This is a genomic window from Micromonospora sp. NPDC049230 (assembly GCF_040647875.1).
In the GTDB taxonomy this organism is placed as follows: Bacteria; Actinomycetota; Actinomycetes; order Mycobacteriales; family Micromonosporaceae; genus Micromonospora.
Genome location: NZ_JBEZCZ010000042.1, coordinates 1 through 57,671, shown reverse-complemented (window position 1 = coordinate 57,671; position 57,671 = coordinate 1). Strand labels below are relative to the sequence as shown.

38 protein-coding genes, 1 tRNA gene and 3 pseudogenes are annotated in these 57,671 nt (G+C 69.8%); 31 read left to right on the top strand and 11 right to left on the bottom strand.

Annotated features, from left to right (window positions below; translation table 11 throughout):
• Window positions 1-23: 23 nt before the first annotated feature.
• From AB0A95_RS28065 to AB0A95_RS28050, 4 genes are all read left to right on the top strand, one after another.
• Window positions 24-206: a hypothetical protein gene (locus AB0A95_RS28065; RefSeq protein WP_357558744.1), complete on the top strand. Its 183-nt coding sequence runs from the start codon at window positions 24-26 to the stop codon at window positions 204-206.
• A gap of 38 nt (window positions 207-244) precedes the next feature.
• The gene (locus AB0A95_RS28060; protein WP_357558734.1) at window positions 245-1,108 is read left to right on the top strand and encodes a TlyA family RNA methyltransferase; all 864 of its coding nucleotides are present in this window, start codon (window positions 245-247) and stop codon (window positions 1,106-1,108) included.
• A gap of 79 nt (window positions 1,109-1,187) precedes the next feature.
• The gene (locus AB0A95_RS28055; RefSeq protein WP_357558733.1) at window positions 1,188-2,072 is read left to right on the top strand and encodes an NAD kinase; all 885 of its coding nucleotides are present in this window, start codon (window positions 1,188-1,190) and stop codon (window positions 2,070-2,072) included.
• Between the two features lie 157 nt (window positions 2,073-2,229).
• Entirely contained in the window at window positions 2,230-5,937 is a 3,708-nt protein-coding gene (locus AB0A95_RS28050; protein ID WP_357558731.1) for a S8 family serine peptidase, read from the top strand.
• Between the two features lie 109 nt (window positions 5,938-6,046).
• Here AB0A95_RS28050 and AB0A95_RS28045 read toward each other — a convergent pair whose 3' ends face one another.
• Complete coding sequence (locus AB0A95_RS28045; RefSeq protein WP_357558730.1) at window positions 6,047-7,066, bottom strand: helix-turn-helix domain-containing protein; 1,020 nt, start codon at window positions 7,064-7,066, stop codon at window positions 6,047-6,049.
• A gap of 88 nt (window positions 7,067-7,154) precedes the next feature.
• Here AB0A95_RS28045 and recN point away from each other — a divergent pair, with 88 nt between their 5' ends.
• The 20 genes and pseudogenes from recN to AB0A95_RS27945 all read left to right on the top strand — a co-directional run.
• Window positions 7,155-8,912 (top strand): DNA repair protein RecN, encoded by a 1,758-nt coding sequence (recN, locus tag AB0A95_RS28040; RefSeq protein WP_357558743.1) that lies wholly within the window; start codon window positions 7,155-7,157, stop codon window positions 8,910-8,912.
• A 119-nt stretch (window positions 8,913-9,031) separates the two neighbouring features.
• The gene (gene steA, locus AB0A95_RS28035; protein ID WP_357558729.1) at window positions 9,032-10,210 is read left to right on the top strand and encodes a putative cytokinetic ring protein SteA; all 1,179 of its coding nucleotides are present in this window, start codon (window positions 9,032-9,034) and stop codon (window positions 10,208-10,210) included.
• Between the two features lie 27 nt (window positions 10,211-10,237).
• Window positions 10,238-11,182: a copper transporter gene (locus AB0A95_RS28030; protein WP_357558728.1), complete on the top strand. Its 945-nt coding sequence runs from the start codon at window positions 10,238-10,240 to the stop codon at window positions 11,180-11,182.
• A 55-nt stretch (window positions 11,183-11,237) separates the two neighbouring features.
• Window positions 11,238-12,104, top strand: a complete 867-nt coding sequence (locus tag AB0A95_RS28025) for a hypothetical protein (RefSeq protein WP_357558727.1) — start codon at window positions 11,238-11,240, stop codon at window positions 12,102-12,104.
• A gap of 1 nt (window position 12,105) precedes the next feature.
• Window positions 12,106-13,788 carry a lipid II flippase MurJ gene (locus AB0A95_RS28020; RefSeq protein ID WP_357558726.1) on the top strand — a complete coding sequence of 561 codons (1,683 nt, stop codon included), beginning with the start codon at window positions 12,106-12,108 and terminating at the stop codon, window positions 13,786-13,788.
• Window positions 13,785-14,954 (top strand): glycosyltransferase family 4 protein, encoded by a 1,170-nt coding sequence (locus AB0A95_RS28015; RefSeq protein WP_357558725.1) that lies wholly within the window; start codon window positions 13,785-13,787, stop codon window positions 14,952-14,954. The genes AB0A95_RS28020 and AB0A95_RS28015 overlap by 4 nt, the downstream gene beginning before the upstream one ends.
• Window positions 14,954-17,353, top strand: a complete 2,400-nt coding sequence (locus AB0A95_RS28010) for a hypothetical protein (RefSeq protein WP_357558724.1) — start codon at window positions 14,954-14,956, stop codon at window positions 17,351-17,353. Before AB0A95_RS28015 ends, AB0A95_RS28010 begins: the two co-directional genes overlap by 1 nt.
• 161 nt (window positions 17,354-17,514) lie before the next feature.
• A complete protein-coding gene (locus tag AB0A95_RS28005; RefSeq protein ID WP_357558723.1) occupies window positions 17,515-19,266 on the top strand; it encodes a CTP synthase in 1,752 nt (583 codons plus the stop codon).
• Window positions 19,267-19,318: 52 nt separating this feature from the next.
• Window positions 19,319-19,924, top strand: a complete 606-nt coding sequence (locus AB0A95_RS28000) for an NUDIX hydrolase (protein ID WP_357558721.1) — start codon at window positions 19,319-19,321, stop codon at window positions 19,922-19,924.
• A gap of 338 nt (window positions 19,925-20,262) precedes the next feature.
• The gene (ald, locus tag AB0A95_RS27995; protein ID WP_357558720.1) at window positions 20,263-21,378 is read left to right on the top strand and encodes an alanine dehydrogenase; all 1,116 of its coding nucleotides are present in this window, start codon (window positions 20,263-20,265) and stop codon (window positions 21,376-21,378) included.
• A 41-nt stretch (window positions 21,379-21,419) separates the two neighbouring features.
• The gene (locus tag AB0A95_RS27990) at window positions 21,420-22,385 is read left to right on the top strand and encodes a site-specific tyrosine recombinase XerD (RefSeq protein WP_357558719.1); all 966 of its coding nucleotides are present in this window, start codon (window positions 21,420-21,422) and stop codon (window positions 22,383-22,385) included.
• Window positions 22,386-22,565: 180 nt separating this feature from the next.
• Entirely contained in the window at window positions 22,566-23,489 is a 924-nt protein-coding gene (locus AB0A95_RS27985) for an AAA family ATPase (protein WP_030334877.1), read from the top strand.
• Window positions 23,490-23,512: 23 nt separating this feature from the next.
• A complete protein-coding gene (locus tag AB0A95_RS27980; protein WP_357558718.1) occupies window positions 23,513-24,505 on the top strand; it encodes a segregation/condensation protein A in 993 nt (330 codons plus the stop codon).
• Window positions 24,498-25,412, top strand: coding sequence for an SMC-Scp complex subunit ScpB (gene scpB, locus AB0A95_RS27975; RefSeq protein WP_357558717.1), 915 nt, complete (start codon window positions 24,498-24,500; stop codon window positions 25,410-25,412). The genes AB0A95_RS27980 and scpB overlap by 8 nt, the downstream gene beginning before the upstream one ends.
• Complete coding sequence (locus AB0A95_RS27970) at window positions 25,399-26,169, top strand: pseudouridine synthase (RefSeq protein WP_357080583.1); 771 nt, start codon at window positions 25,399-25,401, stop codon at window positions 26,167-26,169. The genes scpB and AB0A95_RS27970 overlap by 14 nt, the downstream gene beginning before the upstream one ends.
• 197 nt (window positions 26,170-26,366) lie before the next feature.
• Window positions 26,367-27,047 (top strand): (d)CMP kinase, encoded by a 681-nt coding sequence (gene cmk / locus AB0A95_RS27965; RefSeq protein ID WP_357558716.1) that lies wholly within the window; start codon window positions 26,367-26,369, stop codon window positions 27,045-27,047.
• A gap of 55 nt (window positions 27,048-27,102) precedes the next feature.
• Complete coding sequence (der, locus tag AB0A95_RS27960) at window positions 27,103-28,509, top strand: ribosome biogenesis GTPase Der (RefSeq protein ID WP_357558714.1); 1,407 nt, start codon at window positions 27,103-27,105, stop codon at window positions 28,507-28,509.
• 193 nt (window positions 28,510-28,702) lie between these two features.
• A tRNA-Pro gene (locus AB0A95_RS27955) sits at window positions 28,703-28,776 on the top strand.
• A gap of 271 nt (window positions 28,777-29,047) precedes the next feature.
• Window positions 29,048-29,302 (top strand): hypothetical protein, encoded by a 255-nt coding sequence (locus tag AB0A95_RS27950; protein ID WP_357558713.1) that lies wholly within the window; start codon window positions 29,048-29,050, stop codon window positions 29,300-29,302.
• 580 nt (window positions 29,303-29,882) lie between these two features.
• A pseudogene (locus tag AB0A95_RS27945) lies at window positions 29,883-30,191 on the top strand (IS701 family transposase); the annotation flags it as partial.
• 1,065 nt (window positions 30,192-31,256) lie between these two features.
• Here AB0A95_RS27945 and AB0A95_RS27940 read toward each other — a convergent pair.
• Window positions 31,257-32,309, bottom strand: coding sequence for a hypothetical protein (locus AB0A95_RS27940; RefSeq protein WP_357558711.1), 1,053 nt, complete (start codon window positions 32,307-32,309; stop codon window positions 31,257-31,259).
• A 1,051-nt stretch (window positions 32,310-33,360) separates the two neighbouring features.
• Here AB0A95_RS27940 and AB0A95_RS27935 point away from each other — a divergent pair.
• Together AB0A95_RS27935 and AB0A95_RS27930 are read left to right on the top strand one after the other, a co-directional pair.
• On the top strand, window positions 33,361-37,233 hold the full coding sequence (locus AB0A95_RS27935; RefSeq protein ID WP_357558710.1) for a LamG-like jellyroll fold domain-containing protein: 3,873 nt from the start codon (window positions 33,361-33,363) through the stop codon (window positions 37,231-37,233).
• A gap of 215 nt (window positions 37,234-37,448) precedes the next feature.
• The gene (locus tag AB0A95_RS27930; protein WP_357558741.1) at window positions 37,449-43,817 is read left to right on the top strand and encodes an RHS repeat-associated core domain-containing protein; all 6,369 of its coding nucleotides are present in this window, start codon (window positions 37,449-37,451) and stop codon (window positions 43,815-43,817) included.
• Window positions 43,818-44,345: 528 nt separating this feature from the next.
• Here the strand turns inward: AB0A95_RS27930 and AB0A95_RS27925 are convergent.
• The 4 genes and pseudogenes from AB0A95_RS27925 to AB0A95_RS27910 all read right to left on the bottom strand — a co-directional run.
• A complete protein-coding gene (locus tag AB0A95_RS27925; protein WP_357558709.1) occupies window positions 44,346-44,927 on the bottom strand; it encodes a transposase in 582 nt (193 codons plus the stop codon).
• 41 nt (window positions 44,928-44,968) lie between these two features.
• Window positions 44,969-46,060 (bottom strand): IS630 family transposase, encoded by a 1,092-nt coding sequence (locus tag AB0A95_RS27920; protein WP_357558708.1) that lies wholly within the window; start codon window positions 46,058-46,060, stop codon window positions 44,969-44,971.
• 9 nt (window positions 46,061-46,069) lie between these two features.
• Window positions 46,070-46,549, bottom strand: coding sequence for a transposase (locus tag AB0A95_RS27915; RefSeq protein WP_357558707.1), 480 nt, complete (start codon window positions 46,547-46,549; stop codon window positions 46,070-46,072).
• Between the two features lie 517 nt (window positions 46,550-47,066).
• Window positions 47,067-47,198, bottom strand: a pseudogene (locus AB0A95_RS27910) (site-specific integrase); the annotation flags it as partial.
• Window positions 47,199-47,275: 77 nt separating this feature from the next.
• Here AB0A95_RS27910 and AB0A95_RS27905 point away from each other — a divergent pair.
• Window positions 47,276-47,961 (top strand): annotated as a pseudogene (locus AB0A95_RS27905) (IS6 family transposase).
• 200 nt (window positions 47,962-48,161) lie between these two features.
• Here the strand turns inward: AB0A95_RS27905 and AB0A95_RS27900 are convergent.
• Window positions 48,162-48,611, bottom strand: a complete 450-nt coding sequence (locus AB0A95_RS27900; protein ID WP_357558706.1) for a hypothetical protein — start codon at window positions 48,609-48,611, stop codon at window positions 48,162-48,164.
• A gap of 848 nt (window positions 48,612-49,459) precedes the next feature.
• On the bottom strand, window positions 49,460-50,596 hold the full coding sequence (locus AB0A95_RS27895) for an NAD(P)/FAD-dependent oxidoreductase (protein WP_357558705.1): 1,137 nt from the start codon (window positions 50,594-50,596) through the stop codon (window positions 49,460-49,462).
• A gap of 72 nt (window positions 50,597-50,668) precedes the next feature.
• Between AB0A95_RS27895 and AB0A95_RS27890 the strand changes: the two genes are divergently transcribed.
• Both AB0A95_RS27890 and AB0A95_RS27885 read left to right on the top strand, forming a co-directional pair.
• Complete coding sequence (locus AB0A95_RS27890; RefSeq protein ID WP_357558704.1) at window positions 50,669-51,343, top strand: TetR/AcrR family transcriptional regulator; 675 nt, start codon at window positions 50,669-50,671, stop codon at window positions 51,341-51,343.
• A gap of 286 nt (window positions 51,344-51,629) precedes the next feature.
• A complete protein-coding gene (locus AB0A95_RS27885) occupies window positions 51,630-52,145 on the top strand; it encodes a GrpB family protein (protein WP_357558740.1) in 516 nt (171 codons plus the stop codon).
• A gap of 701 nt (window positions 52,146-52,846) precedes the next feature.
• Here the strand turns inward: AB0A95_RS27885 and AB0A95_RS27880 are convergent.
• Complete coding sequence (locus tag AB0A95_RS27880) at window positions 52,847-53,050, bottom strand: cold-shock protein (RefSeq protein ID WP_043326981.1); 204 nt, start codon at window positions 53,048-53,050, stop codon at window positions 52,847-52,849.
• Window positions 53,051-53,405: 355 nt separating this feature from the next.
• Window positions 53,406-54,266 carry an SDR family NAD(P)-dependent oxidoreductase gene (locus AB0A95_RS27875; RefSeq protein WP_357558703.1) on the bottom strand — a complete coding sequence of 287 codons (861 nt, stop codon included), beginning with the start codon at window positions 54,264-54,266 and terminating at the stop codon, window positions 53,406-53,408.
• Between the two features lie 171 nt (window positions 54,267-54,437).
• Between AB0A95_RS27875 and AB0A95_RS27870 the strand changes: the two genes are divergently transcribed.
• Window positions 54,438-55,352 carry a helix-turn-helix transcriptional regulator gene (locus AB0A95_RS27870; RefSeq protein ID WP_357558702.1) on the top strand — a complete coding sequence of 305 codons (915 nt, stop codon included), beginning with the start codon at window positions 54,438-54,440 and terminating at the stop codon, window positions 55,350-55,352.
• A 621-nt stretch (window positions 55,353-55,973) separates the two neighbouring features.
• On the opposite strand, the gene AB0A95_RS27865 is transcribed toward AB0A95_RS27870, so the two are convergent.
• Entirely contained in the window at window positions 55,974-56,108 is a 135-nt protein-coding gene (locus tag AB0A95_RS27865; protein WP_357558701.1) for a hypothetical protein, read from the bottom strand.
• Window positions 56,109-57,199: 1,091 nt separating this feature from the next.
• Here AB0A95_RS27865 and AB0A95_RS27860 point away from each other — a divergent pair.
• Window positions 57,200-57,442 (top strand): hypothetical protein, encoded by a 243-nt coding sequence (locus AB0A95_RS27860; RefSeq protein ID WP_357558700.1) that lies wholly within the window; start codon window positions 57,200-57,202, stop codon window positions 57,440-57,442.
• The last annotated feature ends 229 nt before the right edge of the window (window positions 57,443-57,671 follow it).

The window sequence follows — 57,671 nt, the reverse complement described above, 5'->3', positions numbered from 1 at the left end:
GAGCAGCCCGCCCCGGCCCGCCGCTGGGTGTCCGTCCCGCGCCGCTGCCCGACCCCGGGGACGACGCGGCACGGCACCCGGCGGTGGACGCCGCGGTGCGGGCCATGGCCAACGCGGCGACGCTGGCCCCGGCCGACCAGATCGCCCAGTACGAGGCGGCCTACGAGACGTTGCGGGAAACCCTCGCCACCATCGACCAGACCTGAGTGGACCGACCAGTTCTGAGCAGACCGGAGAACCATCAATGGCACGTCGCAACCGGCTGGACGCCGAACTCGTCCGCCGCGGTCTGGCCCGCTCCCGGGAGCAGGCCGCCGCGTTGGTCGAGGCCGGCCGCGTCCAGCTGCGGGGGGTCGTCGCGCGCAAGGCCGCCGCGATGGTCGACCCCGCCGACCCGCTGCTGGTCACCGGCGAGGACCCGACCGAGGAGTACGTCTCCCGGGGCGGGCACAAGCTCGCCGGCGCGCTTGCCGCATTCGGGGCCGGTGGGCTGCGCGTCGCCGGGAGGCGCTGCCTGGACGCCGGCGCGTCGACAGGTGGCTTCACCGACGTGCTGCTGCGCGCCGACGCCGCCGAGGTGGTGGCCGTGGACGTCGGCTACGGGCAGCTCGCCTGGCCACTGCGCACGAATGAGCGGGTTCGCGTCCTGGAGCGCACCAATGTCCGTACCCTCGATCCGGACGCGATCGGCGGGCCGGTCGACCTCACGGTGGCCGACCTGTCGTTCATCTCGCTGCGGCTGGTGCTGCCGGCGTTGGCCGGCTGCACCCGCGACGACGGTGACCTGGCGTTGATGGTCAAGCCGCAGTTCGAGGTCGGCAAGGACCGGGTCGGCGCCGGCGGTGTGGTCCGCGACCCGGAGTTGCGTGCCGAGGCGGTGCTGGACGTGGCGGCGGCGGCCGCGCGGCTCGGCCTCGGGCTGGCCGACGTGGCGGCCAGTCCGCTGCCCGGGCCCAGCGGCAACGTGGAGTTCTTCGTATGGTTGCGCCGGGGCGCCGCACCGGCCGACCCGCAGCGGGTGCGGGCCGTGGTGGCGGCCGGGCCGGACGGCCCGACGACGGCCGGCGACGTGCCGGGCGTGGCGGCGGCGGAGGAGGTCGCAGGGTGAACGCGCGCAGCGAGGGCACGACACGCGGTGGTGCCGGGGCGACGGTGGCGCACCGCCAACCGGTCGGGCGGGTGGCCCGATGAGCCGGACCGCTCTGCTGGTGACCCACACCGGCCGTCGGCGCAGCACCGAGCACGCCCGGTCGGTCGCGGCCGACCTGATCGCCGCGGGTTTCGAGGTACGGGTGGTCGCCGACGAGGCCGACGACCTCGACCTGCCCGGCGTGGTGCCGGTCGCCGGCCCGCAGGCCGCCGAGGGCGCCGAGATCGTCTTCGCGCTCGGCGGGGACGGCACCTTCCTGCGTGCCGCCGAGCTGGCCCGGCCGGCGAAGGCGCCGCTGCTCGGCATCAACCTCGGCAAGGTGGGCTTCCTGGCCGAGGCGGAGATCGACGACCTGGACAGCGCGGTGCGGGACGTCGTCGATCGCAACTACAGCGTCCACGAGCGGCTCACCCTGGACGTGACCGCCGAGTTCGACGGCGGGCCGACGATCGAGTCCTGGGCGCTCAACGAGATCAGCATCGAGAAGGGCGAGCGGGCGCAGATGCTCGAACTGCTCGTCGACGTGGACGGGCGGCCACTGTCCCGCTACGGCTGCGACGGTGTCGTGTGCGCCACCCCCACCGGCTCCACCGCGTACGCGTTCTCCGGCGGCGGGCCGGTGGTCTGGCCGGAGGTGGAGGCGTTGCTCCTGGTGCCGATCAGCGCGCACGCGTTGTTCAGCCGACCGTTGGTCACCGCCCCGACGTCCACCTTCGTGATCACCGTCGACCCGTTCACCACCCTCGCGGTGCTCGCCTGCGATGGGCGGCGCGTCTACGACCTCCCGCCCGGCGCCCGGGTCACGGTGCGTCGGGGCGCGCTGCCGGTGCGCATCGTGCGGCTGCGGGCCCGCCCGTTCACCGACCGGCTGGTCGCCAAGTTCGGCCTTCCCGTGCACGGCTGGCGCGGCAGCCGCCGGTGACCACGACGCACACCCTGGGTGGACGGTGGCTGTCCACCTGACGACATGTCGCCGCTACGGCGGCTGGTGACTAGTGACCTGGTGACAGGCTCCGTCGCAGACTCCGATCGGCCCTCGTCTACGGATGGGGGCCTGGAGGAGTAGAGGAGCACATCGCATGCACTGGTCCCCACGCTGGCTCGCCGTCGGCGCGGTCGGCGCGTTGGTGGTCGGCCTCGCCGCACCGGCGTCCGCCGACCCGCCCGCCCGGCCCACCGGCCCAAACCCGGGCGGCACGCCCGTCCGTATCACCCTGATCACCGGCGACCAGGTCGAACTGGCGCCGGCCGCGCCGGGCCGGGTCGCCGCCACCGTCCGCCCGGGACCCGGGCGCGAGCGGGTCATCTTCCAGACCATGCAGGTCGACGGCCGGCTGCGGGTGTTGCCCAGCGACGCCCTGCCCTACGTCTCCAGCGGGGTCCTCGACGCCAACCTCTTCGACGTGCAGGAGTTGGCCGCCGACGGGTACGGCGACGCCGCGCAGGGCGCGTTGCCGCTGATCGTGCGCTACCAGGAGCCGGCCGCCGGGCGGGTCAAGCCGCTGGCTGGCGCCACCGACGCCCGGCCGTTGGAGAGCATCAACGGCGCCGCGCTGCGGGTCGGCAGGGGCGATCTCGGCGGCCTCTGGACCACGCTCGCCGACGCGCCGGCCAACCGGGCCACGACTGCCGCCGCACCCCGGCTGGGTGCCGGCATCGCTCGGATCTGGCTGGACGGGAAGGTTCGTCCGGCGCTGGAGCACAGCGTGCCGCAGATCGGCGCCCCGACGGCCTGGGCCGCCGGTCGGGACGGCACCGGTGTGACGGTGGCGGTGCTCGACACCGGCGTCGACGCCACCCACCCCGACCTGGCCGGCCGGGTCACCGAGGCGCGGGACTTCTCCGGCAGCGGCAGCGCCCGCGACGGGCACGGCCACGGCACCCACGTGGCGGCCACCATCGCCGGCAGCGGCGCGGCGTCCGCCGGGCTCCGCAAGGGCGTCGCCCCCGGTGCGCGGTTGCTGGTCGGCAAGGTGCTCGACGACGGTGGCTCCGGCTACGACTCGTCCATCATCGCCGGCATGGAGTGGGCCGCCCACTCCGGCGCGAAGGTCGTCAGCATGAGCCTCGGCGGTGACCCGACCGACGGCACCGACCCGATGAGTCAGGCGGTGAACGACCTGACCGCCGAGACCGGCGCGCTCTTCGTGGTCGCCGCCGGCAACGCGGGCGCCGCGCGTACCGTCGGCGCGCCGGGCGCGGCCGCGGCGGCGCTCACCGTCGGCGCGGTGGACCGCGACGACAACCTGGCCGAGTTTTCCAGCCGGGGCCCCCGGCTCGGTGACAACGGCCTGAAGCCGGAGATCACCGCACCGGGCGTCGGCATCGTCGCCGCGCGGGCCGCCGGCACCACAATGGGTACGCCGGTGGGCGACGCCTACACGACCGCGTCCGGGACCTCGATGGCCACCCCGCACGTGGCCGGCGTGGCGGCGATCCTCGCCCAGGAACATCCGGACTGGGCCGCCGGGGCGTTGAAGGACGCGCTGGTGAGCACCACGAAGGCCAACCCGGCGCTGACCGTCTTCGAACAGGGTGGCGGTCGGGTCGACGTGGCACGGGCGCTCGGGCAGCGGGTGTACGCCTCGGCCACCGCTGACTTCGGCCGGATCTCCACCGGCGGCACGACTGTCGAGCGGAGCGTGTCGTACACGAATGGCACGAAGGCGGCGCAGACCCTGCGGCTGGCCCTGGAGCTGCGCAACCTGGACACCGGTGCGGCCGAAACCGACGGGGTCACGCTCGGATCCGGCGAGGTGAGCGTGCCGGCGGGCGGCAGCGTCGCCGTGCCGCTGCGCGCCGACCCGGCGAAGCTGGCCCGGGGCCCGCACGGTGGCTGGCTGGTGGCGACCGGCGCGGATGGTGTGGCCGTGCGCACCCCGGTCGGGCTCACCGTGAGCGGTCCCGTGCACCACCTCACCATCAAACTGCTGGACCGGCAGGGTCAGCCGGGCCTCTCGCCGGGGCTGACCGTCTTCGGTGAGCAACCCGAGTCGGACTTCTGGGGCATGTGGGGTGGCGAGGGCACCCTGGAGGTCGAGGAGGGCACCTACGTGCTGACCGCGCTGGTCACGCACGGCGTCCCACTGGACGAGCAGATGACCCAGATCATCGAACCGGAGGTGACCGTCGACCGGGACCTGACAGTGGTGCTCGACGCGCGTAAGGGCACACCGGTGCGGATCGAGACGCCGAAGCCCAGCGAGCAGCGGGCCACCCTGAGCTACTACGTGCACCGGGTGTTGGGCAACGGCCGACAGATCGACAACGGTGTGATGGCCTACAGCAACGTCCAGCAGGTCAACGTCACGCCGACCCGCCAGGTGCGCCAGGGTGAGTTCGAGTTCGCCTCGCGCTGGCAGCTCGTCGCCCCGATGGTGGACGCGACGGTCAGCGGGGTGTCCGGTCCGTCGGACATCAACCTGCTGGGCTCCTCACCGGCGCCGACCGGTCGGCGGAAGCTGCCGCTGCTCTGGGCCGGCACCGGCACCCCGGCCGAGCTGACCCGGGTGCGGGGCGCCGCCGTGCTGCTCGGCGCCGACCCGAACCGCTCGGAGGAGGAACAGGTGGCCGCCGCCGCGGCCGCCGGTGCCGCCGCCGTGTTGATCGTCCGGCCGGAGGACCAGAGCGCGTGGACGGTCTGGCGCCCGACCGGGGATCGGCTGCCGATCCCGTCGATGGTGGTGGCGTACGACGACGGCCAGCGGCTGATCGCGGCGACGCGCCGGGGCAGGGCGACGCTGGACCTGACGTTGACAGTGGACAGCCCGTACCTCTACGACGTGTGGCAGGTGTCGAAGGGGCGGGTGCCGGAGCGGGTCGTGCACACGGTGACCGCGAAGAACACCGCCGAGGTGACCGCGAGCTACGGCGACATGGGTGCCGGCTGGGCCACCGAGGAGCGATTCGGGTGGCGTCCGTGGCAGGAGTACGCCTGGAACGACGACCAGCGGATGGTCCGCAACGGCAGCACCCGGCAGGAGTTCGTCAGCGCCGGGGATTCCTGGTGGCAGCATCGGGTCCTGCACAAGTTCACGTTCATGCAGTGGGGCCAGTTGGCCGGCGGCCTGACCGAGCGACCCCGTCGCTACACCGCCGACGACCGGGTGACCGAGACCTGGCACGCGCCGGTGGTCCGGCCGGCCGTTCCGGCCGGCGGTGCGCCGGTGCCCACACGCAGCGGTGACACGCTGGACCTGCGGGTGGCCGAGTTCGTCGACGCGCAGGGGCACTACAGCCTGGCCGGTGACAGCGAGGAGTCGGACGCCGTCGCGGCGCGGGTCAGCCGCGACGGGCAGCAGATCGCCGACCTCTCCGGCGGCTGGGCGCCGGTGCCCACCACCGCGAAGTCGGCCCGTTACCGGCTGGACCTGACCACGCGGCGGTCGTCCGACGAGTGGCGCCACGGCACCCGGACCGACACCGCCTGGGAGTTCACCTCGGCCCGGCCGGCGGGTACCGCCGCCACGCCGTTGTCGCTGCTCCAGGTGGACTACCGGGTGCCGGCCGACCTGCTCGGCACGGTCCGCGGCAACCGGCCGCACCAGCTGGGGCTGACCCTGCGGCAGCCCGCCGGGGTGCCCGCGCCGACGGGCACCAGCGTCCACGTGCAGGTCTCCTTCGACGGGGGCGTCACCTGGCGCGACGCGCCGACGAAGGGGGCGGGCACCCGGTACACAGCGACAGTGCCGGCCGGACGCGGAACGGTGTCGCTGCGGGTGCACGCCGCCGACCGGGCCGGAAACACCGTCGACCAGACGGTGCTCCGGGCGTACGGGCTGCGTTGACCCGCACCGGGCGGGGCGGCTGGGGCCGTCCCGCCCGGGTGGGGTCCGCCGTCCATCACCGGCGGACCCTTCGGCGTCAGAGCCAGCCGCGCCGGCGGACCCTTCGGCGTCAGAGCCAGCCGCGCCGGGCGACCTGGAACGCCAGCCCGGGCCGGGTGTCGACGCCGGCGGCGGCCATCAGGTCGGCGATGCGCCGCTGCACGGTACGCCGACTCACCCCGAGCTGGGAGGCGATGGACTTGTCCGGTACGCCGGCCACGAACAGCGAGAGCAGCCGCGCCTCGTCGGCGTCCGGCTGATAACCGTCGCCCGGTTGGTCCGGTGGATCCGGACGTCGGCCGTCGGTCGTCGCGACGACGAGCGGATCGTCGAGCCGCAACGGGGTGGCCACCCGCCAGTGGCTCTCGAAGAGGGCGAGCAGCGCGTCGAGCAGTTGACTGCGACCGATCACGGCGGCGCTCGGTTCACCGCCGTCGCGGTCCGGCACCAGCGGGCAGACCGCGATGCGGGAGTCCACGATGGCCAGTCGGACCGGCAGCCGGTCCAGGACCCGGGCCTGCTCGCCGGCGCCGACGCCCTTGGCCAGGTCGGCGAGCGCGCCCGGTTCCAGCAGCAGGTCACGCTCGTAGATCGCCCGGTAGCTCACCCCGCGGGCCAGCGCGTCGAACTCCTCGACGTTCTCCGGGCCGGCCATCGCCAGGGGGTTGGCGCGGCAGAACCAGAGCACCTCGGCGCGTGCCGCATTCTGCAGATCGCGCAGACGGTCCCGCAGCACCCGACCGCCGGTGATCACCTCGACGAGGTGGTCCACGTGATGCCGGCGCAGCCCGGACCGGTACTCCTCGGCCAGTTGGGTGACCCGCCGGCGGGCCGCCTCCAGGTCCTCCTGGCGGCGCAGCAGCGTCGCGCCGAGAGCGACGTCCGGGGCGGTCGGGCGCAGCGGAGCGTCCGGGTCGTTGTCGGTGGGCTGCACCAGGCCCTTGCCGCGCAGCGCCTCGATCTGGGCGACGACCTGCTCACGGGGCCGGTGCAGACGACGGACCAGCTCGTCGATGCGGGCCGTGGTGAGCTGGAGCAGGCAGCGGTAGAGCTCCTCCTCAGCCGGGGTCAGGCCGATCACGTCCAACACGGGGCAGAACTGTACGTCGGCCGGGTGTGGGCCGCACCGGGCCCGTCGGCTGGTCAACTGTCGGGCCTCGCGTCTACTGTCGGTGGCTGTGCTGGAAGAGCTGCGCATCACCGGACTGGGCGTCATCGAGGACACCACGCTGCCGTTGGCCGGCGGCATGAACGTCATCACCGGCGAGACCGGTGCGGGCAAGACGATGGTGGTGACCGGCCTCGGCCTGCTCTTCGGCGGTCGGGCCGACGCCGGGCGGGTTCGTGCCCAGCCGGGCCGGGCGGTGGTGGAGGGGCGGCTGCGCCTGCACGGGCGGGCCGCCGACGCCGTGCACGCGCGGATCATCGAGGCCGGTGGCGAGCCCGACGAGGACGGCTCGGTGCTGCTGAGCCGCACGGTGACGGTGGAGGGGCGTTCGCGCGCCCACGTCGGCGGCCGGAGCATGCCGGTGTCGATGCTCGGTGAGGTCGGCGAGCAGGCCGTGGCCGTGCACGGCCAGTCCGACCAGCTGCGGCTGCTGCGCCCGGCCGAGCAGCGCGCCGCACTGGACCGGTTCGCCGGCCCCACGCACGAGAAGCTGCTCGACGCGCTGCGCGAGGCGTACACGGGGTGGCGGCGGGTGGTCGACGACCTGGCCGACCGGCGGCGCAACGCCCGCGAACGCAACCAGGAGGCCGACCTGTTGCGCCTCGGCCTCGACGAGATCACCCGGGTGGATCCGCAGCCCGGTGAGGACGACGAGCTGAAGACCGAGGCGCAACGGTTGGAGCACGCCGAGGGGTTGCGCACGGCCGCGCAGATCGCCCAACAGTGCGTGGCGGGTGGTGCGGAGGCCGCCGACGAGACACCGGACGCGGCGGCGCTGCTCGGCACCGCCCGTCGGACGCTGGAGGCGCAGTCCGGCACCGACCCGGCGCTCGGTGAGTTGGCGGCCCGCCTGGAGGAGGCGGCCACGCTGGTCACCGACGTGTCGGCGGAGCTGTCGGCGTACCTGGCGACGCTCGACGCGGACCCGGCCCGCCTACAGCACGTCTACGAGCGGCGGGCGGCGCTGCGCGCGCTGACCCGCAAGTACGCCGACGACGTCGACGGGGTGATCGCCTGGGCCGACCGGGCGCGCACCCGACTGTCCGACCTGGACATGTCCGACGATCTGCTCGACGAGTTGGAGCGCGAGGGTCAGCGGCTCGCCGTGGAGGTGGCCGACCTGGCCGGGCGGGTGTCGGCCTCCCGGCAGGAGGCGGCGGTCCGGTTCGCCGAGCAGGTCACTGTCGAGCTGGCGGGTCTGGCCATGCCACACGCACGGATCGAGGTGGCGGTGCTGCCGCGCCCGGCCGGTCGGGCCGAGCCGACGCTGGAGGTCAACGGCGTCGAGGTGGGTGTCACACCGGACGGTGGCGACGAGGTGGAGCTGCGGTTGCTGGCCCACCCGGGAGCGCCGTCGTTGCCGTTGCAGCGGGGCGCCTCCGGCGGCGAGTTGTCCCGGGTGATGCTCGCCATCGAGGTGGTCTTCGCCGGCTCGGGCGGCCCGCCCACGCTGGTCTTCGACGAGGTCGACGCGGGCGTCGGCGGGCAGGCGGCGGTGGAGATCGGCCGCCGGTTGGCCCGGTTGGCCCGCAGCCACCAGGTGTTGGTCGTCACGCACCTGCCGCAGGTGGCCGCGTTCGCCGACCGGCATCTGGTGGTGGCGAAGGACACCGGCGGGGCGGTGACGACGAGCGGCGTGCGGGTGGTGGAGGACACCGAGCGGGCCCGGGAGTTGGCCCGGATGCTGGCAGGTTTGCCCGATTCTGATCTGGGTATCGCTCACGCCGAGGAGCTTCTGGCCGTGGCCGCCAAGGAAAGGCGGCTGTGACGCCGCGTATTGTGAGCGCAAGCACACCGGCTTGTGCCGACGTGTGCTTCCCTGGGTAGGCGGCCCTGCTCAGGCATGTCGCGACAGAAAAGCCTGCCTCACATGCCAGGATGGTCACGATGCGTCTACCCACGTTGCGCCGAAACCGAAACTCCGACCCGGGCAAGGTCCTCGGCACCGCGCGCCTTGATCGCCGGACAAAACGCCTGGTCGGTCGGCTGCGCCCCGGCGACATCGCGATCATCGACCACGTCGACCTGGATCGGGTCGCCGCCGATTCGCTCGTCGCGGTCGGGGTCGGCGCGGTGCTCAACGCCAAGCCCTCGGTCTCCGGCCGCTACCCGAACCTCGGGCCGGAGGTGCTGATCGCCGCCGGCATCCCGCTGCTCGACGACCTCGGTGAGGGCGTCTTCGAGCAGATCCGCGAGGGCGACCAGGTGCGCATCGAGGGCAACACGGTCTTCGCCGGTGACGAGCCGGTGGCCCACGGCAGCCTGCAGGACGCCGAGTCGGTCGCCAAGGCGATGGCCGACGCCCGGGAGGGTCTGTCGGTGCAGTTGGAGGCGTTCGCCGCCAACACGATGGACTATCTCCGGCAGGAGCGCGACCTGCTGCTCGACGGTGTGGGCGTGCCGGACATCGAGACGCAGATCCAGGGGCGACACTGCCTGATCGTGGTCCGCGGCTACGACTACAAGGCCGACCTGGACGTGCTGCGCCCCTACATCCGCGAGTTCAAGCCGGTGCTCATCGGCGTCGACGGCGGCGCGGACGCGCTCGTCGAGGCCGGGTACACCCCCGATATGATCATCGGGGACATGGATTCGGTCACCGACGACGTGCTGCGCTGCGGTGCCGAGGTGATCGTGCACGCGTACCCGGACGGGCGGGCGCCCGGCCTGCCCCGGGTCAACGGCCTCGGCGTGCCGGCGATCACCTTCCCGGCGGCGGCGACGAGCGAGGACCTGGCCATGCTGCTCGCCGACGAGAAGGGCGCCTCGCTGCTGGTCGCGGTCGGCACCCACGCCACCCTCGTCGAGTTCCTCGACAAGGGTCGCGGCGGGATGGCCTCGACCTTCCTGACCCGGCTGAAGGTCGGTGGCAAGCTCGTCGACGCCAAGGGCGTGAGCCGGCTCTACCGGCAGAGCATCTCCGGGTCGTCGCTGCTGCTGCTGGTGCTGTCGGCGATCGCGGCGATGGCGTCCGCGGTGGCTGTCTCGACCGTCGGGAAGGCGTACCTGGGTGTGGTCGCCGAGTGGTGGGACAATTTCGTGTTCCAGCTGTACCGGCTCTTCTAGTTCCCGACCGATCAAGAGGCTGCAAGCGTGATCAACTTCCGCTACCACGTGGTGTCCCTCACCGCGGTGTTCCTGGCTCTGGCGATCGGCCTGGTGGTCGGCACGGCCGCCCTCAACGGCCCGGTCGCCGATTCGCTCGAGGGGCAGGTAACCGGGCTGCGCAAGGACAACCAGTACTGGCGTCAGCAGGTCAACAACATGGAGAAGCAGCTCGGGCTGGAGGAGGAGTTCGCCGAGGAGATGTCCCAGGTCGTCCTCCCGAGCGCACTGGCCGGGCGGCGCGTGCTGGTGCTCACCCTGCCCAACGGGCGCGACCACACCGAGGGCGTGCTCAAGAAGCTCCAACTCGCCGGGGCCACCATCACCGGCCGGGTCGATCTACAGGACAAGCTCGTCAACCCGGACAACAACTCCAACCTGCTGGAGTTGGCCGTCACCGCCGCCCGCCCGACCGCGCAGACCACCGGCCTGCCCGGCAACGGGCACGGCGTGGAGACCTCCAGCGCGCTGCTGGCCAGCGTCCTGCTGGACCGGGCTCAGGGCGTCGCGCCGGTCAGCGACGCCGACCGGCGGGCGGTGCTCGCCGCCTACAACAACGCCGGCTACCTGACCACCGACAACAACAAGGTCACCGGCTCGGCGGAGGCGGTCGTCGTGGTCAGCGGCCAGCCGTACGTGGACAAGGACTCCGACAAGCGGGACGAGTCGGTCGTCAAGATCGCTGAGCAGTTCGACCGGACCGGCGCGATCGTGGTGGCCGGCAACGGCTCCGCCGGCGGCAACCTGGTCTCGGTGGTCCGTGGTGACCCGGTGCTGTCCCAGACCATCTCCACCGTCGACAACGCCAACACCGTGCAGGGCCAGCTGGTCACCAGCCTCGCCCTGGTGCAGCAGCTCACCGAGAAGAAGGCCGGCCAGTACGGCGTCGGCGACAACGCCGCCTCCGGCCTGTTGCCTAGACTGCCCCAGTGAGCGAACGACGTACCCCCGTGTCCGTAACCGACGAGGCGGACGGCAGGGCAGCCGCATGAGCGTCCTGGGCCGGCTGCTGATCGCCGGTGCCGGTGCCGCCGCCGCGCGGTACGCGCTGCGCGAGGTGCGCACCTCCCCGGCCGGCCCGGCACTGGAACGCACCAACTTCCGGGGCCGCACGGTGACCCTCGCCGCCGGGCCGGCGCTGGCCGCCGGGGCGAGCGCCGTCGGCGCGTTCGGTGCCACCAGCGGCGCCTCCGGTGGGGCCGCCCTGGTCGCCGGCCTCGGTGCCGGTGGCGTCGGTCTCTACGACGACGTGGTCGGCGCACGGCCGGAGCAGAAGGCGGCCAAGGGCTTCGCCGGTCACCTCGCCGCGCTGCGCACGGGCCGGGTCACCGCGGGCCTGGTCAAGGTCGTCGGGGTGGGTGCCGCCGGGCTGGGCGCCGCCGCGCTGCTCGCCGCCGACCCCCGCGTCGCCGCCCACCCCCGCCGGCAGCGCCACGGGGCCGTCGGCCGCGGCGTCGACGTGCTGCTCGGCGCCGGTGTGATCGCCGGCACGGCCAACCTGCTCAACCTGCTCGACCTGCGGCCGGGCCGCGCCCTCAAGGCCGGGCTGCTGCTCGCCGCGCCGCTGACCGGCGGCCCGCACGGCGGGATCGCCGCCGGCGCGGCCGGTGCCGCCGCCGGCCTGCTCCGCGATGACCTGGCCGAGGACGTGATGCTCGGCGACAGCGGCGCGAACGCCCTCGGTGCGCTGCTCGGCGTCGCGCTCGCCGCCCGCACCGGCCCGCTCGGCCGGGCCGCTCTGCTCGCCGTGCTCGCCGGTCTCACCGCCACCAGCGAGAAGGTCAGCTTCACCGCCGTCATCCAGCGGACCCGGGGGCTGCGCGAGCTCGACGCACTGGGCCGCCGCGCCGACTGACGTGACCAGACCGGCCCCCCTCGCCGGCGCCGGCCGGTTGGCCGGAGCAGCCGCGCTCATCGCCGTCCTCACCGTGGCCAGCCGGCTCGCCGGCTTCGGCCGCACCGCCGTGTTCACCTGGAGTCTGGGGACCACCGACCTCGGCGGCACCTACGTGGTGGCCAACGCCGTACCAAACTTCATCTTCGAGATCGTCGCCGGTGGCGCGCTGGCAAGTCTTGTCGTACCGCTGCTGGCCGGCGCCGTCGCGGCCGGCGACCGGACGGCCGTGGCCCGGACCACCGGCACGCTGCTGACCTGGACGCTGGCCCTGCTGGTGCCGCTCGCGGTGCTGGTGGTGCTGCTCGCCGGGCCGGTGGTCGAGTCGCTGGGCCACCACCTGACCGACGCCCAGCAGCAGAGCGGCGTCCGGATGTTGCGGGTCTTCGCGCCGCAGCTACCGCTGTACGGGGTCGGCATCGTGCTCACCGGGGTGCTCCAGGCGCACCGGCGCTTCGCCTGGCCGGTGCTCGCGCCGCTGCTGTCCAGTCTCACCGTGATCGTCGTCTACCTGGGGTTCACCGCGACGCAAGGTCGGTACGCCACCGTCGGGGGGGTGAGTCCCGGTGGGGAGTTGCTGCTCTCCGCCGGTACCACCCTCGGTGTGGTGGTGCTGTCGCTGTCCCTGCTGATCCCGGTCCGCCGACTCCATCTGGGGTTGCGGCCCAGCTTCGGGTTCCCCGCCGACGCGCGGGCCCGGGTCGGCGGGTTGGCGGTGGCCGGCGCGGTCACCGTCACCACCCAGCAGATCGCCCTGATCGTCAGCCTGAACCAGGTCACCGCCGGTGCGCGCAGCAACCCGGGCATCTACAACCTGGCCCAGACCGTCTACCTACTGCCGTGGGCGGTGCTGGCGGTGCCGCTGGCCATCGCGGCGTACCCGACCCTGGCCGCGGCACGGGCCGCCGGTGACGAGGACGCCTACCGGGCGACGCTGGCACCGGCCGTGCGCGGGGTGCTGCTGTTCAGTTGCCTCGGCACTGCCGCGTTGATCGGGACCGCCGCACCGGTCGGGCATTTCTTCTTCCCGGCATCCACCGCACCCACCGCCGCCGCCGCGATCATCGGGTACGCCCCGGGCCTGGTCGGCTACGGCCTCTTCGCGGTGCTCACCAGGGCGCTCTACGCCCGGGGGGAGACCCGGGCGGCCACTGTCGCCACCGCCGTCGGCTTCCTTGTGGTACCGGCCGTCGTCCTGCTGTTCGGTGCGTTGCTGCCGCTGCGGGACCGGGTATTCGCGGTGACGTCCGCGAACTCGGTGGGCATGCTGGTGCTCGGGGCCCTGCTGCTCGGTGCCGTGCTGCGCGGGGCGGGCCGGGCGGCGCTGGCCGGTGCGGTCCGTGCCGGTGCGGCCGGTGGCCTCGCCGGTGTGCTCGCCGCGCTCGCCGGGCTGGGCCTCACCCGATGGCTCGACACGCCGGGCGGCGGCACCCCGACGACGGCCGTGGCACTCGGTCAGGGCATGCTGTCCGGGGTTCTGGTGGGGGCGGTGTTCCTCGCTGTGGTCTGGTTCGTCGACCGACGAGACGTGCAGCCGCTGCTCGCCGGGGTGCTGCGGCGTCTGGGTCGGCGGGGGCCACGGGGCGGCGGGCCGACGCCGGTCTCCCCGGAACCCGGCGACGGGAAGGAGACGGCAGCGCGATGACTGAGCCACCTCAGCCTGCCGGTTGGTCGGGCAGCGTCGCGTTGGTGCTCGCGTCCAGCACCGGCGGGGTTGGCCAACACGTCCGTTCGGTGGCCCGCGGCCTCGTCGCGGGTGGCGCCACCGTCCTGGTCTGCGGGCCCGCCGCCACCCAGGAGCAGTTCGACTTCACAGGTGTCGGTGCGCGGTTCGAGCCGGTGGAGATCCCGGCCAGCCCGACTCCGGCCGACGCGCGGGCGGTGCTCGCGCTGCGCCGGGCGCTCAGCGCCGCCAGGGTCGACGTGGTGCACGCGCACGGCCTGCGGGCCGGCCTGGTCGCCGTGCTCGCCCGCCCGGCCGCCCCGCTGATCGTCACCTGGCACAACGCGGTGCTCGCCGGGGGGCTGCGGGGAGGGGTGTCCCGGCTCGTCGAACGGGTGGTGGCCCGGGGCGTCCGGGTGGCGCTCGGCGCCTCCGCGGACCTGGTGCGACGGGCCGCCGAGGTGGGCGCCGCCGATGCCCGGCTCGCCCCGGTCGCCGCGCCGACGCTGCCCGCGCCGCGTCGCCGTCCAGCGGCGGTACGCGCCGAGTTCGGCGTCCGCCCGGACCAGCAGTTGATCCTCTCGGTCGGCCGGCTGCACCCGCAGAAGCGCTACGACGTGCTGATCGACGCGGCGGCCCGCTGGCGTACGCGTACCCCGCCGCCGGTCGTGGTGATCGCGGGCAGCGGGCCGGCGTATCTGCCGCTCGCCGCACGCACGTCGGCGGCCCGCGCACCGGTGACCCTGCTGGGGCACCGCACCGACGTGGCCGACCTGCTCGCCGGCGCCGATCTCGCCGTGGTGACAAGCGACTGGGAGGCCCGACAGCTCTTCGCCCAGGAGGCGCTGCGCGCCGGCGTACCGCTGGTGGCCACGGCGGTCGGCGGCCTGCCGGACCTGGTCGGTGACGCCGCCACGCTGATCCCCGCGGGTGATGTGGACGCTGTCGACGCGGCGGTACGGGCGCTGCTGGACGACCCGGCGGCGCGGGCCGAGTTGGGTCGCCGGGGCGCGCAACGGGCGGCGACGTGGCCGACCGAGACGGACACCGTGCGCACGCTTGCCGCCCTCTACGCCGAACTGGCCCCGGACCGCACCGGCCCGGCGGCCACCCCGGACTCCGACGCCCCGAGAACGGGACACCGGTGATGCTGCGCCGAATCGCCCCCGCCCTGTTGACAGCGCTCGTGGTGACGCTCGGTGTCACCGCGCTGGCCGCCCGCCCGCCGCAGGGCACCCCGCGACGCACCGCCGACTTCGTGGTGCTCGCCGGGATCGCCGGGCTGCGCTGGGAGGACGTCGATGCGCGGAGCACCCCGACGCTGTGGCGGATGGCACAGGACGGGTCGATCGGCTCGCTGTCGGTGCGTTCCGCGCACCGCCCCACCTGCCCGGTGGACGGCTGGCTGACCCTGGGGGCGGGCAGCTTCGCCGCGTGGAACGGCAGCCGGTCGCCAGATGGTTGCCCACCGGCCGGGGTGGTCGTGGAACAACCCGACGGCATCGGCGCGAACCTGCCCGACCAGGAGAGCGTGGTGCAGCACAACCAGCAGCGCCTGTCCTGGGGGGCGATGCCGGGATCGCTGTCGGAGTCGGTCCGCTGCTCCGTCGCGGTGGGCCCGGGTGCGGCGGTGGCGGCGGCCCGGCCGTTCGGCCGCGTCGACAGGTACGCCGCGGCGCTGCCGGCCGATCCGCGGACGCTGCTCGGTTCGTGCGTGTTGAGCATCGTCGACCTCGGCACCGTCGAGGGGGACGACCCGGCGTCGCGCGCCGCGCAGGCCCGCGCGGCGGACGCCCAACTGGCCCGGGTGCTGGCCGCACGGCCACCGCGGTCGTTGGTGCTGGTCGCGGGGATCTCCGACACCGCCCAGCCGTCACGGCTGCACGTGGCGGTCGCCGACGGTCCGGGCTGGGAGCGGGGGTGGCTCACCTCGGCCAGCACCGGCCGTGACGGGTACCTGCAACTCGTCGACCTCGCGCCGACCGCCCTCGCCGCGTTGGGCCGGCCGATGCCGGAGCGGCTCTTCCTCGGTCGTCCGGCGGTCAGCACCGACGGTCGTCCGGCCGACCTCGCCGACGCGATAAGCGCCCCGGCGGACGCCGATCAGGAGGCGGCCGCCCAGCGGACCGTCTCCGGCCGGTTCTTCACGCTGCTCGCCTGCGTGCAGGTGTTCCTGGCGCTGGCGGTCCTGCCGCTGCTGCGCCGTGCCCGCCCGCACGCCGGGCCGACCGGCCCGACCCCCGGGCGGATCGTGGCGGTGGCGGAGCTGCTGCTTGTCGCCGCCGCGTTGACGGTGCCGGCGGCGCTGCTGGCCGACGCGGTGCCCTGGTGGCGGGGCGACCACCCCGGCTGGCTCTTCGCCGGGATCACCGCGCTGCTGGTGGCCGCCGGCACCGCGGCGGTCCGGTTCGTCCCCGGGTACGCGGGCACTCTCGGCCCCCTCGGCGCGGTAGCCGGTCTCACCACGCTGGTCGTCGGGATGGACGTGCTCACCGGGGCCCGACTCCAGCTCAACGGCGTGGTCGGCTACTCCGCGTTGCAGGGCGGCCGGTACGCCGGGCTGAGCACCGTGGGGCTGGGCGTGTTCCTCGCCGGTGCGTTGCTCGCCGGGGGATGGTTCGCCCAACGGGTGCACCGGGGCTGGCGGCCCGCGGTGATGGTGGCGGTGGGCGGCCTCGCCGTGGTGGTGGTCGGCAGCCCGTACCTGGGCGCCGATCCGGTCGGCGCGATCGCGCTCACCGCCGGGGTCAGCGTCGCCGCCGTGATCAGCGCCGGTGGCTGGTTGACGATCAGCCGGCTGGCCTGGGCCGCCATGGCCGCCCTCGCTGTCGGTATCGGGTTCGCCGTGGTGGACCTGCGGCGTTCGGCGGCCGAGCGGGGCAGTCTGGGCAGGTTCCTCTCCGCGCTCGGCGACGGCACCGGCGGGTTCACCGTGCACCGGTCCAGCACTGAGAATTTCGAGACGTTGGTCAACAGCCCGCTGACCGTGCTGGCGCTTGTCGGTGGGTTGCTCGTGTGGTTCGCCCTGTTGCAGCCGTGGGGTGGGCTGATGCGGTTGTTCGGCATCTACCCGGCGGTCCGGGCCGCGATGGCCGGCACCGTGGTCGCCGCGGTGCTCGGTGGGGTGCTCGACGGCGCGGCGTTCGACGTGCTGGGCGCCGCCGCCGCGCTCGTGGTGCCGATGGCCGCCCTGGCGTCGTTGCGGGTCCTCGGACATGCCGCCGACCGGACCCGCCCACTGCCGGGCCGCTCCCGCGCCGACGGCGTCGACGAGTCCGGGTCCGGTGGGGTCGGACCGACCGGTGGGGGCGACGGCCCGACCGGTGGCGGCGGGCCGCTGGGCGCTGTCCATCCCCGTCCGATCAGCGGCCCACCCTCGGGCTCGGTGACGGCTGCCGCGCCGCCGGAGACCCCGGACGACTCCGCGACCGACGCCGACGACCCGGCGGCGCCGACCGCGAGCGGGCCGCCGCCGGACGCCGCGCCGACGGTGCCCGTGCCGCCCCGGCAGGTCAACAGGTCATCGACCGAGGTTGCCGCCTCCTGAGCGCGGGCCTGCTCGCGGATGACCCGGTGGTGTCGCAGCCGGGGTGCGGCCTGCGAGTCCCCGGCCGGGAGGTGTTACCGTCGAATCCCGTGGATCGCGATCACTGAGCTGATCAAGCACGGCGGTCTGCACGACCGCGACGGACGACACGGGAGCAGGCCTTGGCCCCATCAGCACGGACGACCAGGCACATTTTCGTCACCGGGGGCGTCGCCTCCTCGCTGGGTAAGGGCCTCACCGCCTCCAGCCTCGGCAACCTGCTCACCGCGCGCGGGTTGCGCGTGGTGATGCAGAAGCTCGACCCCTACCTCAACGTCGACCCGGGAACGATGAACCCGTTCCAGCACGGTGAGGTCTTCATCACCGAGGACGGCGCCGAAACCGACCTCGACGTCGGGCACTACGAGCGCTTCCTGGACCGGGCACTGTCCGGCAAGGCGAACGTCACCACCGGCCAGATCTACTCCGATGTGATCGCCAAGGAGCGCCGGGGGGAATACCTGGGCGACACCGTCCAGGTCATCCCGCACATCACCAACGAGATCAAGTCGCGGATCCTGGCGATGGCCGACCCGGACGAGGACGGCCAGCTCCCCGACGTGGTGATCACCGAGGTCGGCGGCACGGTCGGCGACATCGAGTCGCTGCCCTTCCTGGAGGCGATCCGCCAGGTCCGCCACGACCTCGGCCGGGACAACTGCTTCTACCTGCACGTCTCGCTGGTGCCGTACCTGGCGCCGTCGGGTGAGCTGAAGACCAAGCCGACCCAGCACTCGGTGGCGCAGCTGCGCAACATCGGCATCCAGCCGGACGCGATAGTGCTGCGCTGCGACCGGGAGATCCCGGTGAAGCTCAAGGAGAAGCTGTCGCTCTACTGCGACGTGGACGCCGAGGCGGTCGTCGCCGCCCCGGACGCCCCGAGCATCTACGACATCCCGAAGGTGCTGCACCGCGAGGGCCTGGACGCGTACGTGGTGCGTCGGCTCGGTCTCTCCTTCCGCGACGTGGACTGGGCCAGCTGGGACGACCTGCTGGAGCGGGTGCACCGCCCCCGGCACACCGTCACCGTCGCGGTGGTCGGCAAGTACGTCGACCTGCCCGACGCGTACCTGTCGGTGAGTGAGGCGATCCGCGCGGCCGGGTTCGGCCACCGGGCCCGGGTGCAGCTGCGTTGGGTGCCCAGCGACGAGTGCGTCACCCCGGCCGGTGCCGCCGCGGCGTTGGCCGGCGTGGACGGCATCCTCATCCCCGGTGGCTTCGGCGTCCGTGGCATCGAGGGCAAGATCGGCACCGCCCGGTACGCCCGCGAGAGCGGCATCCCGCTGCTCGGCCTCTGCCTCGGCCTACAGTGCATGACCATCGAGGTGGCCCGGCACCTGGCCGGCCTGGACGGCGCCAACTCGCTGGAGTTCGACGAGCAGGCCGCGCACCCGGTCATCGCCACGATGGCCGACCAGGAGGACATCGTCGCCGGCAAGGGCGACCTGGGCGGCACCATGCGGCTCGGGGCGTACCCGGCGACGCTGACCGAGGGGTCGATCGTCGCCGAGGCGTACGGCAGCACCGAGATCAGCGAGCGGCACCGGCACCGCTACGAGGTGAACAACGCCTACCGGGACGCGCTGAACAAGGCGGGTCTGCACATCTCCGGCACCTCGCCGGACGGCCGGCTCGTCGAGTTCGTCGAGCTGGACCGCAGCCTGCACCCGTTCTTCGTGGCCACGCAGGCGCACCCGGAGCTGAAGAGCCGCCCCACCCGCCCGCACCCGCTGTTCGCCTCGTTCGTCAAGGCGGCGGTGACGTACTCGCAGGCCGACCAACTGCCCGTCGACCTGGACGCGGCGACGGAGGCCCCGACGACGCGCAAGGCCGCCCGCAACGGCGCCGCGACGAAGGCCGCGTCGGCCTCGTGAGCGAGCGCAGCGAGCGAACCAGCAGCGTTGTCGAGCGCAGCGAGGCGACGGCGTGAGCGAGCTGGAGCACCGCTACGAGGTGCGGTCCCGCGAGGAGCGGTACCGGGGGCGGATCTTCGACGTGGTCACCGAGGAGGTGACGATGCCGGGCGGCGGGACCGGGGTGCGCGACCTGGTCCGGCACGTCGGGGCGGTGGCCGTGGTGGCGCTCGACGACGCCGGTCAGGTGGTGCTGATCCGGCAGTACCGGCACCCGGTCGGGCGGCACCTGTGGGAGCTGCCCGCCGGACTGATGGACGTCTCCGGCGAGGAGTTGCCGGCGGCCGCGCTGCGGGAGTTGGCCGAGGAGGCGGACCTCACCGCCGGGCAGGTCGACGTGCTTGTCGACCTGCACAGCTCGCCCGGGTTCACAGACGAGTTGGTCCGGGTCTTCCTGGCCCGGGATCTCGCCGAGGTGCCGGCCGGCGAGCGCCACGAGCGCCGCGACGAGGAGGCCGACCTCCAGGTCGTCCGGCTCGACCTGGACGAGGCGGTGGCCATGGTCCTGGCCGGTGAGATCACCAACGCGTCCGCGGTGGCCGGGCTGCTGGCCACGGCCCGCGCCCGGGACACCGGCTGGTCGGCGCTGCGCCGGGCGGACGCGCCGCTGCCCCGCTGAGCACCGCCGCCGGTCCAGCCCGGCGAGGGGGTACGCGCGAAGGGGTCCCGCGGTCAGCCGCGGGGCCCCTCGCCGGCTGTCCGCAGCGGCGTGCGGCAGATGGGGCGATAATTGTCGAACCCTGTTCCGACGGCGGAGGTGACTGAGCACCGGCGAATCCGCCAGGTGCCCTGACACTCCGTCAGGACACCCGGGCACCGGATGCCACTGTGCTGGCTCACGGCGGCGTCGGGCACGCCTAGACTGCCGCCGCGGGACCGGTGGACCGTGGTGGCAAAGGGGCCATCGCGGCACCGAGCAGTCGGGGGAGCGCAGCCCCGAAGAGAGGTGTCTGCATCGTGAAGGTCGGAATCCCACGCGAGATCAAGAACCACGAGTACCGCGTGGCGATCACGCCAGCGGGCGTCAACGAGTTCACCCGCGGTGGTCACCAGGTCTTCGTCGAGGCCGGTGCCGGTGTCGGCTCCAGCATCACCGACGAGGAGTTCGCCGCCGCCGGCGCGACGATCCTCGCCACCGCCGACGAGGTGTGGGAGACCGCCGAGCTGGTGCTCAAGGTCAAGGAGCCGATCGCCGAGGAGTACCACCGGATGCGCGAGGGGCAGGTGCTCTTCACCTACCTGCACCTGGCCGCCTCGAAGGACTGCACCGACGCGCTGCTGGACCGCAAGGTGACCGGCATCGCGTACGAGACCGTCGAGCTGCCCGACCGGTCGCTGCCGCTGCTCGCCCCGATGTCCGAGGTGGCCGGCCGGCTCGCCCCGCAGGTGGGCGCCTTCTACATGATGCGTACCGGCGGTGGGCGCGGTGTGCTGCCCGGCGGTGTCTCCGGCGTGTACGCGGCCAAGACCGTCGTCATCGGCGCCGGCGTGTCCGGCATGAACGCCGCCGCGATCGCGCTGGGCCTGCAGTCCGAGGTGCTGCTGCTGGACAAGAACGTCGCCCGGCTGCGCTCGGCCGACGCCATCTACCGCGGCCACCTGCAGACCATCGCGTCCAACGCCTACGAGGTCGAGCGGGCGGTGCTCGACGCCGACCTGGTCATCGGCGCGGTGCTGGTGCCCGGCGCGAAGGCGCCGACGCTGATCTCCAACGAGCTGGTCTCCCGGATGAAGCCGGGCAGTGTGCTCGTCGACATCGCGATCGACCAGGGCGGCTGCTTCGAGGACTCGCGCCCGACCACCCACGCCGACCCGGTCTACAAGGTGCACGAGTCGATCTTCTACTGCGTCGCGAACATGCCCGGCGCGGTGCCGAACACCAGCACCTACGCGCTGACCAACGTCACCCTGCCGTACGCCCTGGAGCTGGCCAACCACGGCTGGCGCGAGGCGCTGCGCCGCGACCCGGCCCTGGCCCTGGGCCTGAACACCCACGACGGCCAGGTCACCTACGGCCCGGTCGCCGAGGCACACGGCATGGACGTGCTCCCGCTGACCGACGCGCTGGCCTGAGCGGCGGCGGGCTGACCGGCGGCACGGACTCCGGCGCCGGCGTGGGCACACCGCCCACGCCGGCGCTGCGCCGTGCCGTGCGCGGCTACCTCGACCACCTCACCGTCGAGCGTGGACTGTCGGCGAACACGCTCGCGTCGTACCGTCGGGATCTGGACCGCTATCTCGCCACCCTGGCCGACGCCGGCGTCACCGACCTCGCGTCGGTCGGCGCCGGCCTCGTCGAGTCGCACCTGGCGCGGCTGCGCGCGGGCGACGACACGCACCCGCCCCTCGCCGTCTCCTCCGCCGCCCGCGCGGCCAGCGCGGTCCGCGGCCTGCACCGCTTCGCGATGCGCGAGGGCCTGGCCGGCGCCGATCCGAGCCGCGACGTCCGCCCGCCCACGCCCCCCCGGCGGCTGCCCAGGGCGCTACCAGTCGACGACGTGGTCCGGCTGCTGGAGACCGCCGGCCCGGTCACCGCGACCGGCGCGGACGCCCCGCTCGCGCTGCGCGACCGGGCGCTGTTGGAGTTCCTGTACGGCACCGGCGCGCGGATCTCCGAGGCGGTCGGCGCGGCAGTGGACGACCTGGACACCGACGAGGGCACAGTGCTGCTGCGCGGCAAGGGCGGCCGGGTGCGGCTGGTGCCGATCGGCGGGTACGCCGTCGACGCGGTACGCGCCTACCTGGTCCGGGCCCGCCCCGGCCTGGCCGCCGCCGGTCGGGGCACCCCGATGGTCTTCCTCAACGCCCGGGGCGGCGCGCTGACCCGCCAGGGCGCCTGGGGCATCCTGCGTGGCGCCGCCGGCCGGGCCGGGCTGCCCGTCGACGGACCCGCCGCCGTCTCCCCGCACACCCTGCGCCACTCGTACGCCACCCACCTGCTCGACGGCGGCGCCGACGTCCGGGTGGTCCAGGAGTTGCTCGGCCACGCATCGGTGACCACGACGCAGGTCTACACGTTGGTCACCGTGGAGCGGCTGCGCGAGGTGTACGCCACCGCCCATCCGCGCGCCCGGGACTGAACCCGGTCGCGGTCGGCGCCGACACGCCGGGCCGGTGCCGAACCCCCTGCTGGTCGGTGGCGTACAGTCGGCATCGGCGCGGACCTCCTGGAGCGACACGACCGGGGTGCGCAGCGGCGCCGCGAAGGACGTCGGACGGCTCCGACGCCGGGTGGGTCGTCGGGAGGGGGCAACGAGCACATGGCTGGCAACGGTGACCGTGCCGAGACCTGGACGTCGGAGCTCCGCGAGCAGCAGGCCACGCTCGGCGCGGACCTGGGTCCCGCGGACCCGGCTGCCTACACGATGCGCAAGCCCATCCCCGAGCCCATGCCCACCGACCGGCACGGGCCGGCGCGCATCATCGCGATGGCCAACCAGAAGGGTGGCGTCGGAAAGACCACCACCACCATCAACCTGGGCGCGGCCCTCGCGGAGTACGGCCGCAAGGTGCTGCTCGTCGACTTCGACCCGCAGGGCGCCCTCTCGGTGGGGCTGGGGGTCAACCCGCACAACCTCGACCTGTCCGTCTACAACCTGCTCATGCAGGACGACGTGACCGCCGAGGACGTCCTGATCAAGACCGACGTGGCGGGCCTGCACCTGTTGCCGGCCAACATCGACCTGTCCGCCGCCGAGATCCAGCTCGTCAACGAGGTCGCCCGGGAGATGGCCCTCGCCCGGGTCCTGCGGACGGTCCGCAAGGAGTACGACTACATCCTGATCGACTGCCAGCCGTCGCTCGGCCTGCTGGCGATCAACGCGCTGACCGTCGCCCACGGCGTGCTCATCCCGCTGGAGTGCGAGTTCTTCAGCCTGCGCGGTGTGGCACTGCTGCTGGACACCATCGACAAGGTGCGCGAGCGGCTCAACTTCGACCTGGAGCTCGAAGGCATCCTCGCCACCATGTACGACAGCCGCACCACGCACTGCCGGCAGGTCCTCCAGCGGGTGGTCGAGGCGTTCGGCGACAAGGTCTACCAGACGGTCATCACCAAGACGGTGAAGTTCCCCGAGTCCACGGTGGCCGGTGCCCCCATCACGACGATGGACCCGGCGTCCTCCGGGGCACGCAACTACCGTCAGCTGGCCCGCGAGGTGATCGCCGCCCAGTCGGAGCGGTAGCCGGAACGCCCGGTGCCCACCTCGTGGACTACGGTCGTGCGGTGACCGCGCCACCCCTCGACCCGCCCGAGACCGCCGCTCCGGCCGCGGTCGACGGTGTGCCGCCCGCGGACCCGGCCGCCACCGGCTTCACGGTGCGCCTGGCCAACTTCACCGGCCCGTTCGACCTGCTGCTGCAACTGATCGGCAAGCACAAGCTCGACGTCACCGAGGTGGCCCTGCACACGGTCACCGACGAGTTCATCGCCTACATCAGGGCGATGGGCGACGACTGGGACCTCGACGAGGCCAGCGAGTTCCTGCTCATCGCCGCGACCCTGCTCGACCTGAAGGCCGCCCGGCTGCTGCCCGCCGCCGAGGTGGAGGACGAAGCCGACCTCGCCCTACTGGAAGCCCGCGACCTGCTCTTCGCCCGGCTGTTGCAGTACAAGGCGTACAAGGAGGCGGCGGCACACATCGCCGAGTTGGAGGCGGTCGGCGGTCGACGGTACCCGCGGGCGGTCAGTCTGGAGGCCCGCTACGCCGACGCGCTGCCCGACCTGGTGCTCGGCATCGGCCCGCAGCGGCTGCTGAAGCTGGCCGTGAAGGCGATGACCCCGAAACCGGTGCCGGAGGTGTCCATCGCCCACGTGCACATGGTCCGGGTCAGTGTCCGAGAACACGCGGCGATTCTCGCTACCCGGCTGCGTCGGGCCGGCACCGCCACGTTCTCGCTGCTCTGCGCGGACTGCGAGGCCACCCTGGAGGTGGTGGCCCGGTTCCTCGCGCTGCTGGAGCTGTACCGGGAGGGCCTGGTGTCCTTCGTGCAGGAGCAGGCCCTGGAGGAGCTGACAGTGCGCTGGACCGGCCCGACCGACGGCGACACGGAGCTGCACGTCGACGAGTACGCCGGCACCCCGGCCGATCCTGAACCGGCGGGGGTCGAGCCTGGGCCGGCGGGGGTCGAGCCTGGGCCGGCGGGGGAGGCCGGTGGGCCGGACGGGACGGGAGTGACGAAGGGTGCGCGGGATGAGTGACGAGGAACGCCGGGACTCGCTGGCCGACCAGGCTGCCGCCTGGGTCCCCCCGTGGGACCGCCCCCGCCCGCCCGCCGCCGAGGACACCCCCGACACCACAGACGTGTCGACAACGGCTCCGCTGCCGGTCGAGTCGACCCCGTTACCGGAAGAGTCGGCGAAGGCTCCACTGCCGGCCCAGGGAGATCTTGGAGGGAAAGTGCCCCTCCAGGGGCCGGAATCTTCCAAGATCTCCGCTGAGTCGGGCGCGGACGTGTCGGGTTCGGGGGTGGGGGAGTCGGGTGGGGCTGGGGGCGTACCCCGTCGGGAGGTTGTCGGACGGCGGCGGGCGACGGCCGCGCCGGAGCCCGCGCCCGAGCTGCCCGACGCCGAGCTGCGTGGCGCGCTGGAGGCGATCCTGCTGGTGGTCGACGAGCCGGTCAGCGAGTTGGTCCTGGCGCAGGTGCTGGAGCAGCCCGCCGAACGGGTCGGGCCGATGCTCGACGAGATCGCGGCCGGTTACACAGCGGCCGGGCACGGGTTCGAGCTGCGGCGGGCGGCCGGTGGGTGGCGGCTCTACACCCGGCCGGAATACGCTACGTACGTCGAACGGTTCGTGTTGGACGGGCAATCGGTGCGGCTGACCCAGGCGGCGTTGGAGACGCTCGCCGTGGTCGCCTACAAGCAGCCGGTGACCCGTTCGCGAATCTCAGCCATCCGGGGTGTGAACTGCGACGGGGTCATCCGTACGCTGGTCACCCGCGGCCTCGTCGAGGAGTGCGGCACCGAACAGGACAGCGGGGCGTTCCTCTACCGGACCACCACGTTGTTCCTGGAAAAGCTCGGGCTGAACACCGTCGACGAGCTGCCGCCCCTCGCACCCTTCCTGCCCGACGACGTAGAAGAGCTTGCTGATGCGACCCGATAACCGTTCCCCGAAACCCAACGCGCCCGTCTACGAGGGGGCTGAGCGCCTACAGAAGGTGCTCGCCGCCGCCGGCGTGGGTTCCCGGCGCGCCTGCGAGGACCTGATCTTCCGCCGCCGGGTCACCGTGGACGGGCGGGTCGCCAAACTCGGTGACAAGGTCGACCCGGCCACCGCGGTGATCCACGTGGACGGGGAGCGCCTCCAGGTCGACATCCGCCTGGTCTACGTGGCGATGAACAAGCCGCGCGGGGTGGTTACCACAATGGCCGACGACAAGGGCCGCAACGAGCTGGCCGAGTTCATCGGCAACCGGGTGGAGCAGCGGGTCTACCACGTCGGGCGGCTCGACGCGGACAGCGAGGGCCTGCTGCTGCTCACCAACGACGGCACCCTGGCGCACCGGCTCATGCACCCGTCGTACGAGGTGCTGAAGACGTACCTCGCCGAGGTGGTCGGGCCGATCCCGCGCAACCTGGGCAAGCGGCTGCTGGCCGGCGTCGAGCTGGAGGACGGGCCGGTCAAGGTCGACTCGTTCAAGGTGGTGGACACTCTGGGCAAAAGCGCCCAGGTGGAGCTGAGCCTGCACGAGGGCCGCAAACACATCGTCCGGCGACTGATGGAGGAGGTCGGCCACCCGGTCACCCGGCTGGTGCGTACCTCGATCGGGCCTATTCGGCTCGGTGACCTGCGGACCGGGCGGATCCGGCGGTTGACCAACGCCGAGGTCGCCGCGCTCTTCAACGCGGTGGGCGACTGACCCCGGGGGTTCCGGGTACGGCTGCCGGTAGGCTCCACCGACGGCCGGGACGCGGCAGCCGGAGGTGGCGTGGGTCGCCCCCGGCGGTGTCGCGCGCGGGTCCGCCACGGACCGCGGGCATGATTGATGACGATTGACGAACCGCTTGCGGCGCCACTCACCGGGCGATCCGTGAGGTACGGGCTGAGGAGGACACGGTGCAGGAAAACGTACGGACCGGGCGATGTGTGGTCGCTGTGGATGGGCCGTCCGGTTCGGGTAAGTCCACAGTGTCGCGGCGCCTCGCCGTCGTCATGGGAGCGCGCTACCTGGACACCGGGGCGATGTACCGGGCGATCACGTGGGCGGTGCTGCGCTCCGGCGTGGACCTCACCGACGCCGCGTCGGTGACGAAGGTCGCCAGCGAGGTCAAGCTGCACATCGGCACCCACCCGCAGGGGTATGCCGTGACCGTCGACGGCGTGGGCGTGGACGCGGATATCCGGGGCCCGGAGGTGACCGGCGCGGTTTCCGCCGTCGCCGCGGTGCCGGCGGTCCGCGAGCTGATGGTCGCCCGGCAACGCGAGATGATCGCCAACGCGGGCCGGATGGTCGTCGAGGGTCGTGACATCGGCTCGGTCGTCGCGCCGGACGCGGACCTGAAGGTCTTCCTGACGGCCTCCGAGGCGGCCCGCGCGGCCCGACGCAGCGCCGAGGACGCCGCCGACGTGGCGGCCACCGCCGCCGACCTGGCGCGCCGGGACCGTCTCGACTCGACCCGCAAGGTCAACCCACTGGCGCAGGCACCGGACGCGGTGGTGCTGGACACCACGGAGCTGGGCATCGACGAGGTCGTGGCGCGGCTGCGCGACCTGCTCACCGAGCGGGGTGTCGCATGAGTGAGTTCGGCGCGGTTGTGTCTCATGGCGGTCCGGAGCGAAGCGGAGGAGCGGCATGAGTAGCGATGGTGGTGGGTGGGTCGAGCTGCGGGAGCCCGACGTCGCCGTCGAGGAGCCGAGCGGACCCCAGCCGGTGGTGGCCGTGGTCGGCCGCCCCAACGTGGGTAAGTCCACGCTCGTCAACCGGATCATCGGCCGGCGGCAGGCGGTCGTCGAGGACGTTCCCGGTGTGACCCGGGACCGGGTGCCGTACGACGCGCAGTGGAACGGCCGCGCGTTCACCGTGGTGGACACCGGCGGTTGGGAACCGGACGCGAAGGACCGGGCCGCGGCCATCGCGGCGCAGGCCGAGACGGCGGTCGTCACCGCCGACGTGGTCCTGTTCGTGGTCGACGCGATGGTGGGCTCCACCGACGTCGACGAGGCAGCGGTGAAGATGCTGCGGCGCAGCGCCAAGCCGGTGATCCTGGTGGCCAACAAGGCCGACAACACCTCCATCGAGATGGAGGCGACCTCGCTCTGGTCGCTCGGTCTCGGTGAACCGTTCCCGGTCTCCGCGCTGCACGGACGCGGCTCCGGCGACCTGCTGGACGCCATCCTCGCCGCGTTGCCGGAAGCGCCGTCGATCGTCGAGAACCGGCCGCGCGGACCCCGGCGGGTGGCGCTGGTCGGGCGGCCGAACGTGGGCAAGTCCAGCCTGCTCAACCGCTTCTCCGGTGAGGATCGGGCGGTTGTCGACTCGGTGGCGGGCACCACTGTGGACCCGGTGGACAGCCTGGTCGAGATCGGTGGTCAGACCTGGCAACTCGTCGACACGGCGGGTCTGCGCAAGCGGGTCGGCAAGGCCAGCGGCACCGAGTACTACGCCAGCCTGCGCACCGCCGGTGCCATCGAGGCCGCCGAGGTGGCCGTGGTGCTGCTGGATTCCAGCGAGCCGATCAGCGAGCAGGACCAGCGGATCCTGTCGATGGTCACCGAGGCCGGCCGGGCGATGGTCATCGCGTTCAACAAGTGGGACCTGGTCGACGCCGACCGTCGCTACTACCTGGACAAGGAGATCGACCGGGAGTTGCGCCGCATCCCCTGGGCGATCCGGCTGAACCTGTCGGCGATGACCGGTCGTGCCGTGGACAAGCTGGCCCCGGCCCTGAACAAGGCACTGGCCAGCTGGGAGACCCGGATCCCGACCGCGCAGCTCAACCAGTGGTTGACCGCGCTGGTGCAGGCCACCCCGCACCCGGTGCGCGGCGGTCGCGCGCCGCGGATCCTGTTCGCGACGCAGGCCGGAGTGGCGCCGCCACGGTTCGTGCTGTTCACCACCGGCCCGCTCGACGCGGGATACCAGCGCTTCGTCGAGCGCAAGCTCCGTGAGGAGTTTGGGTACGAGGGCAGCCCGATCGAAATCTCGGTCCGCCCCCGCAAGAAGCTCGGCCCCGGCGGTCGAGGCAAGGCACACGGCTAACCTGATCGCCAGAATGCCGGATGGGCTCTCACGGTGGCCCATCCGGCATTTCCCTACCCCACCCTCCTAGGACGCTTTAGGGGTTGTGCGGTGGGGGGTTCGGTGACGTCACGACGCAGGTGGGGCCTGTGCGGACGAGCCGGAGCCGCTGCGCTAAGCTGTACCGGCTGCCGCGGGGGAAACCGCGCGGGGGCGGGACGTGGCGCAGCTTGGTAGCGCACTTGACTGGGGGTCAAGGGGTCGTCGGTTCGAATCCGGCCGTCCCGACAGCGAGAGGGTTTCCGCAGGTCAGTGACTTGCGGGAGCCCTCTTTGTATTGGTCTGGCGCAATGCATCGCCGTGTGAGTCGCTGCTGGAACCCTTGACTCAGGCAGTTTCGCGAGCCGATCTTGGTTGCCTCCGCGGTCAATCGCCTGGTAGGCGTACTGCACCGGCGTAGTTTTGGTCGCTGCTGGACCTCTTAACGGCAGGCGATTTCGGGACATGCCGCTGAGCAGCAATGATCGCCGTCGGACGTGTGGTGGACGGCCTGACGCGGATGAACCTCGGAGACGCCGCCGCGAAGACGGAACGCTCCGTGCTCGTGGTGAGCGTCAACGACGGCTACGCGATCGTCGCCTCGACCGGCTATCCACCCAGGATGGAGAGCATGGCCCCGAGCGGGCTGGCTGTCGGCCGGATCTGCCAGCTCAGGTCCCGGGGGATGCGACTCAGTCCTTTCCAGTGGATCGGCAGGGTGGTCTCGGCGAACCGTCGGACGCCCCCGGTCGCGGAGTACTGCGTCGACCCCTAGCCATTGGCCTGCTGCACCGGGGATGGTGTGGAGGAACACGCCGCAGACGGTGAGGGCTTCGGCGAAGGCGGCGTACCGGTCGCTGCGGAGCGTCCATCCGCGTTAGACCGCGACGCCGCCGGCCGGCACGTGCGACGGCGCGGCGCGGATCGTCGCGGCTCAACGCGTCGTGGTTGACCACCGCGACGTTGAGCCCGACTTCGCGGGCGGGGTGGGCTCCGGGCGCGAAGTGGTCGTCGGGCAGACGCGGCCGTAGAGGGTCCGCGGGCACCATGAGCATCATCCGGGCATCGTGCTGGAGGGACGACGATCGGCTCCACCCGATATTCTGATCGGTTAGGTGGCTCTGTTGCTGCTCTCAGTAGCTGCCGGTCGCCGTGAGGGAGTGGCACAGCTCCTTCGACGAGTGCCGCCGGGCGCTGGGGTAGGGCTTGCCGCAGCTATTCGCCTGGCAGGGCGGCGCCGTCGGATCGCGAGTCAGTGAACAGGTCTGCCGGCCGGCCCGCTCCACCGGGTGGAAGCCCCCGTTGCCTGACGGGCCTGGAAGCACCGAACCACCGAGGCGCGGAAGACCGAGGGCGGTGCCCACGGCCCCCGCGAGTACTGGTGGGCGCGGGTGCCGGTGCGTATCTGCTGGCAACCGGGCCGGGGGCATTGGCTGCTCGCCCGCCGGAGCATGACGACCGGGGAGATCGCGTACTACGTCTGTTACGGGCCCCGCCGCACCCGCCTGCTCGACCTGGCCCGCATCGCGGGAGCACGGTGGGCGATCGAGGAATGCTTCCAGCAGGCCAAGAACGAAGCCGGTCTCGACGAGTACCAGGTCCGCGACTGGCGAGCCTGGTACGCCCACATCACCCTGTCCATGGCCGCGCATGCCTGGCTGTCCGTGGCGCGATCCCTTACCGCAAAGGGGATCCAGCACCGGCGACGACATGATGATCGGCTACACCGTACCGGAGATCCGAAGACTGCTCACCGCACTCATAGTGCGATCAACCCACCCACCCGAGCACGTCTGGGCCTGGTCCCGCTGGCGCCGACGACGCCAACACCAAGCCAGAAACTGCCACTACCGACGACACGGCTACCCCTGACCAACTGCCGTTGCAGTACTTAGGCCCTGAACAGAACTACTGAAGCCGACTTTCAATTCATGGACGAGGCAGCTGTCACCGGTCGCGTGGAACCCTTGGGTTGCGGGTGCCCGGGGCCCGGGCATGGGTGTGCTGGCGTGCCGTGGTGGTTGGTGGAGGCCGAGCGCGTCGGCGATCACTGGGGCGGGTGCTTGGAGCACGAGCTGACGTAGCGCGGAGACGCGGGCTTCGATGAGCGGGAAGTTGAGCTCGCGGAGCCATCGGTACAGGGTTCCGTGGGCGGCTGGCTGCCAGGGAACAGCCACCGGTCGGCGCGGCTGCCCTCGTCGGCGCCCAGCTGCTCGAGTAGTTGCGCGACCGGCAGTGGTAGCGGGCTCGGCGGGTCACCCAGGAGTAGGTGCGGCTCGCCATCGACGTCGAGCAGCCGTCGCGGGTGAGCCGGTGGATGCGGCTCAGGGGTTGGGCGTAGGGCAGCAGGACGGCCGCGGTGCGGGGGAGGAGGCTTGACGTGAGGTCTTCGTGGGTTCAATTCCCCTGGTCCCTCAGGAGCAGGTGGCCCCGTAAACGGAGGTGGCAGCGTGCGGGACAAAATTTCGAGTAAGCCCGCATGCCGACCAACATCGCAGCTAACCGCAGCGAGCCTCGGTATCTTTACACCTTACGGAGGTGTCCACTGAGTGGCGCAGAGCCTGTCGGTGGTGAACGTGCTCTGGTGTAAGGCGTGGAGGGTTATTTACGACGCACAGGGGCCGTCAGGTGAGATCTTCTGGGGTCCGCCTGCGGATGCGGTGACGACTCCACGAAGCTTCCTTCACCCTCGCCTGTGCCATCACCTGCTGGCGCAGGCTTCCACATGGTTAGTCGCCGGGGAGGATTACCCGTGTGTGGTCGGGTAGCGAGGTCAGCACGCGACGCTGGCCGGTGGCCGGGTCGGCGGCGACCAGTTCGGCGGTGCCTGCGGTCCATCGTTGCAGGAGGACTTCGGTGCCGGCGAGACCGATGAATTCCTCGCCCTCGCTGCCCTGGGGCGTTACGAGGTCGATGCGGCCGGCTGGTTTGCCGGACCGCAGGTCGACCCCGACCAGCGTCATGGAGGGCTGCGCCGGCGCTCCCGCTGGCTGGCTGGTCGGGACTTCTTCTTGGGGTGCGACGAGAGCCCATGCGGTCGCTGGATCGCCTCCACCGCGTACGAGCGGAACGAGTCCGTTGCGGATGTCGCCGGTAGCTACCTGGTGGGTGGTGGGGATCGACACCGAGCGGGCGTTGCGGCCGTCGATGTCTTGGATGGCGATGGTGACCTGGCGGCGCGGCTGGAGGTTCGGGCCGAGGTCGAACTCTGCGGTGGCCAGTTCCCGCCCGTCGAGGAATGCCAGCATTTGGCGGGCCGGCATCGCCGGTAAAGTCAGCGGGCGCAGTTCTCCGGTGGGCAGGGTGAACGTTGTGAACGCTTCGCTGGCGCCGGTGGTTTGTCCGAGCAGCAGTGCCCGTCCGTCGGAGGACCACTGCCGCACCTCGTACCCGGGCGGGACGGCTCGCTCGGTGGTTCCGGTGAGGTCGCGGATCCACCACTGCCCGTCTCGGCGCTGGGCCAACCACCGCCCGTCCGCGGAGAGCGCCCGACTGAACTCGCCCATGGTGACCAGTCCGACGCTGAATTGTTCACCGGATGCGGTCACCAGGTAGATCGGCAATCGAGGCAAGCCGCCGGTTGCGCTGTTGACGTTGCCGAGGTCGTTGATGTGGTAGAGCAGGGCTCCACGTCCTACGGCCCGGTCGGTGGGCAGGGTGGTCGGGGCGGCCGGCGGCATCAGCCGGCGCGGCAGCTTGGCCAGGAGTTCCCGTGCAGAGGCCGGTGCGACGGCGTCGGCGGATGCCGGTGATCGGGTGGCGTTCGCTCGCCAGAGCGTCACTCCGGCGGCCCCGCTGATCAGCAGTCCTGCCAGCGCGGCCGCGATCCATCTGCCGCGTCGGCGTGGTCCGGGCGGCGTAACGGGTTCCGGTCCCGGTGCCGTGGATTCCATTGTCGCGCCCCCGATCTGGGCGTCCCGCCCGCGCACAGCACACGGGAGAAGTGCCGGAGGGTCAACGGCCCAGTCGGACCCGACTCCCAATCGTGATCTTGGCCGCGTCGCCGTGCACCGTGACTACCTCGCAGTGCCGGGCGGCGGACGCCGCCGCTCCTGCACGAAGCCGATGCGACAGCCGGGAATCACGGTCGGCGCGACACGGAGCGCGTCAGCCAGTGGTCGGGAGCTGCGGCAGCACAGCGCACTGCGAGCCTTCTTCGACGCCAGCCTGAGGGTCATCGTGGGCGTGCGGGATCGGCCGTTGGGAGACGTCGAATCCATAGGCAATGCCCGTGACGTGGTTGTTCGGCCGGGCGCATCTTCGACGCTCCAACAGGGAGCCTCCCGGTAAGAGCGTCGTCCGCCCGCTTGATCCTCGCCGGGCCTGTGCAGCACGCGCTGGGTAGATCGTCGTCCAAGGGCACGTCCCTGGGCGGCCGTGGCCAGTACGGGCGCGGTGGCGGGTGGGGTGCCTGGCGTGGTCCGACTTGGCGGTCAGGGCCAGGCGATGAGGGTTCCTCGCGAGGGTGTTGAGGCGGCGAGGAGCGTGTTCGCGGTCGACTACGACAATAGGCAGCCAGTCAGCCGATGAAGGGCTTAAACGATCTTTGGGATCTTCACCGACCGAGCGGACCCTCGCTCATGCTGCTGTGGCTTAGGTCACTTCGATTCCCATGTTGATCACCGTGGGTGATGGGGTCAGCCCACAGCCACAATCCAATCGATGTGAATGCATCTGCGGTGGTGTCGGGTGCTACGGCTTGGTGAGTGCCGGCTGTATGGGGGCTGTGCAACCAACCGGGGGCTGGCTATGGTCCGGCCCACTGTTTCCTGATCGATTGGGTGTGACGTGGACCGTCGGTGGCGTCGTGGGCTGGCTGTGTGGGTGGCGGCGTTGACGACCGCGACTGCGGTTGCGGTGCCCGATCCGGGTCGTGCTGCCGCCGCCCCGGCATGCGCGGGGGTGGCCGGCTCTGACGCAGAAGCCTTGGCGCTGGCCACGTCGTGTGGCCAGCCGGTGGTGGTGGACAGCTCGCGAACAGAGCTCGCTCAGGTGACGGCGCAGCCGGATGGAAGACTTCGGTTTGAGGCCTCAGTTGTTCCGCAGCGCACCCGCAAGGCGGGTGCGTGGAAGGATGTTGATCTAGGTCTCGCCCGTGGAGGGGATGGCTCCTGGCGGCCGTCGGCTGCCGTCGCCGATGTGGCATTTTCCGGTGGCGGCGCTGCGCCGCTGGTGACGCTTCGCCGTGATGGCAAGACGATGACCTTGTCGTGGCCGGGTGGCGCCCTGCCGACGCCGAGCGTGTCGGGCGACTCGGCGACCTACCCCGAGGTGTTGGCGGGTGTGGATCTGGTGGTGCGGGCCACGGCGACCGGGTTCACCCACGCGTTGGTCATCAAGTCGGCTGCGGCTGCGGCGAACCCGGCGCTGCGCGAGATTCGGTTCCGGCTCGGTGGCGACCCGCAGGTGCGTCTCGGTCCGGACGGGCGGCTGCAGGCTGCGGTCGGTCGGAGCGTGTTCGCCTCGTCGGAGCCGGCGGTCATGTGGGACTCGCGTGTCGATGCTGGAGCGCGAAGGTCGGCGCCGTCGAGTATGCCGGAGCAGCGCTCGGTCTCGACGGCTGAGGTTGCCGGTGACGCAGCGCAGGTCGCGCCCGTCGCGGTCGAGTTGTCGGGCGGGAATCTGGTGTTGCGCCCAGACGAGGAGTTGTTGGGATCGCCGAGCGCGGTGTTCCCGATGTTCGTCGATCCGGCGTGGTCGGTCTACAAGGCCAAGTGGGCGTACGCCACCGACAACAGCTCGACGAACACGGACATCTCCGTCGCGCGGGTTGGGCTGAACTCGGAAACGGGCGCGTTGTATCGGTCGTTTTTCGAGTTCTCGACGACCGCGAACGGTGTGTCGCTCAAGGGGAAGCACATCGAGTCGGCGTACGTGCAGATGAAGCTGGATCACTCCTGGTCCTGTGACAACACCGTCACCTCGATGTACCTGACGCCGTCGATCAACGCGACGATGAAGGCCACCTGGTCAAAAATGGCGTTGAAGAGCTTCCTGGATGACGCGTCGGGTCACGCGAACGAGACCGGGGGTTGCGGACCCAACCAGCCCGACATGATCATGAACTTTTCGGGCGCGACGGTGACGAACCAGATGCAGGCCGCCGCGACGGGCAACTGGAACTCGTTCCCGGTTGGGTTCACGGCCCGTGCCGCGGACGGGTCGGGTGAGTCGATCCAGGTTCGGTGGAAGAGGTTCCATCCGGCCGATGCCAAGCTGATCGTTGATTACGACACCAAGCCAGGCGCGCCCAATGGGCTGCAGGCTGCCGGGGTGGCCTGCCTGAGCGGGGGTATCGTGACCATCGGCACGTTGAGCCCGACCTTCTCGGCGGTGTTCCCGGACGCTGACCCGGCGGACTCGTTGACGGCGTCGTTCGAGTGGATTGAGGTGCCGGGCGGCGGTATCGGCGCCGTGACGGACACCTACCCGGCGCGTCGGTCTCCACCGCCGAACAAGGGAGGTATCAGCCCGAATTCCCGGACGACGAGCGCGGCGGTTTCTGCCAGCACGGGTAGGGCGTACGCGTTCCGCGCCAGGGGAACGGACAAGTCTCCGTACTCGTTGACCGGGCCCTGGTCGGGGTGGTGCGTGTTCGTCGTGGACACCTCGGTGCCCGCGGTGACGGCGCGGATGGTGACGGTGCCGGCGGGGCCGGGTCAAAGAGGCCGGGTTCGTATCGAGTCGCCCGACACCGACGTGACGAAGTTCCAGTACGGCTGGGACGCCGCGACGAAGGAAGTGGCGGCTCAGGGCACTAGCCCGAGGTACGCCGAAATTGATCTGACGGCGATGAGCTTCGGGCGCAACGTGCTGTTCGTGAAGGCCATCGACGCGACCTTGAACGAGGGCAACGGATCGGTGGAGTTCAGCGTCCGGCACCCGTCCGGGCCGGTCGCCAAGTGGGGCCTGGAGACGTACCCGGGCATGAGCCAGGCCGCGGCGTTGGCTGACGGCAAGCCGGAACCGGCCAACTCCCCGCTGATCCCGAGCAACGTCACCTGGTCCAATGACCTCCGGCTCGTCGGTGGGCAGACTGCCACACTCGACCGCACCGATGCGTTCCTGTCGACGTCCGCACCGGTGATCGACACGTCGAGGTCCTACAGCGTGGCGACGTGGGTGCGGCTGACCAGCGTGCCGGGGTACAACATGGCCATCGCCACCCAGAGCGGCGAGTGCACCTTCGGGTTCTTCTTCGGCATCGTTCAAAACGGCGGCCCGAGGTGGAACGTGACGACCCACAACGGCGACTGCACCGGCTCCGAATGGACCTCGCTCACGTCGCCGACCGCGATCAACGCCGCTGACGTCAATCGGTGGAGGCACGTCGCCTTCTCCTACGACGAGGCCGCCCGCACCCTGACCCTGTTCATCGACGGTGCCCCGGTGGCGTCCACAGCATGGACGGCGGCGTGGAACGCCAGAGGCCCCTTCCACGTGGGCCGCGACCGGGCCACCGGATCTGGCGTGTCAGGCAACTTCTTCAACGGATCTGTGGCCGACGTGCAGGTCTTCGACCGCGTACTCGTGGCACAGGACTTCACCGGTCAACTCGCGACCGACCCCGGATCGAGTGGCTTCAACGAGCCCGGGATTATGTCGCCGGTTCGCGTCAGCGATTGGAACTTCGATGGCGCTGTCTCTTGCTATATGCCTGACTGGAAGGACACCTGCGAGGCGCCGGACTCGATGCCGGAGCGGGGACGCTGGTTGGCGTTGACCAAGGGGTCCGAGGCGGCTGCCGGATACGGCGGTGGACAGGGTTTGTGGCTCGACCACCTGTACTTCCCGGACGACGGCCACAACGAGATCACGGAGGAGTATGGGCGCAGCGCCATCAAGCTCGCGCCGAGCACCGACGGCGACGGTAACGAGCTGAACGTGTGGCAGGAGAAGCCGGTGCTGCGCACCGATGACTCGTTCACCATGTCGGCCTGGGTGATGGCGGATGCCGAGGGCATGCGCACCGCGGTGTCCCAGCGAGGTGTGCATCAGAGTGCGGCCTGGTTGAAGTTCCAGTCCGATGTCGGCAGGTGGCAGTTCGCCGTCAGCGACGAGGACACCCCGACCACGCCCGCGACTTCTGTGCGGTCAGTGAACCCGGCCGCCACCGATGTGTGGACTCACCTGGCCGGCGTGTACGACGCGGGTCGTCACGAGATTCGCCTCTACGTCAACGGTCTGCTGGAAGGCACCCAGGCTGTCGGTTTCACGCCGATGGCGTCGAGCGGACCGCTGCTGGTGGGCCGCGCGTTGTGGAACGACCAGGTCGTGGATCAGTGGGTCGGCGGCATCGACAACGTCGCGCTATTTCAGGGCGCGATGGGTGGCAGCGCGATGTTCGACTGGTACAACTCGCAGGTTCCGGGCACCCCTGGCACGAACACCCTGCACGAGGGGGAGATCCTGACCGCTGGTCAGTATCTGCGCTCGGACGTCGGCAACTACCAGCTGTTGATGCAGGACGACGGCAACCTGGTCCTCAGTCAGGCAGGCTTCCCCATCTGGGACACCAGCACTTGGAACAATCCCGGCGCCTACGTGACCCTGCAGACCGACGGCAACCTCGTGGTCTACCGCAGCGATGGCGTAGCTCTGTCGGCGACCGACACCGCAGGTACGGCCGCGAGCCAACTGGTGGTGCGCGACAACGGTGACCTGATGCTGCTCGACCCCGTCGGAACGATCATCTGGCGCCGATGACCCCACGGTAGGGCGCCTTCTGCGCCGCCCGACTCTGCCGGGCCGTGCAGAAGCGACCGATGTCCCCCGTCTGGCAACGATCGGTCCACCCCCTGTGAATGCCCCCAGCTTTAGCGGTTGTTGGAGAGGAACAGCTCATGTCGGCACGGTCTGTGCGCGGCCTACGGCGGGTGCGCCGGAGGCATCTCGGTACGAGCGGTCGGCGGTCGACGTTGATCGGTTCACTGGTCGCGTCACTGGTGCTGTCCCTGGTGCCGTACGTGCCGGCGCAGGCAGCGGCACCTCGGCAGCCGTCGAAGCCGCCGGCGGAGAAGCTGGACCGTGACGGCGGCCCGGTGGCCAGAGGCAAAGCCTGGCAGCAGAGCAGGGTCACCCCCGCCCCCACGCCGGCGCCCAAGTGGCCTGCTCCCGCAGCCGCCCGGGTCGACCTCCCGACGGCCTCAGCCCGCACGGCCAGCAGCCGCGGCGTCCAAGCCGGCGCGCTCCCGGTCTGGGTAGACCGAGGCACCGGCACGGCAGGCGAGCCGCTCGCCCAACTCGACGTGAAGATCGTGGACCGGGCAACCCTCCCGCAGGCCTGGCGCGATGGCCTGATGATGCAGCTGACCGCCCCGCCGGGCGCCCCAACCGGGGTGGCGGAGGTATCGGTCAACTACGACTCCTTCCGACACGCGGCCGGCGGGTCCTGGGCGTCGCGCCTGCGGTTGTGGCAGGTGCCGAACTGCGCGATGAGTAACCCCACCAGCCCGAGCTGCCGGTCGGTGCCGCTGCACACCGTGAACGACACCACCGCGGGGATCGCCACCGCCGACGTGAGCGTCACATCCACGTCCGCATCGGGCTCGTTCCTGATGCTGGCCGCTGGCTCTGCCGGTTCAGATGGTGACTTCGGCGCCACGAGCCTCGCTCCCTCCTCGACGTGGTCGAGCGGCGGCAACGCCGGCGACTTCTCGTGGAACTACCCACTGCGTGTCCCGCCGGCGACTGGCCCGTCCCCGTCGGTCGCCCTGAGCTACTCGTCGTCGGCGGTCGATGGCCGGTCGGAGGTCACGAACAACCAACCGTCGTGGATCGGTGAGGGATTCGACTACTCCTCCGGCTTCATCGAGCGGCGCTACGTGCCCTGCGCCGACGACATGAAGAACGGGGCAACCAATACCACGAGGACCGGCGACCAGTGCTGGCGTTCCGACAACGCGACGATGAGCCTCAACGGTCGCGGCGGCGAGCTGATCTACCAAGCGGGTAAGGGTTGGCACTCCCGCGCGGAGGACGGCTCGAAGATCGAGAAACTGACGGGTGCGACCAACGGCGACACCGGCGACCCCACCTACGGTGACGTGGGGGAGTACTGGAAGGTGACCACCACCGACGGCACCCAGTACTTCTTCGGCATGCACAACCTGCCGGGCCAGTCGACCGGAACGGACTCCACCCTGACGGTGCCGGTGTTCGGCAACCACACCAGCGAGCCGTGCCACAAGAGCACCTTCGCCGGGTCGGACTGTGTACAGGCGTGGCGGTGGAACCTCGACTACGTCGTCGACGTGCGTGGCAACACCATGTCGCTCTGGTACGGCAAGGAGAGCAACAAGTACGCCCGTAACGTCACCGACTCCGACGACGTGACCTACGACCGGGCCGGTTACCTCAAGCGCATCGACTACGGCACGTACGACCGGACGACCGCGACGCACGGTGTCACCGAGCGCAGCACCACCCCGTACGCGCAGATCACATTCGAGACGGACATGCGTTGCTTCACCACCTGTGGCACCGAGGCCGTGCCGGTGGAGGCGAACTGGAAAGACACCCCGTGGGACCAGGAGTGCAAGGCCTCGGCCACTTCCTGCTCCCAGCAGTACTCGCCGACGTTCTGGACCGCGAAGCGGTTGAAGACCGTCACCACGCGGGTGTGGGACACCACCAGGTCAACCCCGGACTGGCAGCCGGTTGAGTCCTGGACGCTGTCGCACACGTTCTCGGCGACGGCTGACTCCACCCACGGAGGGCTGTGGCTGGACCGGATCGACCACGCGGGCCTGGTCGGCGGCACCATCAACCTGCCACCGGTGACGTTCGGTGCGGAGTCACTGGCGAATCGGGTCTTGACCGAGCACGGCGCCACGGACAACTGGCTGCGGCTGTCCAGCATCGTCACCGAGACCGGCGCGCGCATCAAGGTCGACTATTCGGAACGCGAGTGCACCGCCGCGATCGTGGCGTCCCTGGCGCCGCACGACAACGCGCGGCGCTGCTACCCGGTGAAGGTGCCGGACCCGAACGATCCGACCGGCAAGGCGCTGGTCACCGAGTGGTGGCACAAGTACCGGGTCGAGCACGTGGCCGAGGACGACGTGCAGATCCCGAAGGGGTACTCGCCGACCACACACACCTGGTACGACTACGAGGGATCCCCGGCGTGGCACTTCGACGACGATGACGGCCTGACGAGGCCAGATCGGAAGACGTGGGGGCAGTGGCGCGGCTACGCCCAGGTCAACACCCGCGTCGGTGACGACGGTAACCCGCAGACACTGACCAAGACGACGTTCCTGCGCGGCCTGCACGGCGACAGGCTCAGCCCGTCCGGCGGTACCCGCAGCGTGACCGTGTCAGCGTCGCTGGGCTCGGAAACCGTGTACGACGAGGACCAGTTCTCCGGGCAGATCCGAGAGCAGGTCGTCTACAACGGCGTCGCGACCAAACCGGTGTCGAAGACAGTGAACGTGCCGTGGCGGTCGAACCCCACCGCGAGCCGCACCATCAACGGCGACCTGGTGGAAGCACGGTTCGTCAACACCCAGGCGACCTACGCCGCCACCGCCCTGGGCGTAGACGGTTCCCGAGGGTGGCGCACCTCGCGCAGCACCAGCAAATACGACCAGACGTACGGCACGATCGACTGGTCCCAGGACGACGGCGAATTCCCGAAGACCGGCGACGAGAAGTGCACCAGCAACACCTACAACCGCAACCTGGGCAAGAACCTCACGCAGGTGCTCAAGCAGACGACCACCACTGCCTTGGCCTGCGGCACGAACCCGACCAGCGTCGATGACGTCATCTCCGACACCCGCAGCTACTACGACGGCGCGACCAGCGTCGACACGGCGCCCACCTTCGGCTCGGTAACCATGACCGAGCAACTCAAGGACTGGATCCCCGGCACCGGGACGGCATGGCAGACGATCTCCCAGGCCACCTACGACTTCGCCGGCAAGCAACGGACCTCCACCGACATCAGGGGCAACCTCACCACGACCGCGTACACCCCGGCGGTGGGCGGACCCATCACCCAGGTCACCACCACCAATCACCTGAACTGGCAGTCCAAGGTGGAGTCCAACCCCTACTGGGGCTCGACGACGAAGACCACCGACCCCAACGCGAAGATCACCTCCGAGGTGAACTACGACGCGCTCGGACGCGTCGCCAAGGTGTGGAAGCAAGGGTGGACGAGCACCGCCAACCCGAACGCGCCGTCCGCGCGTTACACCTACACCTTCGCCCCTGGGCGCGACAGCTACCCCTACGTCACGTCGCAGACCCTGAACCCGGACGGCAAGTACGTCACTTCGTTCCAGATCCTCGACGGGCTGCTGCGCCCGCGGCAGACCCAGGCACTGTCGCTGGGCGGCGGCAGCGATCGCGTTGTCACGGACACCATCTACGACGAGTACGGGCGTGAGGCGGCAAGCTACGCCGCTCATGCGGAACCCGGCGCACCCTCAGGCGTTCTCTGGTCCGAACCAGACTGGTCCCTGCCCGCTCTAACCAGGACCGTCTTCGACCAGGCGTCGCGTCCGACGAACAGCATCTACCTCGCTGGCGACGGCATCACGAACCTCGTCGAGCAATGGCGCACCGTCACCAGCCACGAGGGTGACCTGACGAAGGTCACCCCGCCGGAGGGTGGCACCCCCACCACCACGGTCACCGACGTCGAGGGCCGGACCGTCGCGTTGCGGCAACACACCACGACCTCCGGCGTCAACGGCGCCTACCTGGAAACCACCTACGCCTTCAACCGCAAGGGCCAGGCGACGACGCACACCGACTCCGCCGGCAACCAGTGGACCAACGAGTACGACGCCAAGGGCCGCCTCTGGCGAACCACCGACCCGGACAAGGGCACCACAACCAGCACCTTCAACGACGACGACACCCTGCAGAAAACCGTCGACGCCCGCGGTGAGGCCCTGTGGTACGGCTACGACCAACTGGGTCGCAAGACGCAACTTCGCGACGACTCAGCCAGCGGACGACTGCGCTCCGAGTGGAAGTACGACACCCTCTACAGCGGTCAGAGTACGGGAATCAGGGGGCAGCTGACCCAGAGCATCCGCTACGACTACGACTCAGCCGGCACCGCGAGCGCCTACAAATGGCAGGTGCGCAGCTTCGACGAGCGCTACCAACCCTTCGGCGTGAACTACGTGATTCCGCCGGTCGAGACCGGCCTCAACCAGACGTATGTTTATGTCTTCGGGTACTCCCAGTTCACCGGCGCTCCGACGTCAATGTCTTACCCGGCCGGCGGCGGCTTGGTCACCGAGCAGCTGACCACCGACTACGACACCACGACCGGCATGCCCGTCCGCTTGGACACCAGCCTGACTGGGTCCCCCATCCCCGACACCATGGCAACCGCCGCCTACACCGCCTACGGCGAGCGTAAGAGTTCGATCTACAAGGTCCCCGGAAACAGCGATTCCTTCACCCAGGACACCGTCTACCGAGAGGAATCGACCCGCCGGATCAAGCGGACGATTGTTGAGCGGTCTGGCGCCGCCGGCACCGTCTCGGATCGCAACTACTCCTACAAAGACGCCGGCAACTTCACGTCGATCGCCGACACGCCTGAGATCGGTCAGGCAGAGGTTCAGTGCTTCCGTGAGGACGCTCTGGGCCGTCTGAAGAGCGCATGGACCCCGAAGCCCGAGATTTCCTGCGACACGGATCCGATCCTCGACAACCTGGGCGGACCAGCGCCCTACTGGCAGGATTGGACCGTCAACGACACCGGCAGCCGGCTCACCGAGACCAGCCACGCCAGCAGCGGGAACACCACCCGCAGCTACGCCGTGCCCGACGGTGGCCAGAATGTCGTACGGCCACACGCCGTCACCCAAATGAGCACCGAAGCCCCCGGGCAGCCGACGGTGGCGACCAAGTACGGCTACGACGATGCGGGTAACACCACCTGCCGGCCCACCGGCGACAGCGCGAACGACTGCGCCACGGGCACCAACAGCCAAACACTGGGCTGGGACGCCGAGGGCAAGCTCGCCACCGTCAAAACCGGCAGCGAGACCATCGAGACGAACATCTACGACGTCAACGGCGTCAGGCTCATCCGCCGCGACAGCACCGGCACCACCCTGTACCTACCCGGCCAGGAAATCCGCCGCCAAGGCGGCGCCAACATCGGCACCCGCTACTACGACTTCGCCGGCGTCACCTGCGCCAGCCGCACCGCAGGCTCAGAAGTCACCGCCCTGACGTGGCTCTACAGCGACCACCAAGGCACCCAACAGATCGCCATCAACGCCGGCACCCAAAAAGTCGACATCCGCCGGCAAACCCCCTACGGCACCCCACGCGGGTCAAAGCCAACGTGGCCTAACAACAAGGGCTTCGTCGGCGGCGACAACGACCGCACAAACCTTATTAACATCGGAGCTCGCAAGTACGATCAAATGTTGGCCCGGTTCATCTCGGTTGACCCAATTATCGACTTCTCTAGTCCGCAGCAGTGGAACGGTTACTCCTATGCTAACAATAGCCCGATTACATCAAGTGATGCCAGCGGGCTCATTCCGGCAGATTGCTTAGAGTTCGACTGTTACGGCTATGACCCGCGACCGCTCGTTGCCGGCGATCTTCGCGGTGCCGGTGGATGTCATGGGGGTTGCGGCACTGAGAAGAACAAATCCTGGGGTCGGAAGAGCGGTAAGAGCTCTACGAGCGCCAAGGGGCAGAAGGGCAACATCAAGGCGCCGTTGCACTGCATAAACTGCCGCACGACCCCGGGGACCCCGGGAAGTCCGTGGAAAGAGGTGGGGTGGAGAGAGTCGGGGGTTACCAACGCTTGTCTGTGGCCGACCCCAGCTCGGAATTGCATCATGCCGGGCGAAATGCTCCTACCGCCGATCAAACCGGAAAAAGCGGCCAAAAAAGATCAAGGACACTTTGGGACGGTAAATTTCTGCGGGGGAGTTGGCGGGCAGATCGGTGCGGCCCTGTCGGTCGAGGCGTGTATCGAAGTTGATGACAAGGGCATAGGGCTCGGTGGCGGATTCAAACTCGGCGCGGGCCCAAGTGCCGGATTCGAGGCGACCGGCGGTATCAGTTATTCTAATCAACGAATCGCGGAGAAGGGAGGATGTAACCCCTACGCGCAGGTGGTGGGCGGTGAAGGTTTCGTAGCAGGAGCCACCGGAGAAACCGACTTCGACGGCAACTATCAGGTAGGCGTCTCAGGTGGTGTTGGAATTGAAGTTACCCCGATCCCGCCGTTTGCTTTCGCTGGTTCAGCTGGAATGTCTTGCTCAGATGCATTCACCGTTATCGAGTACTAAGGTGGCCTTTCAGTGGATCGTTCAGTGATGTCAGAGTTACGGAATAGTGCAAGGTGGCGGGCGACCGTACTTGGATTTCGAATCGCTCTCCTTGGCTTTCCTGTTCTCATTGGGCTGATATTGGCGGCGCGCCTTTTGGGAGCTGAATCGATTATTGTGCCGATCATCTTCGCGCTCCTGGTGATCACGGTAATCGCGCTCCTGGTCGGCTGGGTAGGCGCCCTACTCCTAAGTCGGGGGACAAGTAGTTATGTGATAACGAATTCCGGCCGGTTAGATTCCGCGCGCGCGCGAGGCCTGATGCGGATGGTGCTACACGACCTTGGAGATTTACGTAGATGGTAGAGGTTCCAACTCCCCGGTGTGGCGGCATTCGACCTAGCTCCCGGATCTCGGTGGTGAGATGCTCGATACTCCGGGCGAGGAGGCGAAGAGTCTCGGCTCTCGGCCCAGCAGTTCACACGCCCGCGCAATTCGCCCCCATGTCAGCCATATGCCGGGAGCGTGGATCTAAGGGCACCTCTCTTGTCAAGCCGCCGGCAGCAGGGAGGTCTCCGTGTCTTTGATCATGGTGCGGTAGACGACGTCGGCCGGGCATCGCTTCAGGCAGCGCATGGCTTCCTTGTAGGTTTTGCCTGCGGCTCGTTTGCGCTGGTAGTAGTCCCTGCCTGGGGTCGCTCGTTTGATCTGGGCCATGGTCATGACATGCAGCGCGTAGTTCAGTTGCCGGTCGCCGGCACGCGATAGGCGGTGGCGTTGGACGTCACCGGATGACACTTCTATCGGCGCGACACCGCAGTACGAGGCGAACGCGGACTCCGATCGGAACCTGTTGACGACTCCGGAGCGGGCGAGGATCTTCGCGGCGGTGACGTCGCCGATGCCGTGCAGATCGGTCAGGGTGGTGCCGGACGCCGCGACGGCGGCGGACAGCGTTGCTGTTGCCTCGGCGATGCGCCGATCGAGGCGGCGCACCTCGCCGAGAAGGTCCACGGCGACCTGGCGCATGGTGCGGGCCAACACGGCCCGAGGGCGGATGCTGCGCAGCGCGGCGGCGGCGTTGTCGGCGGTCAGTCCGCGGGGCAGACCGGCGGGAATGAGCTGTGCCAACAGCCCATGCAGCCGGTTGACGATCTGGGTGCGGCTGCGGACTAGTGTGCCGCGCCGGAAATTCGCCTACAAAATCGGGCGAGTGATTCGAGGATCTCTTCGGCGGTCTTGGTCCAGATGAACGGTCGGGGGTTGCTGTTCCAGTCGGTGATCCAGGATCGGATGTCGGCTTCGAGGGCTTGGATGCTTTTGTGGGTGCCGCGGCGGATTTTCTGGTCGGTGAGGAAGCCGAACCAGCGTTCGACCTGGTTGATCCATGATGAGCCGGTCGGGGTGAAGTGCATGTGGAAACGCGGGTGTTTCGCCAGCCAGGCGCGTACCGCCGGCGTTTTGTGGGTGCCGTAGTTGTCGCAGATCAGGTGCACGTCGAGCTCGGCCGGGACGCTCTTGTCGATGGTGATGAGGAATTTCTTGAACTCGGTCGCCCGGTGCTGACGGTGCAGCTCGCTGATGACCGAGCCGTCGGCGATGTCGAATGCGGCGAACAGGCTGGTGATGCCGTTGCGGTGGTAGTCGTGGGTGCGACGCTCGGGCATGCCGGGCATCATCGGCAGGACCGGCTGGGAGCGTTCCAGGGCCTGGATCTGGGATTTCTCGTCCACACACAGCACCACGGCCCGTTCCGGCGGGTGGTGGTAGAGACCGACGACGTCGACGACCTTCTCGATGAACTGCGGATCGGTGGACAGCTTGAACGTGTCCGCCCGGTGTGGCTTCAGGCCGAAGTCGCGCCAGATCCGGCCGATCGTCGATTTCGACAGCCCCGACTTCTCGGCCATCGACGTCCGCGACCAGTGGGTGGCGTTACGTGGGGCCTGCTCGAGGGTCGCCACGACGACTTCTTCAACCTTGTCCAAGGCGATCGACGGTGGCCGGCCTGGACGTTGCTCGTCGATCAGGCCGTCGAGACGCTCGGCCAGGAACCGCCGCCGCCATTTGCCCACCGTAGACAGATGAACACGCAGATCTGTTGCCACAGCAGTGTTTGAGGCCCCTTCGGCGCACGCCAGGATAATCCTCGCCCGTGTCGCGAGGATCTGCGCCGACTTCGCCCGCCGCGCCCAGCGAGTCCACGTCGAGCGTTCCTCGTCGGTCAACACCAGCGGTGCGGTGGGACGCCCTGTCCGTGCCATAACCCCACCCTACACCGACTTATTAGGCGAATTTCCGGCGCGGCACACTAGGTCATCGCGGTGTTCGGTGAGGCACCGCAGGGCGGCGATGGCCTCGTCGACCACGGCGGTGTTGAGTCGAGCAGCGGTGTGCGCGGCGATTCCGACCGAGAGGGCGTCGGCCTGGTCGGTTTTGCGGCCGTGCTCGGTGGACAGCAGCCGCACCCGGCGGGCCAGCTTCGCGGGCACGTCGACCACGTCGACGCCGTCGGCGCTCAGACGGGCGGTTAGCACGGCGCCAAGGCCGGTGGCGCCTTCGACCGCCCAGGTCGCGTGCGGCCAGCGGCCGGCGAAGCGGCGCAGCGGTCGATAGCCGTCGCGGTTGACCTCGATGCGGATCGTGGCCAGTGGCTGGAGTCGGTTGTCGACTGCGACGGCGGTCCAGGACGCCTTGTGAGGATCGATCGCGATGACGACCGGAGCGGGTGCTGACGGTGCGGCGGAGGGCACGGGGTCTCCGGCAGGGCCGGGGAAAGGGGGTCCGGCGAGGAGGGCAGACCAACTTCGGGCTCAACAGACCTCTCTCGAGCCACTCCCGCAGGCCGTTAGGGAGCCAGCCCGTGAGCGGCAAGTGTTTCCCGAGCGACCCCGACCACAACCTCGAAGAGCATGGCTGCAGACCCTGATCTCCGGCCACCAATCCAACAAGTTGGAGGCCTCTCTGCTGCCGGCGGCTTGACAAGAGAGGTGCCGTTAGCGAGACAGCCCACTCGGAGCGGCGCTGCCGAGGGAGTGTTGCGACGACTCCTTTACTCGGCTGGTTTACGTTGTCGGCGACCTGGACAGACGTGCGTGAGCATGCCGCTGGGCCACCGGACTACTGGGGGTCAAGGGGGCGTCGGTTCGAATCCGGCCGTCCCGACGCAGGTGAGGGGCCATCTCGGAAGATCGAGACGGCCCCTTTGTCGTACCTGGGTGACTAACTGAGTGACTACGCCTCAGCGCCGAGGATCCGGTCCATGGCGACTGCACCGCCTGGGAGTGTGACGACGATGTAGGCGTGCAACGAGGTGCTTTCGGCAGCGATTAGAAGCGCCTTGGCATGGTCGAGCGTCAGCGACTTCGAGGGACGGCCGCTGCGACCTGTGGGTACTTCGCAGGGCTCCGTTGCGTTGAGCGTCGCCAAGATCGAGGCAGACTTGAGCAGTGAAGTCATCGACCCGCTCTCGGCCGTGGCTGCCTCCGAGGTCAGCGTTCGCCGGGTTCCGGTTCCCGCCGGAGGTGATCGTGGTCGCGGTCCGCTGGTATCTGCGGTTCAACCTCTCGTATCGCGACGTTGAGGAGTTGCTGGTCGAGCGCGGCGTCGAGGTCGATCACGTCACGGTCCACCGGTGGGTGCAGCGGTTTCACGCCGTTGCTGGCCGACGCCGCCCGCTTCTGCCGATACTCACCAGGCGACAGGTGGTTCGTCGACGAGACCTACGTCAAGGTGAACGGGGTGTGGCGCTAGGTGTACCGGGCGGTCGACCAGTACGGGCAGGTCATCGACGTGCTGGTCTCGGCCCGCCGTGATGCCGGCGCGGCCCGGCGGTTCTTCCGCCGGGCGCTGTCGACGTTGGAGGCGATACCCGTAGAGGTTGTCACCGACGCGGCTGCGGTCTACCCCGGCGTCCTCGACGACCTGGTCCCGTCCGCGTGGCACCACGTCGAGCAGTACGCCAACAATCCGATCGAGGCTGATCACAGCCAGCTCAAACACCGGTTGGATGCGCGGGCTACGAACGGACAAGACAGCACAGGTGATCATCGCCGGCCACGCGATCATGCAGAACCTCCGCCGCGGACACTACGAACTCGCCGCCGACGCCCCGCCCCGTACGCGGGTCGCCGCTGCGTTCACGGAACTCGCCCAAGCGATCTGACCGCAGACCCGACACGGGCTCAACACGTCCGCCGATCCGATAACGCAACGGCGCCCCTCAGCGCCGAGGGCGGCCAGCAGCGCGGTGGCGAACAGGGATCGGCCCGAGCCCGGCTAACTCCACGACGTGCAGCCTCCACAGCGGGCCGATCCTCTCCGACATCATCCCGGTAATGGCCCGCAGGCCGGGCCGTCCCGGGATCAGTTCACGTCTACAGTCACCCGCCATGGCAGCACCGGTGCGCCGCACGGTATCTCGGGCGGGCAGACGTCCCGGTAGGAGGACAGGCCGCCGCGGCCGGGCTGGACAGCCCGGTATGCGGCAGCGGTCGTGCCGGGCGGCGGAGGCGCCGGCAGCGGCAGGGCGGCCAAGACGTCGCCGCTGGCTTGGACTGGGGTCCACCAGTTGTACGGGTTGGGATATCGCACCGGGTCTACGGCGAGCGTGACGTACAGCCGTTGCCACCGTCGCAGGCAGATGGTGCGCCCGTTGTCGGCCTGCCCGAGCTGGATCGGCCGACCGGTCGCATCGGTAGGCACGCAGCCGGTCGGTGTCAGCGGGTCGGCGGGAGCCGCCGAGCTGGCCGACGCCGGTGTGACGGCCAGCGCCGCGGCGACGACCACGGCGGTGAAAAGTGTCGGCGCCCGCACGAAACCTCCTCCGGTGCAGCAACCAAAATATCCGCCTGAGTCTATCTTCTGACGTACGTCTCTTGAAGGGCAGAGGGGCCGCGCGGCTCCTATCCGAAATGCAGGCGATGCCGTGCCGCCCATCCGACGCAAGAGCGGCCGCGGTGCGCGGCTGGATTACCGTGCGTCGCCGGCTCGTACGGGGCAACATGCCGGCGTCGACGCCACGACGTCCTGGGCTCCGGGTCCTGCTCGATGGTGAGCTGAGCGACCGGCTCGCCGGCAGCCCGGCGGCCGGGGCGGCAACGGGCTGAGCTTGCTGCCACGGTGAAGCGGGTAACTCGAAAATCGACCGGGACCAGCCTGGGGAGATGTCGGCAGGTCACCTTCCGAGTAATGACGTTGACAAGCACGCGAGACATGCTCATCTGCCGCCGTCCGGGCGCGTCACCAGCGACCCAAGCCGTCACGTTTGGTGACTGCCGTCGGCGGCCGTGGACGCCCGGAACTGGCACCCCTCTGTGTCAAGGGGCGGCGAGTAGTGGTGTTCTAGGCTGCTGTTCGGCGGGTCCGGGAAGTGACTGTTCCGAAGTGTCGACCATGGGGATTGGGTCGGCCGCGCTGGATTGATGAGTCGTCCCCACGTGTCCTCCCGGGCCCGTCCTCGCAACCTGTGGGGTAGAAGGGCGGGAGTTCTGGCCCGCGAGGCACTGGGCTGTCGTAAAGCTGTGGGGTGTCGGTAGCTTCCAGCGGAAAACAACGCCAAGCACTGCTGAGGCCCCGTACCCGAAGCGGTACGGGAGAGGGCTCGACGCGGCTCGTGGTTCTACGGACGCGACCGGCGAGCGTTCAGGGCGGCGCTGACGGAGTCAATTGGTGTCCTGGTCGGTGTCGCTGAGCAGGTTGACGAGTCCGTTGGGTGCGCCGTCGCCGAAGATGAGGTTGATGGTCTCGTGCGCGGCGACCGCTTCGGCCTCGCTGCGGGCGAACATCACTTCCTCGTACGCGGCGAAGGCGGCCTCGACGTCGCCGGCGTGTGCGGCGATCGCCTCGCCGAGTTCGGCTCCGTCGAGCATGGCGATGTTCGCGCCTTCGCCGCCGGGGACGGTCACGTGTGCGGCGTCGCCGAGCAGTGTCACGCCGGGCATGCGGGCCCATCGGTGGCGGTCGGGGAGCTGGTGGATGCTGCGCAGGATCGGCGTCGTGTCGGCGTCGGTGATCAGGGCGGTCAGTTCGGGCGCCCATCCTTCGAACTCGGCCGCGATCCGCGTCTTCGTGGCGTCGGCGTCGGCGAAGTCGATGTCAGCGAACCACTCGACCGGCCGGTTGAGCACGACGTAGGTGTGGATGATGTTGTTTGCTTCGCGGTGGGCGAGGAATCCCTTGCCGGGGATGAGTGCGTACATGGCGCCGTCGCCGACGGCCTTGGCCGCGTCGGGGTGGCGGTCGTCGACATCGTGCAGGTAGGTGTCGATGTAGCTCATGCCCGCGTACGTCGGCTTCTCGTCCGACAGCAGTGCTCTTACTCGCGACCAGGTCCCCTCGGCGCCCACGAGCATCTCGGTGGTGACTGTCGAGCCGTCCGCGAAGGTGAGCTCGTGCCGCCCCCCGCCGAGGGGTGTGGCCACGACGAGCTTCTTGCCCCACTGCACGGTGCCGGCTGGCAGTGACTCGATCAGGATGCGCCGGATGTCGCCGCGTAGCGCTTCCGGCCGGGTCATGGAACCGTCGTCGGGGACCTCAGCGAGCACCGTGCCCTGCTGGTCGAGGACTCGCTGCGCTCCACCGCCCGCGTGGATGATCGCGCGATATTCCTGGGTGAGCCCGGCGATCGCGAGGGCGCGCTGGCCGTTGTGCTCGTGCAGGTCGAGCTGGCCGCCCTGGGTGCGAGCCTGGGCCGAGTCCTCAGCGTCGTAGACGGTGACCGGGACGTCGTGCAGGTGCAAGACGCGGGCGAGCGTGAGGCCGCCAAGGCCGGCGCCGACGATCGTGACGGGAGTAGGCATGTCAGTCCTCTCGAAGAAGTTTGGACCGCCGGTCCAACTCCAAGATTGGACCGTTGGTCCAACTGTGTCAAGATGATGGACATGACCATCCCCACGCCGCGAAACACCAGGCGCAGCGATGCGCTGTCCCGGGATCGCATCGTCGAGGCGGCCGTTGAAGTGCTCGACGCGACGGGAGAGGCGGGCCTGACGGTCCGCGCGCTGACGGCTCACCTGTCGACCGGCCGCGGCGCGATCTATCACCACGTCGCCAACAAGGAAGGGCTGCTCGCCGCGGCCGCAGACGACATCGTGGGACGGGTAACGGCGGGAGTCGGCGACGACGAAGACCCCGAGCAGGCCATCCGTGCTCTCGCGCTCGGGATCTTCGACGCGATCGACGCGCACCCATGGGTCGGAACCCAGCTCTCCCGCGAACCATGGCAACCCGCCGTCTTCCGGATCTGGAAGAGTGTCGGGTCACAGCTGCAGCGCCTCGGGGTGCCCGGGCCGGCCAGGGCGGACGCCGGATCAGCGTTGGTCAACTACGTCCTCGGCGCGGCAGCGCAATACGCCGCCGGGGCCCGGCGAGTGACCAGCGACGCGGATCGCAAGGCATACCTGGAGACTCTGGCGGCACAATGGGCGCAACACGACCCGGACCCGGTCGTGCAGGACGCGGCCTCGCAGCTGCACGAACATGACGACCGTGAGCAGTTCCTCGCCGGAGTGGACATCTTCCTGACCGGCATCACCGCCCGCAGATAAGCGTCGCGTTTCGGATCGCCCGTTCCTGATCGGCCAGGCGGTGACCGGTCCACCACGATGAACGCCTGTAGGCGACGCCCTGACATCGGCAGTTCAGGATGCTGCATGCCCTAGCGGCTTGTCACGGAGCGTGACTGCTTCCCTCGGCGAGCATACCCGGACGGCGGCATGAGCGGATGGCTGGCCACCCAGGCACAAGACCTGTTGTTCAAGGAGATGCGGCGTCATAACCTGGGCAGGTGGCGACGGATTCAGGTCCTGACGGGGGTCTCAACGACGAGACCCCATTAAGATCGTTGCCTACGACGCACACTGGCCGACCAGCTTCGCCCACAAGCAGACCCGGGTCGAGGCGGCACTCCAGAACTACCTCGTCGGTCACGTCGAGCACGTGGGTAGTACCGCGATCCCCGGCCTTGCCGCCAAGCCGATCATTGACATGCTCGCCCTGGTCAGGGATTTCGACCAGACCGACGGCATCGTGGCGGATCTGGGCGACATCGACTGGGTCCATGCCCCCGAGCCGGGTCACCATGAGCGGCGCAAGTGGTCATTTTGCTTTCCCGACGTGACATGGCGTACCCATCACCTCCACATTTGGGAGATCCGGTCACCGGACTGGCGCCGCTTGCTGCACTTCCGCGACCATCTACGACGCCACCCGGACCTCGCCGCAGAGTACGCGCGTATCAAGGCTGAACTCGCAACGGCGGACGACCACGACCGACCAAGGTGCCGGTCCGGCAAGGCGCCGTTCATCGAGGACATCCTTAGACAGGCGGACGCATCTAGCGCCTCCTAGCGACGCTCCTTCTGCGCTGATCCAGTGCCCCGTCACACGGGTGGGACGTCCGCTCATCGGCTACGAGCGCGCACCACGTCGGGTCGCGGAGGCACGTCCGGCTGAGAGGGTTCGTGACAAAGACGGGTCCCGAACGCCTGCCTCGGGACCCGTTAAGGTGGGCTGATCTTCAGCTGGGCGGATGGCGTCGGTAAGGCGTATCCACGTCGGGCATCGGTCCGTGGCGATCCACTGACACGAAACCCTTGTCTGGGGGTAGGCGAGTCGCAACGAGCAGGCGCACGCTGTTCCTGATGACGGCACGTCCCCGATGGTGGGGGAGCGGGGCGCGGTGGGACCCGGCACTGTCATGTCGGCCGGCCCCCGTTTACCCCCCGAAAACCCCCGCGTTACGGATGGTAACAAGGGGGTTTGGGCAAACAATGACAAGCTTTGAAAGAGGAAGCTTGACATGAGGCTCTCGTGGGTTCAAATCGCCTCGGTCCGCTGAGCTGTCCGGTAGACAGCCTCGAGGGTGAGTGGCCGATCCATTTCGCCCACAGGCAGCGTCGGTGCTGCGGCGCTCTTTTGCGTCACCCACTCGCTACACCGAGACGGCCAGGCTTCTGCCGATCGGACGATTTCGAGATGCCGTGGCGAGCGCATGAAACGCCGAACGGCGGCCCGCTGAATCAGTCGGGCCGCCGTTCGTAGACTGTGGATCAGAGCGGGCGGATGTTCTCCGCCTGCGGACCCTTCTGACCTTGGGTGACGTCGAACTCCACCTTCTGATTCTCGTCGAGGCTGCGGAAGCCGCTCGCCGAGATCGCGGAGAAATGGGCGAAGACGTCGGCGCCGCCGTCGTCCGGGCTGATGAAGCCGAAGCCCTTGTCGGCGTTGAACCACTTCACGGTACCTGTAGTCATGTCTGCTCCTCGCAGGCTGTCAGAGACCGCACTGTGCGGACCCTTACGCCGCCGCGTTGATCACCCGCGTCGAAACGACACGAAAAACGAAAAGCGCCTGGAGGGGTTTCAGATGCCCCATCAGGCGCTAGAAAACGTCTACGGAAATCAAAACTGCAACTCGGCTACCGTAGCACATGATCCGTCGTCGATTCCACGGAGGTGAGTGGACCTGGTCTTGCCTACCTCATCGATGCCGCCCTGGCCACAACCGTGAAGCGAACGTCGACCAGGCCGTCGCCGCCGCGACCACCCCTGCGGCCCGGCCTGGACAGTGAGACCAGGCCGGGCAACGCCAGGACTTAACGGAGAGCCCTTAGCTGTGCTGAGGGATGTCCGTCGTGTACGCCAGCTCGCGGCCCGCCTCCACGTCGGAGGTCAGCGCATCGATCCGGGCCTTGACCAGCGAGTAGGAGTCCGAGCCGAGCAGTTGGTGCAGAGGAGCCTTACCCGAGACCGCCACCTCGATGATGGCGGTTGCGGCTCGGACGGGGTCACCGAGCTGGGTGCCCGACATCGCCAGGTGCGCCTCGGTCATTTCCCGGATCGACTCGTAGCCGGACCCGGTGGTCGGCGGCAGGCCAAGGGAGTGCGTACGCAGAAAATCGGTCTGCATGTAGCCGGGCTCCACGAGGTTGACCTGCACGCCGAAATCGCCGACCTCCGCGGCCAGTGACTCGGTCAGCCCTTCCAGGGCGTACTTCCCGGCGCAGTAGAGACCCCAGCCCGGGAAGGAGGTCAGACCGAGGATCGAGGAGATGTTGATGATGTGACCGCTGCGCTGGGCGCGCAGGGACGGCAGCACCGCACGAAGAACGTTCCAGAGCCCAAAGATCTGCACGTCGAACATCTGCCGGACGTCGGCGTCCGTGATCTCCTCGATGGCGGCGAGGAATCCGTAGCCGGCGTTGTTCACGACCACGTCGATCGCGCCGAAACGGTTGGTGGTGGAGCGGATCGCCGCCGCGACCGCCGGCTCGTTCGCGAGGTTCAGCTCAAGTGGCAGCAGCCGGGCCTGGTCCACGGATCCCAGGGCCGCGTCGAGACGCTCAGCCGACCTGGTCGTCGCCGCGACGTTGTCACCGCGCTCGAGGAGCTGCTTGACCAACGCCAGGCCGAGGCCCCGGGAGGTGCCCGTGACGAACCAGGTGGCGGGTCGGGTGGTGGGGTACGACATCGGTGTTCTCCTTGTGACTGGAGTGGCAGCGCTGTGCCCTGCCGGAAACGCATTTCATGCTGCTGCCGGGCGGGCGGGCCGAACACCTCTGGCCAGGCCCAGCCGTACCTGGGAACGACATGCCCACCCAACCCCTGGGCGCGGCCCATCGCGCACGGCATCATTGGCGACATGGTGCGACGCACAGAACTGGCCGGCTTCCTGCGGAAATGCCGGGCTGACACGACGCCGGAGGCAGCGGGAATCCTCCCGCTGTCGGGGCGACGCGTCCGCGGCCTGCGCCGGGAGGAGGTGGCTCAGCTCGCCGGGGTGAGCGTCGACTACTACACCCGACTCGAACAGGGCCGCCACAGCAGTCCGTCGGAGGCGGTCATCGACGCGTTGGGCCGTGTCTTCCAACTCGACGCGGCCGCCCAGGCTCACCTTGTCGACCTGGCCCGGCCGGCTCGGCACCGCACCGGGCAGGTGCCGGGCCAGCGGGTCCGGCCGGCGATGCACCAGATGATCGCCTCGATGGTCGACCACCCGGCCTTCATCGTCGGGCGCCGCACCGACATCCTCGCGTCGAACCTGCTGGCCCGCGCCCTCCTCACCGACTGGACCCAACTGCCGCCCCGCGAGCGCAACTACACGCGCTGGGTCCTCCTCGACCCCGGTGCCCGCGAGGTCTACCCCGAATGGGCCACCGTGGCGGCCGACGTCGTGGGCACGCTGCGCCTCTACGCCGGCCGGAACCCCGACGACCCGCAGCTCAACGAACTCGTCGGCGAGCTGACCATCAAGAGCCCGCAGTTCCGTACGTGGTGGCACAACCACCGGGTGCACGAGCGGACCCACGGCACCAAGCACATGGTCCACCCCGCCGTGGGACCGATGACCATCCGATACGAGGCGCTGGCTCTACCCGGCGACGACGACCAGACGCTCTTCATCTACACCACGGATCCCGGCAGCAGCTCACACTACAACCTGCGCCTGCTCGCGCTCTGGGCGACACAGCAGCGGTACGCCCCAACCACCGGCGCCTCCAAGGCCGCTCCCGTGCAGGTCGAGGACAGCACAATCAGGTCTCTGGGCTCCGCCTGATTCCGACGGGCGTCGATCGTCCCTTGACGATCGGTGGTCTCCACCGTGGGCGATCAGCGGGCGAATTCTTGTCTTGGGTGGCGGTGACCTGATCGGTGCCCATGTCGCGGACGTGCTGCGCGAGCGAGGTCATGCCGCGACCACCGTGGCGCGTTCCCCCCGTGCGGGTGGGGACGGCCTTTTCGTGCACTTCGATCATGATTGTTTCCACCAGCCCAGGGCACCTTCGATGAGGTCATCCGGCGGGGCGAGCTGATGACCGACCCGTCGCTGTTGGTGACCACCGGGATGAGCCGTGGGACATGGACTGGTCATGGCCGGGACGAGCGCCTGGCGGTGTCTCTGCAGAACAACGCCCTGAACCGACGTTCATGGGCCACCCGCGAGCAACTACGGATCGCGATCGTGACCATCACCCGCGGGCCGCTGGCCGCCCGGCGCGCGACCCGACCCGTGAGGTAGCCGATGGATCCGAACCCGGCGAAACTTCGCGGTCGTCACCCTGTGCACCACCCGAGCGGCCCTGCCGCAGCTCTGCGACAGCAGCGGCAGGTGGGGATCCGACGACCGTCAGCCCCACCTCCACCGCCGAATTCGGACAATTGAGCGATGCTACCGGCGTCAGCGCCCGGTGGGCACGATGTTTGAGGAGTGCCCGCTCTGCTCGTCACGCTTCAGGCGCTTCGCAGTCTGCTTCTCCTTGATTGTCTTACCCTTCTTCTTGACGTTCGCCTTGGTCGTCGAGTCCTTGGACATGATCGAACCTCCTGGAGCAGGTCGGTGAACGTGCAGCGTGTTACTCGCCTGATCACGGCGTGCAGGTGACGGAGGACCCGCGCGGCGGGCGCGCGGTCCTTCACTGCACGCCGACCCTACGCTGTTCCAGCTCTTGCCGACGTTCGGAAGTGCATCGCCGGTGGTGAGGCAATAGATCCTGTCGCCCCACCGACACGAACCCCTCGCCTAGCTAGGCGAGCCGCGACGGGCAGGCGCACGCTGTTTCTGGTGACGGCACGCCCCCGACGGTGAGGGAGCGGGGCGCGGTGGAACCCAGCGCTGTCCTGTCGGCCGGTTCCCGTTTACCCTCCGAAAACCCCCGCCTGCCGTTGACAATCAGTGACAAGAAGCGACCATTGCTTGATCGTGTCTGTGCAGCTCAATGCCTGTACTTGACAATCAATGACAAGCTCGATTTGGTTTACCTGGTAACAAGGGGTCGTCGGTTCGAATTCGGCCGTCCCGACGCAGGTGAGAGGGCTGATCCGGAAATCGGGTCGACTTTTTCGCCATTTTGGGGACCAAGATCAGTCAAGTTGGGCTGGCTGGCGCTGCTTGACCGGTGGTCAAGTTTCAGGTGCCTACCTAGGTCATTTGCCGAATTGCTCGTTCTCTGGATCAAGGCGGCCCGCAAGCGGGCCGCGCTCGGCCTGCTGGCGGCGCAGGCACCGGCATCGGCCGGCGCGCCGGCCGATTGCAGACTGCGCCAAGCTCTGGAACCGATGCCTCCGGCGGGGATCTCGACAGAGATGGGCTTCACACAGGGGCAGCGACGCCGAGGCCATCGCTCAAGGCTGCCAGCGCCGCGACGAGCCACGGGTTTGTCGTCCTGCGAGGCGACGGAGGGCGGGCAGGCGCACTCAGATCGATGACGGGCATAGGGCAAGTTATCCGATGGGCGGTAACCCGCTCGTACCGACGCGGGGCCATCCACGGGCCAGTAACCGTGGCGCGCAGCGGTCATGAGCGGGCACGAGCGGCATGGGGCTCTGCCGCCGCCGGCAGGCGTTTCGGACATCACGGCCCGTTGAGCGCTCTTCCAAACGGAAGGTGTCAGTACGCTGCTTGGCGTGGCAGAGGACGAGGTGGTCTTGCGGCTCAACCGCGACGAGGCGCTGGTTCTGTTCGAGTGGCTGTATCGCACCGACGAGACCACCAACGACTTCGCTGACCTGGTCGAGGATCAGGCGGAGCAACGGGTGCTGTGGAATCTCACCTGCCTACTGGAACGGGAGCTGGTCGAGCCGTTCTCGCCGCAGTACGCCGAGCTGGTCGAGCAGGCACGAGCCCGGTTGCGGGATGAGGGTCCATGACCGTGCCGCGTGCCCGTCGGGACAGGAGCCGAGGGTCAACGGCGGTCGCCGCCTGGACGTCGCCCCCGGCATGGCGGTGCAGGTCAAACCAGGTCACGGCGATGAGACTTCCCGCCGTGTCCACACTTCCTAAATGTGCTGTCCAGGGAGGTTGGTCGAGGTTGTGTGACGACACGATCTGATGTCGTAGGTAGGTGAAGGCCTCCGGTTGTGGAGTGGAGCTGTCTAG

Bases quoted from the DNA above. Each gene is read 5' to 3' on its own strand.
- der (WP_357558714.1), top strand. From the start codon at position 27,103: ATGAGTAGCGATGGTGGTGGGTGGGTCGAGCTGCGGGAGCCCGACGTC.
- AB0A95_RS28055 (WP_357558733.1), top strand. From the start codon at position 1,188: ATGAGCCGGACCGCTCTGCTGGTGACCCACACCGGCCGTCGGCGCAGC.
- AB0A95_RS27890 (WP_357558704.1), top strand. From the start codon at position 50,669: ATGATGGACATGACCATCCCCACGCCGCGAAACACCAGGCGCAGCGAT.
- steA (WP_357558729.1), top strand. From the start codon at position 9,032: ATGCGTCTACCCACGTTGCGCCGAAACCGAAACTCCGACCCGGGCAAG.
- AB0A95_RS27970 (WP_357080583.1), top strand. From the start codon at position 25,399: ATGCGACCCGATAACCGTTCCCCGAAACCCAACGCGCCCGTCTACGAG.
- AB0A95_RS28060 (WP_357558734.1), top strand. From the start codon at position 245: ATGGCACGTCGCAACCGGCTGGACGCCGAACTCGTCCGCCGCGGTCTG.
- AB0A95_RS27865 (WP_357558701.1), bottom strand. From the start codon at position 56,108: ATGTCCAAGGACTCGACGACCAAGGCGAACGTCAAGAAGAAGGGTAAG.
- AB0A95_RS27880 (WP_043326981.1), bottom strand. From the start codon at position 53,050: ATGACTACAGGTACCGTGAAGTGGTTCAACGCCGACAAGGGCTTCGGC.
- AB0A95_RS28050 (WP_357558731.1), top strand. From the start codon at position 2,230: ATGCACTGGTCCCCACGCTGGCTCGCCGTCGGCGCGGTCGGCGCGTTG.
- AB0A95_RS28025 (WP_357558727.1), top strand. From the start codon at position 11,238: ATGAGCGTCCTGGGCCGGCTGCTGATCGCCGGTGCCGGTGCCGCCGCC.
- AB0A95_RS27870 (WP_357558702.1), top strand. From the start codon at position 54,438: ATGGTGCGACGCACAGAACTGGCCGGCTTCCTGCGGAAATGCCGGGCT.
- AB0A95_RS28010 (WP_357558724.1), top strand. From the start codon at position 14,954: ATGCTGCGCCGAATCGCCCCCGCCCTGTTGACAGCGCTCGTGGTGACG.
- AB0A95_RS28015 (WP_357558725.1), top strand. From the start codon at position 13,785: ATGACTGAGCCACCTCAGCCTGCCGGTTGGTCGGGCAGCGTCGCGTTG.
- AB0A95_RS27985 (WP_030334877.1), top strand. From the start codon at position 22,566: ATGGCTGGCAACGGTGACCGTGCCGAGACCTGGACGTCGGAGCTCCGC.
- AB0A95_RS27950 (WP_357558713.1), top strand. From the start codon at position 29,048: ATGAACCTCGGAGACGCCGCCGCGAAGACGGAACGCTCCGTGCTCGTG.
- AB0A95_RS27920 (WP_357558708.1), bottom strand. From the start codon at position 46,060: ATGGCACGGACAGGGCGTCCCACCGCACCGCTGGTGTTGACCGACGAG.
- AB0A95_RS27875 (WP_357558703.1), bottom strand. From the start codon at position 54,266: ATGTCGTACCCCACCACCCGACCCGCCACCTGGTTCGTCACGGGCACC.
- scpB (WP_357558717.1), top strand. From the start codon at position 24,498: ATGAGTGACGAGGAACGCCGGGACTCGCTGGCCGACCAGGCTGCCGCC.
- AB0A95_RS27895 (WP_357558705.1), bottom strand. From the start codon at position 50,596: ATGCCTACTCCCGTCACGATCGTCGGCGCCGGCCTTGGCGGCCTCACG.